This window comes from Alloalcanivorax balearicus MACL04 (genome assembly GCF_025532145.1).
Classification (GTDB): domain Bacteria; phylum Pseudomonadota; class Gammaproteobacteria; order Pseudomonadales; family Alcanivoracaceae; genus Alloalcanivorax; species Alloalcanivorax balearicus.
The window spans coordinates 1-55,364 of the sequence record NZ_ARXS01000018.1; the positions used below are offsets into that span (position 1 = coordinate 1).

A 55,364-nucleotide genomic window follows, 5' to 3' on the forward strand; every position below is an offset into this window, starting at 1 on the left:
TGCTGGCGAATGCCGGTCCTCCGGTGTTGGCGCATTCGCTTGCAGGCAAGTTCCCACAGTGGCTTCGTAGCTAGTTGTTCGTGATTTCTGAACTCGGGAGATAGCTTTGATCTGGTCAGTAATGGCGCCGGTGGTGGCGTGTGCCGGCGTCGGTTATTTCTGGGGGCGTAGCGGCCGTCCTTACGACATTGCCATGGTCAGCACGCTGGTGACCACCGTGGCCACGCCGTGCTTGATCGTTGCTACGTTGGGTAAAACCGGACTGTCGCTGACGGCCCTGATGGAAATGGCCGGGCTCTACGCGGCGGTGTTCATCGGTACCGCGCTGATCGCCCTGGCGGTGATTCGTATCAGTGGCCGCTCGCCACGGGTGTTCCTGCCGGCAATGTTATTTGGGTATCCGGATTAAGTGGTAGATGGAGCCCCCTTGCTCCTTCGAACCCTTAACTCTCCCAGAAGGTTGATAGATCGACGCCGTAGTTTTTCTCAGGCTCGGGAAGACCCATGCTGTAGGTCATGGTGGCCTTGCCCAGGAAGGGGGATTCCTTGATCTGCGGCACCTTCTTCTTGTGCTTGGTGGTGTAGAGCATCCGGGCCCGCATCACCTCGAATGAGTAGCCCCGGCCATCGCGGTTCTTGTCCTTGGCCAGCCGATTGATCGACTCCGTGAAGGCGTTGGTGATTGGGGTGTCGGTTTCGAAGTAGGCCAGCACCTCCTCGCGCCATCCGCTGACGGCGCTGACGAGATCCTTCCACACCTCTTTCTGCCCCTGTGGAATGTCGTCAATCCAGCGGGCCAGCGCCTTTTCGGCATCACGCCGGGTGGTGCTGTCCCAGATGTGGTAGAACCGCTCCTTGTGCTCGTAGGCCGCCAGGAGCTGAGGGAAGGCCCCTGTCCATGTCTCCATGATAAGCCGCTCGCGATCTGAAACGTCGTGGGCACGCTTCAGCAGGATCTTCCTATCGCCCTTGAGGGTCCGCCGCTGGTTTGGCTTCAGATCCTTCCTGAGTCCCTTACGCACCTTCTCCAGGGCTTCGTTGGCCATCCGCACCACATGGAACTTATCGACCACAATGCGAGCCTGCGGCAGTACCGCCTGGACAGCACGGCGGTAGGGTTTCCACATATCCATGCTGACGATCTCGACCTGGTGGCGCTCGGTCATGCTCATGAGGCGCCTCGTCACCGCGTCCTGCTGGCGACCGGGCAGCAGGTCCAGTAGGGTACGCTCCTCCAGGTTGGTCAGGATGCAGCGGTAGCGGCGGTTCAGGTACAGCTCGTCGATCCCCAGGCAGCGGGGTGTCTCGAAACGATGCCAGGCTGCCAGGAACTCAGCCTTCTTCTTGAATATCTCGCGGACAGTCTTCTCGTCGAGGCCCGTGGTATCAGCCACGTAGGCGTAGGGGTGATTGAAGGCTTCCTTCTCGACGTGGTTGTAAAGCCTCCGCGTCATGCGGTGATCGTCTACCATTTCCGGAAGAGCTGGCCGGAACGTCCTTCCACACGCCCGGCAGGTGTAGCGGCGACGGACCACCCAGAGGGTGACCCGCTTTCCGTGGATGGGTAGGTCGCGATAGGCCACATCGCGCTTGCCGAACCTGACAAACTCACTCTCAACGCCGCATTCCTCGCAAGCTAGAGGCTCAGGAGCTTCGACCTGGTAGTGGAGATCATGCTCTTCCATCTTGGTGCCTAGGACGTGGTACTCGGGAAGGTGAAGGATGTTGTCAGGCAAGCTAGTCATGCAAACTTTCCTTGTCGACATGGTCCATAGATGATCGCGACTCTTTGACCGCGTTGTTTTCAACGAACTGAAGGTGAGTTACTCCCTTGGGTCTTCTGCTTCTCTGAGCCCTTCATGCAATGACGCAATTAGCGGGCAAGTGATATTGCCTTGTTGTGCATGGCATCTGTCGACCATTTCGCTCAGCACCTTCTCAATTCTTTCAAGCCTGTCGATCTTCTCGCGAACGTCCCCTAACTTGTGCTCTGCGAGAGCACTGGCTTCTTGACAGTGGGCGCCATCTTCCAGCCGAAGTAGGTCACTGATCTCATCCAGACTAAAGCCCAGCTGCTGCGCCGTTTTCACGAACGTCAACCTGTCGATATCGGCGGCACTATAGCGTCGAATACCTCCGGGAGGGCGTTCGGGCTCCGATAATAGCCCTCGTCGCTGGTAATAGCGGATTGTCTCGACATTGACGCCGGCCGCCTTGGCCAGGCCGCCAATGGTCATGGTGTCCGCCACTTTATCTGCATGTCTCTTCATGATGCTTGACTCCGTACCAAGCTACGGAAGTAACCTTATCGTAGCTCCCCCCATCCCGAAAGGAGAATCGTCAATGCGGACATCTAAAACGGGGCGAGGGCCCCTGGCCGCCGGAGGAGTCGCGGCCCTCCTGGCCTCGGCGTGTTGCCTCGGCCCGCTGGTGCTGATCACGCTGGGCGTTTCCGGCGCCTGGATCAGCAATCTGGCGGCGTTGGAGCCCTATCGCCCGCTCTTTATCGGCGTCGCGCTGGTGGCGATGTTCTTCGCCTGGCGTCGCGTCTTTCGGCCAGTGGAAAAGTGCCAGCCGGGAGAGGTGTGTGCCGTGCCACGGGTCAGGACGGGCTACAAGGCGATCTTCTGGCTCGTATCGCTGCTGGTGCTAATCGCCCTGGTATTCCCCTACATCTTGCCCCTGTTCTATTAAAAGGAGATCTACCATGAAAGCTCGTTTCGCCTTCATCGCGCTACTCGCCCTGCTCAGCACGCCCGCCTTAGCGGCCCTGCAGACCGTGACGCTGTCGGTGCCGGGCATGACCTGTGCCGCCTGCCCGATCACCGTCAAGGCCGCCCTCAACAAGGTGGACGGCGTCTCGCAAGTCGACGTGAGCTACGCGGATCTCGAGGCCGTGGTCACCTTTGACGACGCCCGAACGTCGGTGGAGGCATTGACCGAGGCCACCATCAACGCTGGGTATCCATCAACCCCGACATCCTCGCAAGCGGATCGAGAGTGATCATGAAGAATCCCAAGCCCCTGCTGCGCGTGAGCGTGATCGGCACCGTCCTGGTGGCATTGTGCTGCTTTACGCCGATCCTGGTGATCCTGCTTGGCACGGTGGGCCTGGCGGGGCTGACGGGCTATCTCGACGTTGTGTTATTGCCGGCCCTGGCCTTCTTCATCGGCCTGACCATTTATGCGATTTGGCGTAAGAAGCAGTTCGACGCCTGTTGTGACAACGGCTCTATCAAATCAAGGAATACGCCCCCTGAGTGACATCAAGCAGCTGCACATCGCGGTCATCGGGTGAGTTGTTTACGAGCTTGCCCGCCACGGTGAAGGAATAAGCGTGAAAGATTCGCAGAAATTTTTAAGCGTCGTGCTTGGCACCGGGTTGATGGTGCTGTGTTGCGCCGCGCCAATCGCCCTGGTGCTATTCGGTACGGCGGGCCTGGCCGCGTTGGCAGGCTATCTCGATTACCTGCTGTTTGCCGCCCTGGCCATCGGCTTACCTCTCTACGCGCGATACCACAAGCGGAAGCAGGATGCCGGCTTTACTAATGAAGACTCGGAGAAACGTGATGATTGAACTCAACGTGAGTGGCATGACCTGTGACCGCTGTGCGGATCATGTCAGGGAAGCCCTGGAGAAGCTGCCCGGCGTGCAGTCGGTGGAGGTATCCTATCCTCAGGGGACGGCATCGGTAGCCGTTGATCCGGAGACACCGGCCTCGGCGTTGACGTTTGCCGTGACCCGACTTGGCTACCAAGCTCGACTGGCCAACAGTGGGCCCACTTCCCCGGCAGGCGCATCGGTGTCCAAGGGCCGTGATGAAGACGCCCCGCACATCGCGGTGATCGGCAGCGGCGGCGCCGCCATGGCGGCGGCCCTGAAAGCCGCCGAGCGCGGCGCCCGGGTCACCCTGATCGAACGCGGCACCGTCGGCGGTACCTGTGTCAATACAGGCTGTGTGCCTTCGAAGATCATGATTCGCGCGGCCCATATTGCCCACTTGCGTACGGAAAGTCCCTTCGATGCAGGCCTGAGCGCCCAGGCGCCGGTGGTGGATCGGGCCAAGCTGCTCGAGCAGCAGCAGCGACGTGTCGAGGAACTGCGTGACGCCAAGTACGAGGGGATTCTGCGCGACCACCCGGCCATCACGGTCCTGCACGGCGAGGCCCGGTTTATCGATGCCCATAGCCTGATGGTCAAGCTGAACGAGGGCGGCGAGCAGGTCGTCCACTTCGACCGCGCCTTAATCGGTACTGGCGCCCGACCGGCAGTACCGCCGATCCCGGGTCTTGCCGACACCCCCTACCTGACCTCTACCAGTGCGCTGGCCCTGGACACCCTTCCCGAGCGGCTGATTGTGATCGGCGCCTCGGTGGTGGCCCTGGAACTGGCCCAGGCCTTCGCCCGGCTGGGCAGCCGGGTCACGGTGCTGGCCCGCAGCCGCCTGCTCTCCCAGGAAGACCCGGCGGTAGGGGATGCGGTGGAGGCGGCGTTTCGCCGCGAGAGCATCGAGGTCCTCAAGCAGACCCAGGCGAGCCGCGTGGACTACACCGACAATGAATTCATTGTCGACACCAACGCCGGCACCTTGCGGGCGGATCAACTGCTGGTGGCCACCGGACGGACACCCAATACCGAGGCCCTGAACCTGGCGAGCCTCGGCGTGGAAACCGCACGTGGGGCGATTCTGGTCGATGAGCATCTGCACACCACGGTGCCGGGGCTCTATGCCGCCGGTGACTGCACCGATCAGCCGGAGTTCGTCTATGTCGCCGCCGCCGGGGGCAGCCGGGCTGCCGTCAACATGACCGGGGGCGAAGCCACCCTGGACCTGAGCGCCATGCCGGCGGTGATCTTCACCGACCCCCAGGTGGCCACCGTCGGCCTGACGGAAGCCGAGGCCATCGAGCAAGGCTTCAGCGTCGATACCCGCGAGCTGGACCTGGAAAACGTGCCGCGTGCGCTGGTGAATTTCGACACCGGTGGTTTCATCAAGCTGGTGGCCGAACGCGACTCGGGCCGGTTGCTGGGGGTGCAGGCGGTGGCGGGGGAAGCCGGTGAGCTGATCCAGACGGCGGTGATGGCGCTACGCGCACGCATGACCGTACACGACATCGCCAATGAGCTATTTCCCTACCTGACCATGGTGGAAGGGCTCAAGCTCTGTGCCCAGACTTTCACCAAGGATGTGACGCAGTTGTCCTGCTGTGCCGGGTGAACGATATGAGCGCGACCGTGGTGCCACTGGGCGGCGGCACCACGGGTTTTGGGCATGGACACCACAGGGAGCTCTGTCACGATGAACACGACACTACCCGATTGCGGGATGATGGGGGCGATGGGCTGGATAATGCCAGTGATCGGAATTGCCCTACTATTGCTGCTGGTCCTGGGCATCGCCTGTTTGGTGAAGTATCTGCTCTCTAGCAAGTGAGCGTACTGAGCGAGCCATCAACCAGCTAATCCGTTGTGGGTTGAGTTTGTCGGCCACCTTTCTCTCTCGCATACCAACCAGATAATCCGGATACCCTGTTATTTCCCAACACTGGCAATATGGGGCTGCCGCTGTGTTTGCTGGCTTTTGGTGACCATGGTCTGGCCCTGGCGCTGGCCTGGATGATGCTGTCGTCGGTACTGCAGTTCTCCTTCGGACTGGCGGTGGTCAGTGGCCAGGGGATATCGCGCAAGCTGTTCATGCACCCGATTCTGATATCGGTGGTGATTGCTTTGATCATGGTGATTTTTCGCATCCGCTTACCGGAGTGGTTGTTCAACAGCGTCAGTCTGATTGGCGATCTGGTGATTCCGATGATGTTGATCACCCTGGGCGTGTCCCTGTCGCAACTGCGCGTCAACGACCTCGGCCCTGGCGCCGCTTTTGCCGTACTGCGACTGGGAACGGGATTCGCGCTGGCCTGGCTGATCTGTGAAGTGACTGGCACCGAAGGCATGGTGCGCGGCGTCGTGCTGATCCAATCCACCATGCCGGTGGCGGTGTTCAATTACCTGTTGGCGCAGACGTACCGCCAGGGTCCGGAACAGGTGGCGGCCATGGTCATGTGTTCCACCGCTTTGTCGTTCGTGACTCTGCCGCTGTTATTGATGGTGGCGATGGGATAGAGCGGTCCGCGCGGGCCGGTGTACAGGCCGGGGGCCATCGGTGTATAACTGGCGCCGGAAGGCCGCTTTCCGGCTTTCATTTTTATGGGGGCAGAATAATGAATATCAAAGTGCTGACCATGCTGAGCGGGGCGATTTTGTTGAGTGGCTGTTTCGGCGGGGACGGTGGCGGCAGCCATGAAACCACTCAACCGGTTGCCAATACCCAGCCTGGCGCGCGTATCGTGCCGGCGGACCAGGTCATGAGCAGTGGCCGCCACCGCAATGAAGTCCAGGTCCCCAATGGCGCCGCGTCGGTTCAGGCCAGCAGCGAGAATTTCTCGGCCACCACGGAAGTATCGGTAATTCGCTGACGTCGCCAGGGGGAACGCGATGATAACGTTGCAACAGTGGCGGGATTGTGAGGGGCAGTCATTCACTCTGCCTGACGGTAACACTCTGGTTCTGGAGTCAGTTTCCATGCCGGTGGCGCCGGACGGCTGGGAGTGTTTCTCGCTGTTATTCGCGGCGCCCTGCGACCTGGAGCAAGGCATGCGGACACTGCGCCATCCAACGTTGGGGGAAGAGGCGGTGTTTCTGGTTCCGTTGGGCCCTTTCGGTGCCACCGACGGTACGCAGCGCTTCGAGGCGGTGTTCAATCGCCAGGTCGCCAGTCCATAAGCAGATACACCCCCTTGTCTTCCTGTTGTGTGAAGCCCAGGCGCTGATACAGCCGTAGCGCGGGATGGGTTTTTTCCACATGAATGCTTAGGGGCTTGCCGTCTGTCCGCGCCCGCTCCTGCAAGGCTTGCAACAACCGTGAGCCGATGCCCGCTCCCCGGAAAGTCGGCAGCAGGGCGATATCGACGATACGAATTTCCCGTTGCCAGTGGCCTACGTAGAGACGGCCGGCAACCTTACCTTCAACCAAAATCAGGCTGCGTTCGGCTTCCGGATAATGACGTGCGTAGTGCTCGTGCTGAGCACGGGCCTGCATGGCGAGAAATGCCTGTTGCCGGGACTCCGGCCAGCCGGTTTGCGCCACTTCCTCCCGGCGGGTGCTGATGTAAATCGCCAACAGGATTTCGGTGTCGGCATCCGTGACTGTTCTTAGCTGGGTGTCGATCATCAGCTACGGCTTGGGAAGAGGCCTTGTATCGCAATAATGAAATGAACGAAGGTTTGCGGCGCGGTACCCTGCGAGCCGGCGGCATCATCGAAGGACTTGGTTGTGGGCAGGTCCCGTGCCAGGGTGACATCGCCAAGGACCGCCCAGCCAGTGTCGTTGCCGCTCCTTTGGCCCTGCACGACATAAGGCAGGCCGGGGCCGTCTCCAGCATGAACAGGGGAGCGGCCGCGCAAGTCCGGCAGGCCGAACGTGGTGCGTCCGTCGCCACCAAAGGTGGTGCCAAGCAAACTGAATAAGGAGGTGTTCTGACTGATGGCCAGCAATTGGCCGTCACAGAAAGCGTAACCGCGAGGTGCGAAGTTTCCGGCAAACATGCGAATTTCGCCGATAAAAGGGTCCATGAGTTCTCCTATGAGCGGGGTGGGAAGATACCTTGCAGAGCGATGGTGAAGTACAGCCCGAGCATCGGAGTGGATGTGGTGGCCGCGTTGACGGTCGACGGGGTGTAGCCCAAGCCGCGCTCAGGGGACAGTGTCGTCAACATCCTGTTGCCTGAAGCGGACGATGCCCCTCCGGCCTGTCCAAGTGGGATCGCATCGCTGGGATGCACCGGCAGGCGGCCGCGCAAATCGGGCAGGGCGAAGTTGGTTTTGCCATCACCCCCGTAGGTCGCGCCCAGGATGGAAAACAGCGCCGTATTTTGATTAATGGGCAATAGTTGGCCATCGCAGAAGGCCCAGCCTCTGGGTGCGAACTTGAAACCCACCATGCGGATCTCGCCGATAAAAGGTTCGCTCATGATGGGCTCCTAGTCCGCACGGGAAGGGAAAACGCCGAACAGTGCAATGATGAAATTCACCGCCAGGTAGGGTGACCGGGATTGAGCTTGAAACGGCGCACTGGGATTAAGTCCCAGCCCCCGCTCAGCCTGCACACTTGTCAGCACGGTTACGGTGGAGAAGTCGGTCCTTTCTGCCAAGTTCCGAGGAGTCAGCCCCGGACCCTGGCCCGCATGAGCGGGAGAGTGGCCTCTCAGATCAGGCAGTGCGAAGGTGATTCGGCCGTCACCGCCGTAGATAGTGCCGAGAATGGAAAACAGAGCGGTATTATCCGCAATCGACATAAGCTGCCCATCGCAAAACGCCCAGTTCGTTGGGGCGAAATGCCCGGCGAACATACGGATCTCTCCAATATAAGGTTCGCTCATAATGTCCTCACAGGCTGACCAGCAGATCGCCGCCGGGTTGCCAGCTGATGTGTCCAAGCCGTGCCGGCCCGGCGCTGGGTAAAGCCAGGGCGGGGCGGGCATGGCCGGCCCAGCACAGCTGGTTGCGGCAGCGATCCAGCAACAGCAAGGCTCCATTCACATTGCTTAGCGCCGCCGGCGTGGCCACTGGAGAGGTCTGACTTCCCAGGCTTTCACCATTGGCGGTGAAATGATGAAGGCGGTGATCCCCCAGCGTCAGCGCGCTCAGCCCGGACCGGCCGATGGCCAGGGATGAAGGCCCGTTCAACGGGCGATCACTGTGCAGCTCGCTCATCGAACCTTCATGCAGGTCCAGACGCACGATACGGTGTCCGGAGACATCACTGATAAAGGCCTGCCCTTGGTGAATCACCATATCCGCGGGTTCCCGCAGGGTCGGCAGTGACAGCTGATGTTGGACGGTTCCGCGTTCGTTCACACCGTGCAGCAGGCGTTTGTGACGGTCCAGCAACCACAGCGTCCGCTGGTCCCGGGCGGCCGCGACCACGCGGGTTTCGAACGGGCTGCCCAGGTCCAGGCGGTGGAGACCATCGGCGCGTTGCCAATGAACCTCGCGACCGAAGTCCCGCACCAGAACCCGCTCGCCGCCGGGTAGTGCCAGGGCCAGGGCGCCGTGAATCATTTCGACTCCGGTACCAGCGGTGGCGGCACTCAGCGGTGACGTCATTAGAACGCCGGTGATCCCGCTTCCAGCCACCAGGAACTGTCGGCGCGTCAGTTCCATCAGTCAGTCACCGCGCAGGTAATATGAATACGGGTTGGTGTGGAGGCGGCACCGGTCTGCCACACTTCACAGCTTCCGCTCCAGGCGGAAGTGCTGCTGGGGTAACTGGCAGTGATGTAGCTGTTGGTGCTACACACCACACCGCCGGAGATCACCACGCCGGAGCTGCACTGGCAGACACCGGCATTGTCGCAACTGCCCTGCTGGAGATTATCCGTGCTCAGAGAGCCGGCGGGGCCGGGAGGTCCGGCCGGGCCCGTCGGACCGCTGGGCCCCATCGGACCTTCCGGCCCCTGCGGCCCGGTATTGCCCTGGAGACCTTGCGGTCCGGTATCACCAGCCGGGCCCTGTGGACCTGTGGCACCGGCCACGCCTTGAAGGCCCTGCAGACCTTGGGGGCCTGCCGGTCCGGTATCACCTTGGGGGCCTTGGGGGCCTTGGGGGCCGATCGGGCCGGCCTCGCCTCGAGGCCCTTGCGGCCCGGTCGCTCCAGTATCGCCTGCTGGTCCTTGCGGGCCTGCGGGGCCGGCATCCCCCTTCGGGCCTTGGGGGCCTGCCTCGCCAGGCGGGCCGGCCGGCCCGGTATCGCCGGTCGCTCCGGCGGGCCCCGGAGGGCCTGCTTCACCTTGCGCGCCGGCAGGGCCTTCCGGGCCTTCCGGGCCGACCAGACCGCTGTCCGGGCCGACCCATTCGCCTGCTTCATTGATCACCAATTGGCCGCCCACGGTCAGCGAGCGAGGGCTGATGTCACCGTTTACCCGTTCCGCCTCCCGGGCCCGCAGCGCGAAGGGAACGCTGCCTTCGGTGAGTTTCAGGCGCGGTGTCATTTCACTGTCCTGATCGATGGCCAATCCCAGTTCGACCTGGTCCGAGGCGAGTAGATCGGAGGGCAGGGGATTGGCGGCCTCGGCACCAAGTAACAGGCTGTAGCGGCCATTATCCACCGTGACCGTCATCGTCTCGGTCCACAGTACGGCGCCCAGGCCCAGCGGATCGGTGGCGGTGCCGCCGCTGCTTTGGTAATCGGTGGTGCGCCCGGAGAGGTCGTACAGGGTTGCGGTGAAGGTGTGGGTTCCGTGTAAAGGAAGCTGGTAGCTGTTGTCGGTAAGGTACCCCTGAATCACCAGCCGGGAAGGGACATCGGCGGCAGCGCTCTGAGTGAGCAGACACAGGGATATCACAACGGCCGCAAGGCCACAGCGAAGTGCTTGGAACATCAGATTTTCCCCCAGGGCGCGATCCATGCCTTTTTTGTGATTGACGGAATTTTACACTTCGTCATGGAGCGCCAACAACATAAATCGTGCGTCAGCGGACTGAGTAATAGAGACGTCCATGTCCGTCAATCCATAAAACGCCCCCCAAGGCGCCCTGTGCATTTAATGTTTGGCGGGGTCTTTACCTCTTTGTCTTTACCACTTTGCCAGGGAGGAAACCGGAAGGGCATACCCTAAATAGGGAGGGTCATTTGGGACGGGTATTGGCGCGGCGAGGAAAAAAACGGCTACTCATTGGGTTTGGTCTGCGCGGCGCGAAATTCCGCCTGAGCCCGCTTCAGCAATAGCAACAGCCAGCGGCTGTTCTGGTCCCGCGAATAGCCCTCGAACAGCAAAAAGTGGTCGCCCATGTGCATCAGCAGCAGTGCCTGGTCACGACGGTTGCCGTTGTTGTCCAGCCAATGCCAGCGGCTGCTGGCGGTGGCATGGCCTTCCAGATCGAACAGCCGTTCCTCATCCACGGTGAGCGACAGATCCGGGCGTTGCATCAGGTGGTCCAGGCGCCGTTGCCGCAGTTGACCGTAGCGGCCGGACACTGCCCGTTGTGGCGACATCCGCTCCCAGCCTCCCGGCATCGGCGCCACCGCCACGGTAACGCGTTCGCGGGCCGGGGCCGGCAGACGGTAACGCCACTGGCGCCGCCGTGGCGCGGTAATCTCGCCATCGGCTTCCAGGCCGGCCAGGGTGTCCGGCGTGCGGAAGCGGTGCACGTTCCAGTCGGGATCGCCAGCCAGCAAATGGGGTGGCGACGAAGTCTGGGTAATGTTCTGGCAACCGCTCAATCCCAAGGCGAACAGCAGGAAAGTAAAAAAAAGAATCCTCACGGGCACGGTGGTTCCGTCGTTATGGATGAAGCGCCTATGATGACATAGTCGTTCCCGCCGCGGCTGCCCGCGGGCGCACAGTGTGCGGCGATGCGTCGTCATCGTCGGTGATGGATGGCACAATGGAGCGGCTCGGGAAGAGCACCGGTTGGCCCTGGATGGGAGAAGCGGTTGGCCAGTAAAAGAACAGCCTTTCCCGCCATTGCGTTGATGGCGGCGTTGATCACGGTGCCGTTCGTGTTGTTGGCGCTGTTGATTCTGCAACACCGCCTGGCGGTACACGACAACTACCAACGCATGCTCGGTGATATTCGCGCTTTCGAGGCCGGTCTGGCGGTGGCGCCGGTATTGGAGGAAGTCCGGGATCTGGCGGTGGGCATGGTCCACCTGGAATCCGCCGAGTTGAACATTCGCTATCGCGGCGCCCGGGAGCGGACCGATCAGCGTATTACCGCTTTCCTGGATGCCCTGGTGGCGCTGCCGTCGCCGGGACTGCTGGATCAGGGCGGAGTGTTGCGCCGGGAGTGGCGCGATTCGGCGGTGCGCACCGGCATGTCGGTGGAAGACGTGGCCGGGCCTTTCGATAACGTCGAGCAGATCAATGAGCGCCTGTACGCCACTCTGGCGGCGGTGCTGTATATGTCCGATCTGTCCACCGGCACCCGACCGCAACCCAGCGAAGCGTTGTCTCTGCCACTCAACGGCTTGCGCGAATTGACACTGCACGTTGGCCTGATCCGCTCCATCGCCATGTACACCCGTTTGCGCGGCGGCTACCTGAGCGGCTCCGATGCGCTTCGCCTGGAATCCGCCCGCCTCAAACTGGAAGAAAAGATTCTGCTTCTGGACGGGCAGGTACAGGCGCTGGCGGCACGTGCGGAGGACACCGCCTTACGTCAGCAGTGGCGGCCGTTGCGCGATTCATTGATGAGCTATTTACAGTGGGTGGATCAACAACTGGTGGCCACGCCCCGCGTCACCGTGCCTTGGCGTGAAGCTCTGGAGCAGGGCGGCGAGCGGCAGAGGCAGGTGCATGAGTTCGCCGGACTTACCGTGGACCTGGCTCGCCGGTTGGTATTGCAGGCTCATCAAAACGCCCGTTACGACACGCTCTGGACCATGGGCGGCATCGCCGTGCTGTATCTGGTGGTGCTGGTGTTGAGCGGGGTATTTCTGCATTTCACTACCAAGGCCATCCGCGGGCGGGCGGAGTTGCGCGCCAAAAGCCGTTTTCTGGCGCGCATGAGTCATGAAATCCGCACGCCGCTCAACGGTGTGCTCGGATTGGCGGAACTGTTGCGGGAGACCAATCCGTCGCCACGTCAACGGGAGTACATCGGCCTGATCGAGAACGCCGGCCGCACCTTGACCACGCTGATCAACGACGTGCTCGACTACGCCAAACTGGAAGCCGGCAAGCTGGAACTGGAACCGGGGCCGTTCGACCCGGCGGCGGAACTAAGCGATTGTGCGCGCATGTTCAGTCTGCCGGCCAGTGACAACGGCAATCTGATTCTGGTGGACGTGGACCCGGTCATGCCTTCCTTGGTGATCGGGGATGCACCGCGGTTGCGTCAGGTATTCACCAATCTGTTGTCCAACGCGGTCAAATTCACCCGCCAGGGCTGGATCCGCGTCTCCGCCCGCTGTCTGGAGCACGGTGACGACCAGGTGTTGCTGGAATTCGCCGTTAGTGACAGTGGCATGGGTATGAGCCGCGAGGAGCAGAAGCGGTTATTCCAGCACTTTTCCCAGGCCAGCGTTTCGGTGACGCGACAATTCGGCGGCACCGGTCTGGGGCTTTCCATCAGCCAGGAACTGGTACGGCTGATGGGCGGCGAGATTCATGTCCGTAGTGCCCTGGGCAAGGGCTCCCGGTTCCGCTTTCGCATTCGCCTGCCGATCTCGGCGATGCCGGTGCCGATGGCGGAAATCCCCATGCGGCCGGCGCTGATGTGGGATCGCAGCGGGAATCTGGCAGCGCTGCTGAAAGGAGACTCGCGCTTCCAGTCGGTACGGATACTGGATTCGCTGGCGTCCTTGTCGGCATTGCCGGTGGATCGGGACACACCGCTGCTGATCAACGGGGTGCGCGACAGCGCGCAACTGGATAGTGCTCTGCAGGCGATCCGACGCAGTGGCACCGGTCTTCAGGTGGTACTGTTGTGCGGCATGAGGCAAAGCGATGATCTCAGTATGCGGGACGACGTTACCCTGGTGCGCCGTTCGGTGCTCAGTGTCAGTGAGCTGCAGGAACTGCTGTGTGACCGGGATAGTGCGGCGACGCCGTTGTCGTCTCATGCTTTCGGAGAGGAAGCGCGGGGGCTGCGGGTGCTGGTGGCGGAGGACAACCCGGTCAATCAGATGGTGACGCGGGGCTATCTGCAGCGGCTGGGCGTGCCGGCGCCGCATCTGGCCGATGACGGTGCCCAGGCGTTGCAGGCCTTCACCACCGCCGCCGGCGGCTTCCGGCTGGTATTGATGGACCTGGACATGCCGGTGATGGACGGCTTCACCAGTGCCCGCCGGATGCGGGAGCTGGAACAGGAACAAGGCTGGCCGCCAACGGTGATCCTGGCGCTGAGCGCCCATATTCTGCCGGAATACGCGGACCGGCTGCGGGACGCCGGCATGGACGGCCAGCTGATCAAACCGCTGACGTTGAGCGCGCTACAATCGGCATTACAACACTACCTGGGTGGTGTGTCTTCCGGCCTGACAGACCGGCCTTGAGGCCGACAGCGCGGCTCGTGAGCCTGGGCACTACGAAGCTCCCACAGGGGCTTCGTAGCATGATCTGTGGGAGCCAGCCTGCTGGCGAATTGGCACCCGACGCGGGACATTCGCTTGCAGGCAAGCTTCCCACAGCGGCTTCGTAGTTCGGCCAGCGAATCGATGCTCAGGCTCTAAGCCGCCCCATCCGCAGTCGGCGCCAGCCCACCACGCCGGCCACTTTCAACAGAGAACTGAGGCCGCCGGCGTCCGGTAGCGGCGCCTTGCCACGGGCGATACGTCCCAGCTGCAGGGTGTACCAGGACACTTCCATCATGGCCGCCTCGTCCACCATGCGGACGCCGGTGCGGATCGGCTTCACCCTGCAGTCGCGGGCGCGGCCATTCAGCAGGCGCCGGCTCAAGTCCGGTTCCACCACCAGAGGGCGGGCCAGGCCGACCATGTCGGTGGCGCCGTCGGCCAGGGCGCTGTTCATTCCCTCCAGCGTGCGGAAACCGCCGGTGACCATCAGCGGCACCGTCACCCGTTGCCGTACCTGTTCGGCGTAATCGAGGAAATAGGCCTCGCGCCGGCGGGTGGATTCCTTCACGCCCTGACCGGCCATGCGCGGCGATTCATAAGTGCCGCCGGAAATCTCGATCAGATCCATGCCCCGCTGTGCCAGCGCTTCCACCACTTGCAGCGATTCGCCTTCCTCGAAGCCGCCTTTCTGGAAATCGGCGGAGTTGAGTTTGATGGATACCGGGAAGTCGTCGCCGACCCGCGCGCGAATGGCATCGTACACCTCAAGAACAAAGCGACGGCGATTTTCGGCGTTGCCGCCGTATTCGTCTTCACGCTGATTGGACAGCGGTGACAGAAACTGACTGACAAGGTAACCGTGGGCGCCGTGAATCTGCACGCCAGTGAAACCGGCGTCACGGGCGAGGGCGGCGGATTCGCCAAAGCGCCGCACGATGTCAGCGATTTCGGCCTGCGTCAAAGCCCGCGGCAGATGGAAGAAACGGCCCAGTTTGGGATCGCTGAACGGCACCGCCGAGGGGGCCACCGCGCCGCGATTGAGCGCCTTCGGGGCTTGTTTGCCGGGATGATTGAGCTGCATCCAGATGTGCGTATTCTGCTCGCGCCCGGCCAGGGCCCAGCGTTCCAGCAGCCGTTTGTCACGGTTGTTTTCCAGCACCACGTTGCAGGGCTCGCCGATGGCGCGGCGGTCCACCATGACATTGCCGGTGACCAGCAGGCCGGTGCCACCCCGGGCCCATTCGCGGTACAGCCGTACCAGGCGCGGCGTCACCCGGTTGCCCGGGGTGCCCAGGGTTTCGCTCATCGCCGACTTGCCCAGGCGGTTCTTCAGGGTCGCGCCACAGGGCAGGGGTAGCGGCTGGTCAAGGGTCACGGTCATCTCGGGACTCCGGTGGATTCGATGGGCTCATGATGCCCATTGAGGCCGGCTTTGCCGCGTCCTCTCGGGCCAAAAGCGGGGCCGATCCGCCATTGGAGCGGCCCCATTGATCCGTCATAATGCGCTCCCCGAATGGCCGGGCCGAGCACAACCGGGAGCGCCCCATGACCGAGCAACGAGACGACATCTACGCCCAGCAGCGCGAACGCATCGAACGGTTTTCCTTCGATGAGCGGGTGGTGCGTGTGTTCCCCGACATGATCAAGCGCTCGGTGCCCGGGTACGCCACCACCATCGACATGATCGGGGTGCTGGCGGCGCGCTACGCCCAGCCGGATACCTGCCTCTATGATCTGGGCTGTTCCCTGGGGGCCGCGACTCTGGCCATGGCGGCCCTGACGCCGACGGACAAAGGTACTCTGGTGGCGGTGGACAACTCTCCGGCGATGATCGAGAAAGCACGGGATCTGTTGCGGGGCCAGGGCTTGCAGGACCGGGTCCTTCTGCGTCAGTCAGATGTCGCGCGGATGGACTTCGAACCTACTTCGGTGGCGGTGCTCAATTTCACTCTGCAATTCATTCCACTGGAGCAGCGCGACGCGCTGATTCAGCGTCTTGCCGATGCCACCCGCGAGGGCGGCATTCTGGTGCTGTCGGAGAAAATCCGCTTTGAGGACGCCGCCGAAAACGCCCTGCAAAGCGAATGGCATCATGCGTTCAAACGCAACAACGGCTATTCGGATCTGGAAATCAGCCAGAAGCGCAGCGCCATCGAGGAGGTCCTGTTGCCGGAAACCCTGGCCGTCCATGAGGAGCGGCTGCGCCGGGCCGGTTACCGCGAGGTGCGGGTCTGGTTCCGCTGCTTCAATTTCATGTCGCTGGTGGCGGTACGTTGATGGAGACTTACCTGACGGCGTTGGGCGTGGCCCTGGAGCAGCATCTTGGTGAAGCGGCGGCGCCGATGCAGGCGCTCAGCCGGGAGCGTCTGGTCGAACGCCCCCACGGGGATTTGCCGCGCTGGCTGGCGGCTCTGGAGCGGTTGCCGCCGGGGCCGGCGCCCTGTGACTTTGCCCGGGATACGGTGACCCTCGGCGAACCCGGCGCGGCCGGGGATACGGAGGCCCTGCACCAGGGGCTTACCGGGCTGATCCCCTGGCGCAAGGGGCCCTTTTGTTTCTTTGGCGAGCACATCGACACTGAATGGCGGTCGGACTGGAAATGGCAGCGAGTGGCGCCGCATCTCAGCGACCTGCGTGGCCGACGCGTGCTGGACGTGGGCTGCGGCAGCGGCTACCACGGATGGCGCATGATCGGCGCCGGCGCCGACTGGGTACTCGGCATCGATCCCACCATTTTGTTCCTGGTGCAGTATCTGGCGGTGCGCCGTTACGCACCGGGGGCGCCGTTCTCGTTCGCGCCATTGCGGATGGAGGAATTGCCGGCGGCTCTGGAAGCGTTCGACACGGTGTTCTCCATGGGCGTGCTGTACCACCGCCGCTCGCCGCTGGACCATCTTCTGGAGTTGCGCGATGCGCTGCGTCCCGGTGGCGAACTGGTGCTGGAAACCCTGGTGGTGCAAGGCGATGAGCGTACCGTACTGATCCCTGAAGGCCGCTATGCCGCCATGCGCAATGTGTTCTTCCTGCCCAGCACCGCCCACTTGTCGACCTGGCTGCGACGCAGCGGCTTCGATCAGGTGCGTTGTGTCGATGAGTGCGTCACCACCACCGACGAGCAGCGCGCCACCAAATGGATGCGCTTTCAGTCACTGCCGGACTTCCTCGATCCGGCGGACCCGTCCCGCACCCGAGAAGGGCTGCCGGCACCGCGCCGGGCGGTAATGATCGCCCGCCGCGCTCCCTGACCGCTGCTCTTCGCCGGGCCGTCCCGGCAGCCATGCCAGCGACGGAACACAGGAGTATCATGGCGCTATTCACACGGGGTGCGAGGTTGCCATGCTGTCTGTTCTTGTCATTGCGTTGTCCAGTTCCGCCCTGACGCTGATCGTGGTGTCCCTGTGGGGGCATTTCTATTTTCAGCCGAAACTGCGCCGGACCCTGGAAAAAGATATGGAAAAACAGGCGCGCCAGGCCGCCGAAGTGATCGGCGAAAGCGTGGAAGCGGCGGTCAAGCGTGGCCTCGCCGACGGCCTGCGCAACCTGCCCACCCGCGAAATCCTGGAAGAAACCAGCCGCAGCCTGGCCCGCTCCGGCAGCGAGATCGTCGGCGAGCGATTGGGGAAATTCTTCGGGAAGAAAGAAAGATGAAAAAAGCAGGGAACAGTTAACAGGGAATAGTTAACAGCGAAAAGCAAAGGGCATTGCGATTCTGCAAGGGCTGATTGCGTATCAGCAATCCGGTGCTATTGGTTACCTTTTCCTTTCAAGACAACGGAGCTGCCCTGGGTTTGGGCGCGGCCTCGTTACTTCCCGGTCACGCCTTCCTCTTTCGCGCAACTATTCACTGTGCACTGTTCACTATTAACTGCTTTTCTTGTTTCCCCACAGCCTTCCCAGCAGCAACGCCAGGCCCAGGCTGAGCAGGGTCAGGGACAGGTAGTCGTGGGACAGGGTTTGCCAAAGGCTGTGCCAGTCGCCCTGAACGCGCATGAAGGCGGCGCTGATCAGGCCCAGGCCGACCAGCAGAAAAGCCAGGTCCAGCCGGCGTGAGCGGTGCAGCTCCCGGCGCATCTGTCGGAGCTCATCCAGAAGATCTTCCTGCAGCAGCCGCTGCTCCGCCAACTGAGCGGCCAGTTCGCCAACCTGGGTGGGCAGGGTGGCCAGGCGTTCCAGCCAGGCCGGATCCTCCCGGCGCAGCAAGGCGAGCAGATCGTGCAGGCGCACGTGATCATCGAGCCAGTTCCGGACCAGCGGCCACAGGCTGAATTCGCTGATCATCTGCTCCAGCCGCAGCAGCAGATCCTCGGGCCCGGTGATGCGCAGTTCCTCGCTGCTGCTGTTGGGGGCCAGCAGCCAGTGGAGCAGGGCGCCAAGAGGGGCGCGGATGCGAATATCCACCTGGCCTTCGTAATCGGTGAGCAACTCGATGCCGTCGGCGTAGATCAGCACATACAACACCCAGTGCGGCTGGTCACCGCGCAAACGCACCACGGTGCCGTCCAGCGCCGCCAACTGATCCCGGCCGCGGCTGTGGGCGGTGAGCACCTGATTGAGCAGGGTTTCCAGGGTGCCGTAGAGCAGCAGCCCGGAAAGGCCGGTGGTGGTGGGTGAAGCGGGCATGCCTGTCCTTGTGGTGTGTACCTGGTCGCGTGAATGAAAAAACCATCCCGAAGTATGGCCTTTTGCCGGCGGAGTTGCCAAAAATTACGCGATGGTGGTTATCCGGGACCACCCTCGTGCCTATACTAGGTACTTTAATGAGACCCTAAACAGGCTTTACGCATATCACATTGGCTGTTTTGACTCGGTGCGGCGGTTACACAAACTGTTCGTCGCGAAGCTTGATCGTTAGAGTACTCCAGACTGGCGCCTGCCGTGCCATTGGTGACCGATGCCAGGGGAGTCTTTACCCAGATGCTGGATTCTTTTTTTTCCCACCCGGACTTCTGGAAGTTATTCAGTATTCCGTTCATCGCCGGGGCGGTCGGTTGGATCACCAACTGGGCGGCCGTGCAGATGACCTTCTATCCCCTTGAGTTCATCGGTATCCGTCCGATCTTCGGCTGGCAGGGCATCATTCCATCCAAGGTGGAAAAGATGGCCGGCATCGTGGTGGAGAAAACCCTGCAGAAGCTCGGCAGTCTGGACGAATTCTTCCGCGAGATGGAACCGGAGAAAATCGCCGCCCACCTGACCAAAAGCATCCAGGCGCGGATGGAGGAATACGTCGATGAGGTGATGACCGAGCGCAATTCCGTGCTCTGGGAGAACCTGCCACTGGTGGTGCGCCGCCGTGTTTACAGCCGCGCCCGGCGGGCGATTCCGGCGGTGATGGACAATGTGGTCGAGGACATCAGCCGCAACCTGGATAGCCTGGTGGACATGAAGCACATGATCGTCAGCCGCATGCGCGAGGATAAGGCGCTGATGGTGCAGATGTTCAAGGAAGTGGGCGAGCCCGAGTTCCGTTTCGTCACCAATTCCGGCTTCTATTTCGGTTTTCTGTTCGGTCTGATCCAGGTGCCGGTGTTTATTTTCGTGCCCGGCAACTGGGTGCTTCCGCTGTTCGGTTTTATTGTCGGTATCGCCACCAACTGGCTGGCGCTGAACGTGATTTTCCGGCCGCTGAACCCGGTGCGGGTGGGGCCGTTCCGGTTTCAGGGACTGTTCCTGAAGCGCCAGAAGGATGTGGCGGAGTCGTTCGCCAAGCTCACCACGGAAGAACTGGTGACGCTGCGCAATATTATGTACCAGGTGGTCAACGGACCACGCGGTGACCGCACCAAGGCGTTGATCAAGCGTCATCTGAAGCCGCTGCTCAGCGGCGGGGTGGTGCGTACCGCGGCGCAGTTAACGGTCGGGCCGGGTGGTTACGCCGACCTCAAGCGCGCGGTGGAGGACAAAGCCGTGGATCTGGCGGTGGAGCCGTTCGAGGACGACAACTTCAATCGCGAGCGCAGCTCCATTATCGAGCGGCTGATGTGCGATCGCATGCAGGCGCTCAGTTCCGTGGAGTTCCAGGACTTGCTGCGACCGGCCTTCCAGGAGGATGAGTGGATCCTGATCCTGGTCGGGGGCTTCCTCGGTGCCATGGCCGGGCTGGCGCAACTGATCTTCGTGTTTGGAGTGGCCTGACCATGGCATCCCTGAGCCTGACTCCGGCGACCCTGGCCATGCTGTTGGTGGGCTGCGCCCTGATCTCCTCCCTGATCACTCTGAGTGTGGTGGGGCTGGCGGTGAAGTTCCGTCTCTGGCCGGCCCTGGAACGCCATATCGACCAGCGGCTGGAGCAGGCGGCGGACCGTCTGGAAGAGCGTCTGCGCCGTCGCGTCAGCGGATTGGCCAAGGACCTGGCCCGGGGCGTCGGCGGCCTGGTGGTGGGGCGTCGCGGCCGGGAAGATGATGCCGATCCGGACGCCTGATGCCGGCCCGGCTGTAGGACAATTCCCCCGTTTTTCCAAGTGCTTTCCCTTATACTGTAGGGCGTTTTTCACAGCGCGCCGGTAATGACCAGGACGGCGCCCGCTTTCGGGAGAAGCATCATGTCCGATCAACCCAAGGACAATAACCAGGATAAAAAAGACGAACGCAGCCCTTTGCGCACCCTGACCGGCGCCTCCCGGGATCTGCGTAAGTACACTCACCAGATCTGGCTGGCGGGGCTTGGCGCTTTTGCCCGTGCCGAGGAAGAGGGCAGTGGTTTCTTCGATGCGTTGGTTGAAGCTGGCCGCCAGGTGGAAAAGCATACCCGCGAGAAAGCCCCGCGGGTGGAGGACATCAAGGAACGGGTGCGTCATCACACCGGCGAGACCATGGACCGCATGGAGAAAGCCTTTGATGACCGTCTTAGCAAGGCGCTGTCGCGGCTGGGTATCCCCAACAAGCGGGAAGTGGAGGCGTTGCAACGCCGGGTCCAGGAACTGACCGATGCCCTGGAACGGATGGAAGACGAGGAGCCGGAGTCCGACTCCAAACCCCGGGACCCGGAATAAATCGTGGTCCGTTTCTGTGGGATGCTGCCTTGGCAGCGAATCGACGTGTAAACCGGCTGCCCCACGACTCTGGGACAGCCGCGCCCTTACTTTTCCCCCGCCTATTGCCAGTTTATTCACATAGTTATCCACAGATGCGCTCAAAGTGCTCCACAGGGGCGCATCAAGCTATGAAAAATAACGCTATTCATCCACGCGGATGACCTGGAACAGCGCAGGAGGGCAAAATCGGGACATTGGCGTCTGTTCACTATTGACATCGACAAATCGGTCCGAAACTGTGCACAGCACCTGTTGGGATGTGAAAGCCGGTAACAAAACTTCCCAAAAGGTCTAAATTGCTTAAAGATGACGTGATAACTATTTGAAAAATAAAGATTTTCTTTAATTGGTCAAAAAAACGTCAAATTGCGCAACCTCCCCTTATTAAGCTGTCATGGGTTGTTTTCCTCACTTTCTCAACAGGGTTATCCACAGGAACTGTGGAAAACCGGCATGGTCGTTCCAGGTCCCCGATTTTCCCGCCGTTGGGACGGTCAAAATCACACCAATGAACAGGTACCGGCGTACTGTCTGGGATGTGAGTCTTCTCGCACCGGTTATGCACCGGCTTATCCACAGAAGTTGTGGGTAATTGCTCAGGCAAAGCCGCTCAGTAATCCCCCGTCCACCAGGAACGAGGTACCGGTGACGTAAGAGGCGTCATCGGAAGCCAGCCAGACCGCGACCTTGGCCACCTCTTCCGCTGAGGCGATGCGGCGCACCCCGCGAACCAGTTTATTGGCCCGTGCCACCGCTTCCGGGTTGCTGCCGGTGGCACGCCGGAACATGGGCGTATCGGTTATGCCCGGGGCCACCACGCAGGCGCGCAGGCCCTGATCGGCGTAGTCGAGAGTGGCGCTTTGCGCGAGTGCTTCCAGGGCGGCCTTGCTGCTGGCGTACGCGGCGCCGCCCGGGCGGGTGGCGTAGGCGTGCTGGGAGGAGGTGATGACGATGCGTCCCGCACCGCTCTCCAGCAGCGGCGGAATCTGGTATTTCATCGCCAGGAAGACGCCGCGCAGATTGGTGTGATGAATATGCTCCCAATCCTCCAACGTCAATTGGTGCAGCGGTTTGAACAACACCTCGCCAGCGTTGTTGTAGCCCACGTCCAGGCGCCCGTAGTGATCCAGTGTTTTATCGATAAAGGCGCGCACCTGCTCCGGCCGGGTGACGTCCGCTTCTATATACAGAGCCTGGCCGCCTTGTCGCGTGATCTGCTGTTGCACCTGTCTGCCCAGTTCGGTGCGCCGGCCGCAGAAGGTAACCCGGGCGCCTTCGGCGGCGAACAGGCGGGCGGCGGCGGCACCGATGCCCGAAGTGGCGCCGGTGATGGCAACGACTTTGCCGTGGAAGCGGCCTGGCTGGCGTGGTTGTGCAGGAGGCGATGCCGCCAGGGCGGCGCTGGCGGCAAGTCCGGTGGCTCCCAGCTTGAGAAAACGTCGACGATCCGGGGTCATGGATTCAATACCTTCGCGGTGAAAAAGGGGGATTCCCACCATGCCCTCCAGCAAAGCGGGGATAAATGGGGCCGATCGCATGGTATTTTTGACTCCGAGTCATTAATGCATGCTTGGCAAGGCGGTCTTCATGTCCCTGGAAACCACGGAAATCAGTGTCTTCGTCAGTGTCGTCAAACTGGGCAGCTTTGCCCGTGCCGCGCAGGAGCACGGCATGACCCCTTCCGGAGTCAGCCGCGTGGTATCCCGCCTGGAGGAGCGGTTGGCGGTACGCCTGTTGCAGAGATCCACCCGGCGGTTGTCGCTGACCGAATCCGGTGCCGTGTTGTTCCGGCGCGGCCAGCGTGTTCTGCAAGAACTGCAACAGACGGAAAGCGAGGTCACCGCCGCCAGCCGGCATCCAAAGGGCGTCGTCCGTGTCAACGCACCGGTGGTGTTCGGGCGGCAGCACATCGTGCCGTTGCTGAAACCGCTGCGTGATCGCTATCCGGAGCTGTCGATTGAACTGGCGTTGAGCGATCGCTTTATTGATCTCATCGACGACGGCGTGGACCTGGCCATTCGCATCGGCGCACTGGAGGATTCCCGTCTGGTGGCGCGCCGGCTGTGCGCCAACCGGCGTTTGCTGGTGGCCAGTCCGGCTTATATTCGCCGCCATGGCGTGCCCCGTGAGCCGAAGGAACTGAGCGATCACCAGTGCCTGATCTTCACCGCGCTGGAGAAGCCGCGCCATTGGCGGCTGCAGGGGCCCGAGGGCACGGTGTCGGTACCGGTGGCGGGGCCCGTGGTCTGTAATAACGGTGAGGTGCTGACCGAGGCCGCCAAGGCCGGCTTGGGCATCGCCATGGGGGTGACGTTCTCGATCGCTGACGCGCTGCTTTCAGGTGATCTGGTAAGGGTCTTGCCGGAATACGAATTCGAGCCCTCGGCGGTGCATGCGGTTTACCCGTCGGCGCGGCAACTGTCGCGCAAGGTGCGGGCGGTGGTGGACTTCCTGGCGGAATCCTTGCCGGGGCCGCCGTCCTGGGATCTGGCATTGCGCGGCAAGGTGGTGGGGTTTGAGCCGACGCCCTGATGTGTGGGGCGGCACGGATACGGATCAAGCTGCCTGTTGCCAGGTGGGGAGAGTCGACGGGCAGCGTTCCAGGACACGCTGCAAGCACATCCATGTGGGCTCGGGTTTGGCCTTCCCTGGCCAAACACGGTCCTGGAACGCTGCCCGCCGACTCTCCACGAGCTCTGAAACCGCCTGCTTCGACCCACCTCCCGAGCTACGCGGCGGTATATGGAGCGACAGTGGCCCATGAGCCGCGAGCTGTAGGATTGATGAGCCTCCGGCAAGAATGCCTTGAGGCACCGGGGCTGTTTCATGGTTCCGCCGCCGCCTAGTCTGGGGGGCTCATGAACCTCGAGGAGAAACGGATGAGAAAAGCGGCGGGCATTTTTCTACTGTCGATAGGGTTGGCAACGGGCGCCCGGGCGGAATTGGCGCCGGAAGATCTGGTCTATCAGTTGGCGCCGACCGCCGCGTTGAGTGCCGGTGTCCTGGAGGGCGGCACTCGCTTCAGCCGGATGCTGGCACTGGGGGACTTTGGCCTCGGCGCTCTTAGCCCGGTGGACGGCGAGGTCATCGTGTTGGGCGGCAAGGCGTACCAGGCCGACCTGGAAGGCCGGATCAGGGCGTTGTCGGAGCAGGAGCAAACCCCGTTCCTGACGGTCAAGCGGTTTACCCGGGATCAACGCTTCACCTTGCCGCAAGTGCGGGGGATGGCGCATCTGGCCCGTGCCCTGGATGCCCGATTGCCGTCGGTCAATGGCGTTTACGCGGTGCGGCTGGACGGGCGTTTCCAAGCTCTGAAATTACGCAGCGTGCCCAGGCAAAAGCCGCCATATCGGCCCATTGATCAGGTGGTAGCCGAGCAGAACGTGTATGAGCTGGCTGATGTGACGGGTACTCTGGTGGGGTTCCGGTTGCCGGATTACCTGGCCGCGGTCAGCGGTGCCGGCTATCACTTTCACTTCATTGACTGGGAGCGGCGCCGGGGCGGTCATCTGCTGGACCTGCGTGGTGAAGACCTGACCGTGTCCGTGGACAGGGGGGCCGGGGTGGCGCTGTTGTTGCCGGAAGACGAGGCTTTCGCCGATGCCGACTTACGCTTGGACTCACAAAGCACGGCCCGCTTTCAGCGGGCCGTGCGAGGGGAAGCAGGGCAGTAAGGGTGGTTACAGCCCGTACTGGCTGACGTCCACTTTCGAGTAGATTTCGTTCCAGTACAGGTCCGCCAGCGCCTCGCTGCTGTCCACGTCCTTGACCAGTGTCATCCATTTTTCCAGCAGAGGACGGAAGGTGGCGATCATCTCCGCGGCGTCGTCCACGCCGTATTTCTTCTGGTAGTTGGCGGCGATGGTCTCCATGTCCTTTTCGATGAACTGCTCGGTGGTGGTGACCATGGCGTCGTCGGCTTCGTGCATGGCGATGCCTTTTTCCTTGGCTTCCTTGAGCGCGCGCTCGTCATCTATCCGGTAACCCCAGGTGGTGTGCGCGTTGGAGTCGGCCGCGGCATGCAGCAGCGCTTTGCGTTGCGCCTCGGTGAGCCCCTGCCAGACTTTGCGGTTGGTGCTCAGGGACAGGCCTCCGTAGATGCCAAGAGGGGCGCCCAGCGTGATGTCGGTGGTGACTTCCATCAGGTTGAAGCTGATCAGTTCGGCGGCGGCCTGCATGGTGCAGTCGACGGCGCCCTGGCTCAGGCCCTCGTAAATCTCGTTCACCGACATGGTCACCGGCGTGGCGCCCAGCGCTTCGGCTGCCCGGGCCCATTGCGCGCCGCCCACGCGGACCCGCTTATCGCTGAGATCCTTGAGCGTATCCACGGGCTTGTTGCAGAGAAAATAGTAGGGGGATGCCGCCGAACCGCCGCTGAAAACATGGTCGTGTGCTTCCCATTCCGCGACACATTCCGGGCAGTGCTCGAACACGAACTCGCTGACCGCGCCGGCGTAGGCGAGGTTGGACAGGGATTTCGGAGCGCCCATCAGGTCGGTGAGCATGGTCAGCTCGGCCACCAGGTTGGTGCGCGGATACTCGGACGGGAAATAGGGATAGATCATGGAGCCGATGTCGGTCATGCCTTTTTCCACCCCGCCGGACATCTCCGCGAAGCTGAGCAGGGACATCATATAAACCTTGGCGGTGAGGTCGCCACCGGAGTGCTCCTTCAGGGACTTGGCGAACTGCTCCGCCGACAGGCCGCCGATGGAGTTGGGGGCGGACCCGGTGGCGAAACGCAGCTGTTCCGCGCTGGCCCCGGAGCTGAACAGCAGGGCAGCGAGAGCGGCAAGCAGGACAGAGAATGCGGGGCCGCGACGGGAAGCCGCGCCCCGTGAACGAAATACCGACATGGGAATGTTCTCCTTCTTATATAACCCGAAATGGGTCTTTCATCCTGTCGGTGGGCGGCGGCAATTAACGTCGTCGGAATGGACGATTATGAAAGCGCTCCGGGCCGGCCGCTGGATCGCGATAACGGTTCTGTCCCATGGAGCTCGTTCGATCCGACGATGGTAGCGGTGCCGGCAAGGGGTTTAATGGGGCAGGTCAGGCCATAACAAGGACAAGTCATGATTTTGCATTCCCGGCAGTGGATTGATCACTACATCGGCGAGGGGCGTTGGGGCCAACGCACCTTATTGGACCAGTTCGAACATAACCGCGACGCCAACCCGGACCGGGAAGCGGTGGTGGATCCGCCTGACCGGCCGGATCTGGTCGGCACGCCGGCCCGTTCGCTGAGCTATCGGGAGTTTGGCCAGGCGGTGGACGCCACCGCCGCGGAACTGATCCGGCGTGGGTTGGCTAAGGACGACATCGTGGTGGCCCAGCTCCCCAATATCTGGGAGCTGGCCATGCTCTACCTGGCGGTGGCCCGCGCCGGTGGCGTTCTTACCGCGTTGCCATTGCAATGGCGGGCCACCGATGTGGGCTATGTGGCGGAACTCACCGGCGCGCGTTTGTATATCGCCGCCGATCACGCCAAGGGCTTTGATTATATTGCCATGGGCAGGGCGCTGGGTTTCGAGCAATGTCTTTCCCTGGCCGAACTGACCGCCATCGCCGAAGGGCCGGTGGGGCCGTTACCGCCAGTGACGGTGGACGCCAACGATATCTTCACCCTGTGCTGGACCTCCGGGACCGAGTCCAGCCCCAAGGGCTGCCCGATGAGCCACAACAGTTGGTTCTCCCATATCGGGCCGCTGATGCGGACCGCCGGGCTGCGGGAAGGAGACCGGCAATTGTGTGTGGCGCCGCTGGTCAACATGACCGCCCTGGGCGTCAATTACGTATCCTGGCTGGTTTCCGCCGGCACCCTGGTTCTGCATCACCCGCTGACCATGCCGGTGCTGTTGGAGCAACTTTCCGAGCAGGACATTCACTTCACCATTCTGGTGCCGGCGGTACTGAACATGATCGCCAAGCTGCCGGACGTGGATCGGATTGATCTGTCCTCGGTGCGCGCCATCACCACCGGTTCGGCGCCGCCGTCACTGTGGACGTTACAAGAATTCAAGCGTCGCTGGGGTATCGAGATCATCAATATCTGGGGGCAGAACGAGGGCACCTGTCTGATCGCCGGGCCGGCGGATGTGCCGGAACTGGAGCGGCGGGTGGATCACCTGCCGTTCTGGGGCAAGCCCGGTTGCCACTGGCCGTCCGGTGTGGACGGGGTAAACGTCAAGCTGCTCGATGACGAGGACCGGGAAGTGAGCGGGCCGGGAGACATCGGCGAACTGTGCTATCGGGCGCCGAGCCTGTTCGCCGGCTATTTCAAGCGGCCGGATCTAACCGAAAAAGCATTCACCGCCGATGGCTATTTCCGCACCGGTGATTTGTTCGTGATCCGGGATGACGCCCATGTCGGTTTCCATGATCGCAAAAAGGACATGGTGATCCGGGGCGGCTTCAATATTTCCAGCGCGGAAGTGGAGAATGCTGTGCAGGCGCACCCGGCGGTGCTGGACGCAGCGGTGATTCCGCAACCGGACGAAGTGATGGGGGAGCGAGTGTGTGTCTGCGTGGTGGCGCGGGAACCGGCGTCGCCGCCAACCCTTGACGATATTACCGGCTTCCTGCGCGAATCCGGCATGAGCCTCTACAAGCTGCCGGAGGCACTGCGCCTCGTCGATGCGATACCCCGTAACCCGGTGGGCAAGATACTGAAACGGCGGTTACGGGATGAGGTGGGGTAGGGCCGCCGCACCGGATTCGCCAGCAGGGCTGGCTCCTACAGGCCAGGCTATGAGGCCGCTGTAGGAGTTTGCCCTGCAAACGAATTTCACTCAGAAACGATATTCGCCGCCGTCGATACCCTTCTGCATTTCTTCGCTGAGGCGTTGGTAGCAGTTTTCGCCGGGCAGCAGAACGTAGACCGGATCGTCGTGTTTGCTCAGATCGTATTTCTCGTCCTTCAGCTTGTTTTTCTGGTGCTTGAAGGTGCCGGTGGTTTCCACTCCATGGTCGGTAATGCGCAGGAATACCGGAATGGCATAGGGCGGCAACTCACGTTTGAGATAGTCGCACAGGGCCTGGAAATCCACGTCGTCGTGGGGACGGTCCAGACGCAGCTCGGCCATGCCGGCGCGGCCGTTGGTGTCGGGAATTTCCACACCGTAAACCACCGACTCGATGATCGCCTCGAAACCATCCAGGATCTGTTCCACTTCGGTGGTGGAGACGTTTTCCCCTTTCCAGCGGAAGGTGTCGCCGAGACGATCGACGAACTGGGCGTGACGGAAACCAATGTCCCGCATCATATCGCCGGTGTTGAACCAGGCATCGCCTTTCTTGAACACGTCGCGGAAGATGGCCTTTTCGGTTTTTTCCTTGTCGGTGTAGCCGTCGAACGGGGTTTTATCGGTGATCTCGCCGAGCATCAGACCGGACTCGCCTTTGCTCACCTTGATCATGAAGCCCTTGGCGTCGCGCACCGGCTGATCCGCTTCCTTGTCGTACTTGACGATGGCGTAGCTCACCGGGGAAAAGCCCACGGTGTTGTCGAAGTTGAACACGTTGGTAAAGGCCACGTTGCCCTCGGAGGAAGCGTAGAACTCCTCCACGCGCTCAATACCGAAACGCTCCTTGAAGTCTTTCCAGATACCCGGCCGCAGACCGTTGCCAACGATGGTATGCACGCGGTTGTTGCTGTCGTCGGCCTTGCGGGGCTGCTCGTGCAGGTACCGGCACAACTCGCCGACATAGCCGAACGCGGTGCAGTTATGTTGACGGATATCGTCCCAGAAGCGGCTGGCGGAGAAGCGGCGCGCCAGCACCAGGCCACCACGGGCGGCGATCACCGAGGCCCAGCAGATAACCATGCCGGTGGCATGGTAGAACGGCAGGGTGCAGTACAGGCGGTCGTCCTTGTCCAGGCGCACGGCGGAATAGCCGAAAGCCCCGAACGCTTTTTGCCAGCGGCCGTGGTTGAAGACCACCGCTTTCGGCAGACCGGTGGTGCCGGAGGTGTAAATGTAGAACAGTGGATCCTTGAGGCGGCTCTGGTTGGTGCCGGCCGGGTTCTCGCTGGAGCAATTCTGGATCTCGGTGGCCAGGTTCTTGTAGCCGGCCGGGGCTTCTCCCGGGTTTTGCAGCGTGTCGGCATCGGCCAGGTAGAAGAAGTTGGTCTTCAGATCCAGATCGTCACGGACTTCCTCGACGGCTTCGATCAATTCCCCGCCGATGATGGCGGCCTTGGGCTCCACCAGATTGATGCTGTGGGTGAGGACCTTGCCACGCTGGGAGGTGTTCACCAGGGCGGCGCAGATACCCAGTTTGGCGCAGGCCAGCACCGTGGCCACCAGTTCCGGGCGGTTCTCGATATCCACAACAACGGTGTCGTCTTTCTTCAGCCCGATGGAGGCGAAGTAGTCGGCGATGCGGTTGGCCCAGGCGTTGAATTGCCGGTAGGTGAGTTCGGTATCCTGGTGGATAACGGCGATGCCGTTGGGGTTGGCGGCGGTGGCGGCCTCGAATTCGACACCCAGACCCAGCGGTTTGGTGGTGTCGGTGATCTTGCTCATCTTGGAGCCCTTCAACAGCCCGGGCAGATTGGCAACGATCTCGGGAACCTTCGACAGAATCTTCGGCAACGTAATGACGTCGGCGCTGCTCATGGCATCTCCACTCTCTGATTCTCTATGTTCTTGGAATACCCGGGTCGCGCCGGGAGTCCACTACCAGCAAAGGGCTGAAAAGGGTTTCTCCGAAGGCGTGCCGCTACCGCCCTCGACAACGGAGGGGGAGGTGCGTCGTGACCCGGAGATGACCAAATATTCGCGGCGAACAATCGTAAGTTGACCGCGGATGGGGCTACCATAACCGGCGCTCCGGAGGCGGGCAAGCGGTGATCGAACGGACCCATCGGTCACCGTCTTGATTGGTTAAAACATCGCCAATCGCGACAATGGAACCCCACGCCAGCCGCCATTCAAGCACAGCCCGGAGGCCGGGGCATTTGCCCGTCCGCCGGGGAGCAACGCCATCAGGTCGGGACCACGTCCGGGTCCAGGACCACCAGCAGCTGCTGGCGCCGTACCTGATCGCCCACCGCCACCGCCACCTCGGTCACGGTGCCGTCGCAATCGGCCTTGAGCACATGCTCCATTTTCATCGCCTCCATGACGGCCAGTACCTGACCGCGCTGGACCCGGTCGCCGACGCTGGCGGCCAGGCTCACCACGGCGCCGTCCATGGGCGCGCTCAGCCGGCCGGAGCCGGGGCCGTCCCGGCCGGCGGCCGGCTGGTGGGTCAGGTCCTGAAACAGCGCCTTGTCGGTGCCATGTTGCAGCCACAACTGATCCCCGTGTCGACACCATTGAAAGCGCCGGCGGATGCCATCCACTTCGGCGATGACGGATTCGTCGTCGACATCCTCCAGTACCACCGGTACGTCACCGACGACACGAGGGCCCTGGAGAGTGAGCGTCCGGCTGTACTCACCACAGCCCAGCGTCAGGGGCTGCGCGCCCAGGGCGCTGGATTGCCAGCCGCGGCCGGGGCCGCCCCGGCGGCGATCCTGTTGCCGGGCGAACAGCAGGGCCGCCACCGACCACAGGGCATCGCCGGGTTGCGTCGGCGTGAGGCTGGGGTCGGCGGCGAAATCGGCGCCAATAAAGGCGGTGGTGGCTTCACCGGCGGCGAACACCGGGTGGCGCAGGATGGCGGCCAGGAAGGCGCGGTTGTCATTGACGCCGGCGAGCACGGTGTCTTCCACCGCGCGCAGCAGCCGGCGCCGGGCCTCGTCCCGGGTGGCGCCGTAGGCAATGATCTTGGCCAGCATTGGGTCGTAGTGGCTGCCCACCTGGTCGCCTTCACGCAGGCCATGATCCACCCGGACCCCTTCTCCGCTGGCCGGGCGCCAGCGTCGTACCGGGCCGGTTTGCGGCAGGTAGCCCTGGGCGGGATCCTCCGCATAGAGACGGACCTCCATGGCGTGGCCGGTCAGGGTGACCTGGTCCTGGGTCAGCGGCAGGGCTTCGCCGGCGGCCACTTTCAGTTGCCAGGCCACCAGATCCTGACCGGTGACCAGTTCGGTGACCGGATGTTCCACCTGCAGACGGGTGTTCATCTCCAGAAAATAGAACTCACCGTCGGCACCGAGCAGGAACTCCACCGTGCCCGCGCCCACATAGCCGCAGGCGCGGGCGGCACTGACCGCCGCCTCGCCCATGCGCTGCCGCAAGGTTTTGTCCAGGGCCGGGGAGGGGGCTTCCTCCACCACTTTCTGATGGCGGCGCTGCACCGAGCAATCCCGCTCGCCGAGGTGAACGACATTGCCATGGTGATCGCCGAAAACCTGAATTTCCACGTGGCGCGGCGTGCTCACCGCCCGCTCCAGGATCAGCTCGTCGTTGCCGAAGCTGTTGCGGGCTTCCTGGCGGGCGCTGTTCAGTTGCGCCGGAATCTCCGCCTCGTCGGTGACCACGCGCATGCCGCGTCCGCCGCCACCGGCACTGGCCTTGATCATCAGCGGCAGGCCGATACGCCGCGCTTCTTGCAGCAGGGTATCGTCACTCTGATCTTCGCCCTGATAACCGGGCACACAGGGCACTCCGGCCTCTTCCATGGCGATTTTCGACAGCCGTTTCGAGCCCATCAGCCGGATCGCGGCCACCGGCGGGCCGATAAAGGTGAGGCCGGCGTCCTCGCAGGCCTGGGCGAAGTCGCCGTTTTCGGAAAGGAAACCATAGCCCGGGTGGACCGCGTCGGCGCCGCTGCGGCGGCAGGCGTCGAGCAGCGCGTCGATGTTGAGGTAGGAAGCGGTGGCATTGGCCGGCCCGATACAAAGTGCTTCATCCGCCAGCCGTACATGGCGGGCATCGCGGTCCGCCTCGGAATACACCGCCACGGTGCGATAACCCAGGGCCCGGGCACTGGCGATGACGCGGCAGGCGATTTCGCCACGGTTGGCGATCAGAATTTTGTCGAAGCTCATGGTTATTCCTTATCCGTCGACCAGGACGGTGCGCGTTTCTGTACGAAGGCCAGTGTGCCTTCCTGACCCTCCTCGCTGGTGACGGCGTCGGCGAAGTCCCGGGCGGCCTGATCAAGCACCGCGTCCAGCGGCTGCTTGTCCACGCTCAGCACCAATTGCTTGGTCACCCGGTTGGCGTGGGGCGCGCAGCGGCGGATTTGTTCCAGTACCTGCCGCAACCGTTGCTCCAGCTCCTCGGTGGAATCGGCTACCTCATGCACCACCCCGAGCGCCTGGGCGTCGTGACCATCGAAGCGGCCACCGGTGAGCGCCAGCCGGCGGGCCTGGGTCAGGCCGATGCGGCGTACCACGAACGGGGCGATCTGCGCCGGGATCACGCCCAGGCCGGTTTCCGGCAGCCCGAAGCGGGCATCACCGGCAGCCAGCGCCACGTCGGAGACGCAGGCCAGACCAAAACCGCCGCCGAGCACCGCGCCTTCCAACACGCACACCAAAACCGCCGGCAGCCTTTCGGCGCGGCTGACCATGGCGCCGAAACGCCGGTTCAGGGTGAAGAACGCCTGATCGTCGCCGGCCGCCGCCTGCTGACGGGCGCCGGCCATGTCCTTGATGTCGCCGCCGGCGCAGAAATGGCCGCCGGCGCCACGCAACACCACGGCACGGACATCCGGATTGGCTTCCACCCAGTCGAATACGGCCATCAGTTCATCAACCATGATCAGGCTCATGGCGTTGCGGCTTTGCGGCCGGTTCAGGGTGATGAACAGGACGGAGCCGTCCCGGTTGAGAGTGATCGTTTCGGTTTCAGGTAGCGTCATGGTTGGTCTCGTTCGGTATTGTATTCGCTTGCAAGCAAGCTCCCACAGCGGCTTCGTAGCCCCTCTGTGGGAAGCTGCTTTAGCAGCGAACGGCGTGTTAGCGTGCCAGCGTGTCCCTATCAGCGTTTCTTGCCCGGCAGCGTGTTCATGGTCTTGCAGATGATGCCGAGCATGATTTCGTCGGCGCCGCCGCCGATGGAACCGAGCCGGCCATCACGATAGAGCTGGCTGGCCGGGTTGTCCCACATGAAGCCGTTGCCACCCCAGAACTGGAGGCAGGAGTCCGCCACTTCCCGTGCCAGCCGGCCCACCTTCAGCTTCGCCATGGACGCCAGTTGCAGCACGTCCTGGCCGTTGATGTAGAGATCACAGGCGCGGTAGGTGAGGGCGCGCAGGGCTTCCACTTCGGTTTGCAATTCGGCCAGCCGGAAGTGCACGGTCTGATTGTCCAGCAGACTCATGCCAAACACCTTGCGCTCGCGGGCGTACTCGATGGTTTCGCTGATCACGTGTTCCATGCCCTTGAGGCTGTTGGAGGCGGCGAACAGACGCTCTTCCTGGAACTGCATCATCTGCATCATGAAGCCCATGCCTTCCTGGCCGATCAGGTTGCGTTGCGGCACGCGCACGTTATCGAAGAACACCTGGGCAGTTTCCGAAGAGCGCATGCCCAGTTTGTCGAGCGGTTTGTCCACGGTGATGCCGGCGGCGTCCTTGGGGACCACGATCAAGGACTTGTTGATGTGCGGCTTGTCATCGGAGGTGTTCGCCAGCAGACAGAAAAAGTCGGCGCTGGGCGAATTGGTGATCCACATCTTGGTGCCGTTGATGACGTAATCGTCGCCGTCTTTTTTCGCCGTGGTTTTCACCGCCGCCACATCGGAACCGGCCTGTGGCTCGGAAACGGCGATGGAGGCCACCATGTCACCGGCGATGGCGGGAGCGAGATAGTCCCGGCGCAACTCGTCGGAACCGAAGCGGGCCAGGGCCGGTGTCGCCATGTCGGTCTGCACGCCCACCGCCAGCGGCACGCCACCGCAATGCACCGTGCCCATCTCCTCGCTCATCACCATGCCGTAGGAATAGTCCAGCCCCATGCCGCCGTACTCCTCCGGCTTGGTGACCCCGAGCAGGCCGAGATCGCCCATTTTCTTGAACACCTCATGAATCGGAAAGCGGCCGGCCGCTTCCCATTCCTTTACATGCGGATTGATTTCCTTGTCGACGAATTGGCGTACCGTGCGGCGCAGTTCTTCATGTTCCTGGGTAAACTTCATGACACACTCCTGCTATGCGTTCTATTCGATTTGACTGACGTCGAGACTGATTCTTTAGCCGCTGTGGGAGCTTGCCTGCAAGCGAATATCACTAAACGTTCGAGCGAACCCGATTCGCTTGCAGCGGCCCGCCGCCCGGACAAGCTCTCACAGTGGCCGAAAAGCACCGGCTTTTTTGTCTTTCGCTGTCAACTGTCCACTATCAACTGTCAACTTTTTTTAAAGTCGTGCCACGCCAAAGGTGTTGCCATTGAGTTGGCGGTGTTCCGCCTGGCGGCAGATATCCAGAACATAGGCCAGCACCCGGCGGGTATCGCGTGGGTCAATGATGCCGTCGTCCCATAAATGGGCGGTGCCGTACAGCGCGGTGGATTGCGCGTCCAGTTTCTGCGCGGTGCTTTGCTGCAACATCTCCAGCACTTTCTCATCCGGTTCAATGCCGTTGGCCCGTTGTTTGGCCTCGGCGACGATACGCAGCACCATGCCGGCCTGCTGGCCGCCCATCACCGCCACCCGGGAATTGGGCCAGGCGAAAATAAAGCGTGGATCCAGACCCCGGCCGCACATGGCGTAGTTGCCGGCGCCGTAGGAGCCGCCGATGACAATGGAAATTTTCGGCACCCGGGCGTTGGCCACCGCCTGAATCATTTTCGATCCGTGTTTGATCACGCCGTTGCGCTCGGCGTCGGTGCCGACCATGAAGCCGGTGGTGTTGTGCAGAAACAGCAACGGGCGATTGCTCTGGTCACATAATTGAATGAACTGGGCCGCCTTGGCCGCTCCGCGCGGCGTGATCGGCCCGTTGTTGCCGAGCACACCCACGGGTTGGCCTTCGATGGTGATCCAGCCGCACACGGTGGCGGCGTCCCAGTCGTTCTTGAAGTCGACGAAATTGGAGTCATCGGCGATCCGCGCGATCACCTCACGCACGTCGTAGGGTTTCTTGGCGTCGTTGGGCACCACGCCAAGCAATTCCTTTTCATCGTAGCGTGGCGGCGCCCAATCATCGGCGGTTGGCGCATCGTCGCGCCAGCCGAGCACGCCCATCAGGTCCCGCGCCTGGCGGATGCCATCCGCGTCGTCGTCGGCCAGATACTCAGCGGTGCCGGCCACACCAGTGTGCATTTCCGCGCCGCCCAGGTCTTCGTCGGTGGCGATCTCGCCGGTGGCGGCTTTCAATAAGGGCGGCCCGGCCAGGAACATCTTGGCGCGGTCACGAACTACGATGACGTAATCGGAGAGGCCCGGCTGGTAGGCGCCGCCGGCGGTAGCGTTGCCGTGCACCACGGTGATCTGTGGGATGCCGGCAGCGGACAGCCGTGCCTGATTGGCGAAAGTCCGCGCGCCCTCGACGAACACTTCCGCGGCGTAGTTCAGATTGGCTCCGCCGGATTCCACCAGACTCACTACCGGCAGCTTGTTCTCCAGGGCAATGCGTTGCAGACGCAATGTTTTGTTCAGGCCGGACGGGGTGATGGTGCCACCCTTGATGGCCGAGTTGGACGCCGTGACCAGGCAGCGCACTCCGGCCACGTAACCGATACCGGCGATGCTGCCGCCGCCGGCTTCGGTGCCGTCCTTGTCGTCGTGCATACGATAGCCGGACAGGTTCATCAGGCTGAGGAACGGCGAACCCGGATCGAGCAGGCGGGCGACCCGCTCATGGGGCAATAGCTGACCCCGTTTTTCGAATTTGGCGCGTTTGGCTTCGGAGGCGTCCACCACGCCTTGTTCGATGGCGCGAAATTCTTCGACTGCCTTGAGCATGGCATCCCGGCTTTCGCGGAAGCTGTCGCTGTTCACGTCCAGGCTGGTTTCGAGTACGGGCATGATCGGGTCCTGTCGGTTGGCGCGGAATCAGTCTTGTTTGAAAATGGCGGGAGTGATGGCGCGGTGGAAACCGTCATAGGGTTCGCTGCGCTGGTGCTCCGGCAACGGGAAGATGGCCACGTTGCCCTGGCTGGCGCCGCCGTCGATACGCAGCGTGTCGCCGCTGATGAAGGCGGCGGCGTCGCTGAGCAGGAAGCAGATCGCCGAGGATACTTCCGCCTCCACACCCATGCGTTTCAATGGCACCGCCGCACGCAGGGTTTTAAGAATGTTCTGAAACGCTTCCGGATAGGTGTCCATGCCGGAAGAGGCGATCCAGCCCGGAGCCACCGCGTTCACCCGTACGCCGCAGCATCCCCATTCCACCGAGGCGGTCTTGGTGAAGTTGTCCATGCCGGCGCGGGCGGCGCCGGAGTGCCCCATGCCCGGCATGCCTCCCCACATGTCGGCGACGATGTTGACGATGGCGCCGCCGTGTTGGTTCATGCCTTGTGTGAACACTTCCCGGGCCATCAGAAAGCCGCCGGTGAGGTTGGTGCGGATCACCGTTTCCCAGCCTTTCTGGCTGATCAGTGCCAACGGAGCGGGAAACTGGCCACCGGCGTTGTTGACCAGGCCGTGCACCTGGCCCACTGCCTGGTAGATCTGGGCCACTGTCGCGCGCACCCGTTCTTCCTCACGGATGTCGCAACTGAAATACAGGGCCTCGCGGCCGGTGTCCTGCTGTATTTCCCCGGCCACTTCTCGCAGCTTGTCTTCGCCGCGGCCGATCAGTATCACCCGGGCTCCGAGCGCCGCCAATTCATGCGCGGAGCAACGGCCAATACCGGAACCGCCGCCGGTGACAATGATGTTGCGGTCGGCGAACAGGTTTTCCCGAAAGACGGAACGGTAGGACATGGTTTGTTTTCCTTTATCAATGAGCCAGGTGACGGCCGCCGCCGGGGCAGGCCGCCACGGAGTCAATGCAGAGCCGCGGCCAGGGTGTTGGGGACCGCCACCGGCATGTCCAGCAGCTGTTGCGCGAACGCCTTGCCCTGCGGATCAATGCGCAGACTGGCGATACCGCCGCCGCCCAGGGCGTTGCGCAGCAGGAAATTGAAGGCGTGCATGCCGGACAGTTCCCAGCGGCGGACCGAGCCGGTTTCCGGATCGAGCACATGCCGCATGTAGTCCGCCACCGCGGTTTCACTCAGTGCCGCGCGTAAATAGGGCAGGTAAGCCGGGTCCCGGGCGATAACGCCGATGTTGGCGTGGTTGCCTTTGTCGCCGGAGCGGGCCCAGGCCAGTTTCACCAACGGTACCTCGATGTCACCGGAGGCAGTCTCGCCGTCTGCTTGCGGGGCTGGCTCCGCCAGCGGTTTACCGGCGGGAATGGCCACCGGCAGGGTTTCGCCGTTGACGTCCACGGTGACCGGCACTTTTTGTTTGGCGATAAGGGTGGAATAAAGACGAATGCGGGGCATCGGCTTGGGCCGGCCGCCGACCAGACCGGACAGGCCCGGGGCCATGCCGGTGGCGGCCTGGGCGATTTCCCGGGCGAACAGACCCAGGGCTTTGCGGTCGTCGTGCAGGGCGGCGATTTTCACCACGACTTCGCGGCTGTCCTGGCGGCGCGCCTGATTGCCGTAGGTGGTCTCGCTGCCGAGGATTTCCACACTGACATCCCGGAACGGAGCCAGCCCCGCCTGTTTGAACTGCGCCGCCACCTTGCTGAGGATGGCGTCCGCCACCACCCGGCCCTTGGCGGGAGCGTCGATGCCGCCCATCAGGAAAGAGGCGGTGATGCGCTGGCCGTCGGGGTAGGTGGCGGACACTTTGTAAGTGTCGGTGGGGGCGAGCCCGCGCGCACCGTTGACTTTGACCCGATCCGTCCCGTCCCGGGTGAGGGTGACGTTGGTGAAGTCACAGACCACATCGGGAAGGATGTACTGGCGCGGGTCGCCGATCTCATAGAGCAGTTGCTCGCCGACCGTGGCAGGGGTGACCAGGCCTCCGGTGTCCGCCGGTTTGGTGATCACCACGGTGCCGTCCCGATGGCATTCGGCGATCGGGAAGCCCATGTTGTCGAAGCCGGGCACATCGCGCCAATCGGTGAAGTTGCCGCCTGTGCATTGGGCGCCGCACTCGATCAGATGGCCGGCCAGGGAGCCCTGGGCCAGCCGGTCGTAGTCGGTATCCGGCCACTGGAACTCATGCAGTAACGGGCCCAATACCAGGGCGGAGTCGGCGATGCGGCCGGTGAGCACCAGGTCAGCGCCGGCGTCCAGAGCGGCCTTGATCGGCAGGGCGCCAAGGTAGGCGTTCATGGTCACGGTGATCGGCGGCAAGGCCGCGCCGGTGTCCATTTCCCGGCAGTCGGCGAATTCGGCCCGGCGAGGATTCAGATCGTCGCCTTCCACCAGGGCGATGTTCAGCTCGACGCCGGCCTCGGCGAACGCTTTTCGCAGGGCATCCCGGCAGGCGCGGGGATTCACGCCGCCGGCATTGCTGATCACCTTGATGCCCTTGTCCTTGATCTCCCGGGCCAGCGGCGCCATCACCTGGGTGACGAAATCGTGGGCGTAACCGGCGTTGGCGTCCTTCATGCGCGCCCCGGCCATGATCGACAGGGTGACCTCGGCCAGATAGTCGAACACCAGATAGTCAATATTGCCCTGGCGGACCAGTTGGAAGGCGGCGCTGTTGGTGTCGCCCCAGAAACCGGCGGCGCAGCCGATGCGGGTCAGGTCGCTCATGGTGTTGTTCCTTCCTTCATTACAAACGGGCAAGTGGGCAAATGGGCCGGTAACGGAGTGGCTCAACACTACCAAGCAAGCGCTTGGTATGTAAATATGGGATCGGCCACGACCATTGACCGAAACGCTCAGGTCCGCGGCCAAATGGGCCAGCGGCATTGTCTGATGCCTAATTGTGTAATGCGTATAATGCCGTCCGATCAGGAGGAACCATGACACAAGCACGCGCTGTACACGGCATAGACGACAGCCCGCGGGGGCGTCTGCTCAGTGCCGCCGCCCAGCTGTTCCGAGACAAAGGGTATGAACGCACCACCGTGCGTGATATCGCTGCCGTGGTGGGGATCCAGAGCGGTTCCATCTTCCACCATTTCAAAACCAAGGAAGAGATCCTGTTCGCGGTGATGGAGGAGGTGATCCACTTCAACACCGAGCGTCTGCGCGCCGCCATCGCCGCCGAGAACCGGCCGGTGGAGCGGTTGCGGGCACTGGTGCGCGCGGAATTGACCGCCATTGTCGGCGATACCAGCGAGGCGATGACGGTGCTGGTGACCGAGTGGCGCTGCCTCAATGCGGACAAGCAACGCGAGGCACTGGCCTTGCGGGACATTTATGAGCAGCTCTGGCTGGACGTGCTGGAGGATCTTCATAAGGAAGGCCGTTTCCGCGCCGATCCGTTTATCATGCGGCGGCTGATCACTGGCATGACCGGCTGGACCCATAACTGGTTTGATCAGTCCCGCAGTCTGTCGGTGGAAGGGTTGGCGGACCTGATCGTCGACCGGGTGGTGGGCGAGGAAAGTGAGGAGGGCGCGGCGTGATCGGCAATGGCTTCGCCTGGGGACGCACCGGCTACACCATCATGGAAGAAGGGGAGTTGGACCGCGCCACCTGGCAGTTGAAGGTCAGCCATTATCTGGTGGCCGAGCCCAGTGGCCGGACCGTGCCCGGGCGCTTCACCCTGGAGCAGGCGAAAAAGTGGATTGAAGAACAGGAGTCGGGGGCTGATTCCGGCTGAAATGCAGCCAAAAAGGGCGTTTATTCGACAGTGCGACGAAAATATGAACGAACGGCAGGTTTTTTCGCAGAAAGCCGTTGACACTCCGGGGCCAATCCCTAAAATGGCGCCCACTTCGCAACGCGATGCGGGTGGTTAGCTCAGCTGGGAGAGCATCTGCCTTACAAGCAGAGGGTCGGCGGTTCGATCCCGTCACCACCCACCAGTTTCCCTAGTGGAAAGTTCGGAGCGGTAGTTCAGTTGGTTAGAATACCGGCCTGTCACGCCGGGGGTCGCGGGTTCGAGTCCCGTCCGCTCCGCCAATGTTTTTCATGATCTTAGCCTTTTTCCATGTATTAAGGAGCCGCATCGAGTGTTTCGATGCGGCTTTTTCTTTTGTGGCGCCAGGCCACCGCGGAACTTCCTTCCCTCCTGATGTTCTTATCCTGTAAGCGCCTTTTGACCCCTGTCATGAAAGGGTCACCAAGGGGACGCTAAAGTTGATCCGACAACCTTTGATTAGACAACTCTTGATTCAACAACTTTTGATTAGACAATACGGGATGAAACGTAAAGGAGAATAACCATGGATCATTATTTCGAAGAACGACTGCAGGAAAAACTGTGGCTGGAAACCCTGGAAGAGCTGGTTGAAGGCGACTGGGAAAACGACGACGACGGTGTGGAGCTCTGATCCCCCGTCGTCGTCACCCCTCCGGCCCGATGGGCCAACCCCTCCCGATTCTGTGAAGCACTCAGCGTTCTGATTACCTTTCCCGAGCAACCCCTTTCTTTTACCTAAAAGCCGGTTCACACTTTTGTCGTAGCTGTCTGTGATCGACAGATTGTGACGAGCCTGGTCACCTGACGGTCCGCAAGGCGGATAAAACGATAAAGACATGACCCGGGGAAGGCGAGATGGCGGGGTCCTCCGTTACCTCTGAAGCAATAGTGTTCTTTGCCGAGCACCACATCACCAAAAGCATGCTCTACGCCGACTTCGAGGCGATTCTGGATGGCATGGTGGGGGTGCCGGAGTTCGCTCGCAAAGAGATGCGCGGTGGCTACTGTCTGATCAACGGACAGTTGAAGGTCAAGGCGCTGGTGTTGTTTCTGATCGGCTTCGACGAAGACGGCATGGCCGATACCACCTGGAATATCCCATTGCGCCACCTGGCCGAGCACGGTGGCCCCGGCCCCGACATGGGCAGTGGCCCGATCCGGTTGGCCTGCCGCAGCCAGTGCCCGGTGGCCTGGCACCAGGACCAGTTGTGGGATCCGTCGATGAAGCCCGGCGCCAACGATTTTGTCGCGGTGCGGGATCTGCTGCGCCAGCGCGGGCCGAAGATGGGCCTGGAGATGGACGAGGATCTGCCACCGCCGACGGCGCCGCCGGTGCTGTCCGAGGAGGACATTCCCACTCTCGGCGCCGCCGAGCCGGATCCGGAACGGGTCAGGCTGGCCCGCACCATCAAGGAATTGCGTCTGCGCATCCATACCCTGGAGAGCGGACAGAAGGAAGAGATGGCGCAACTGCGCTATGCCCAGCAGCAGAAAGAGGAAATCCTCAATACGCAGCTGGAAAAGGTGCTGATGCAGTTCAAGACACTGAAGTCCCAGAACGCGGCGTTGCGCGAACAGAGCGGCTCACTCAAGGAACAGCTGGAGGCGCTGCGCCGGGATCAGCAGGAGCAAGCCGCTCAGGACCGCGATCAGGGCAGTGAAACGGAGCGGCTGCGCCAGCAGTACCAGTTGGAGCTGGAGCAGCGCCTGGAAGAAGAACGGGCGCGCCTGTCCGATGAATTGCACAGTAAGGAAATGGAAGTGCTCAACCGGGACGACCTGATCGCTCAACTGCGCAAGGACGTGGCCGGCCTCAAGCATCAACAGATGAAAGTGAGCAATGCCGGCGGCGAGCAGATGCTGCGTAAACTGGAGAGCCTGGGGCTCAGTTTCATTGCCTTCCATCCCGGTGCCGGCCATGTCTCCATCGGCGCCGATCAGATTTCCGATTACATGGAAAACCCGCTGGCGTTCGCCGCCCGTAAATGCCTGGTGACCGAGGATCACTACCGTGCCTGGCTGGCTCACTATGAGAATCCGGTATGCCAGGTGGCGGTGGGGCCGGAGGCGCGTGCCTGTGGCAAAAGAGTGATTCGGGTGGACGTGCCGAATCAGTTCAAGCCGGGCGTGTCCGACTGTAATTCCAACCGCTGTCCGCACTGCCGTTCGGATGCCGCCATCGATAATGTGCTCAAGTTCCGGTAATCGTGCCGCGAACTGGTAAGTATCTTGCTTCAAGACTGTTAAACAAACGCTAAGCATGCCGGATCGCGCGGGTCGGGGGGACTCGCACGATCAAATAATAAGGGGGGGAAGCCATTCATGGCTCAAGAGTCCATCGATAAGCGTTTATTGCAGGCGTTCGTGCCGGTCAATGCGCTGTCCAACGATCAGCTCGACTGGCTGCTGGATCAGCAGGAAGTCTGCCGTTACGAGCCCGGCGATATTCTGTTCCGTCAGGGCGACCGCGATAACGCTACCATCTATCTGCTCAGCGGTGACGTGGAATTGTTCAACGAGAGTGGGCAGCGCGGTGTGGTGCGGGCCGGGGATGCCGCGTCCTGGCATCCGCTCGGCCATTTCCAGCCACGCCGGGATGACGCCCGGGCGCTGACCGAGGTCAGCGTGGTGCGTTTCGACAGTTTCCGGCTGGACACCATTTTGTCCTGGGATCAGTCCGCCGGTTACGTGATTCTCGACATCAATGCCAATGCCGCTTATCAGCATGACCGCGACTGGATGATCCGGTTGCTGAAGTCCAATCTGTTCCACCGGGTGCCGCCGGCCAACATTCTGGAAATCTTCCGCCGCCTGCACGCCCGCCGCTGCAAGGAAGGTGAGGTGATCATCCGCCAGGGCGAGGAAGCGGATTGCTGCTACATCATCAAGGAAGGGGTCTGCGAGGTGTCCATCGAACTGGGTAACCCCGGAGTGGCGACGCCGGTGGCGATGCTGGAGGAAGGGCAGTGGTTCGGTGAGGAGGCATTGCTGTCCGGCACGCCGCGTAACGCCACCATCACCATGGCCACGGACGGGGTGCTGATGCGGCTGGGGCGGGACGATTTCGACGCACTGCTGCGTGAACCGATCATCCATACCCTGCCGGTGGACAAGGCCCGGGATAAGATCGCCGCCGGCGCCCGCTGGCTGGATGTGCGCACCGGCGATGAGTTTGACCGTCATCGGTTGTCCGGAGCCGCTAATATGTCGTTGAATGTGCTGCGCCTGAAATCGCGGTTGCTGGACCCGAAACAGGCCTACGTGGCCTACTGTGACACCGGTCGGCGTAGCGCCACGGCGGCATTTTTGTTAAAAAACGCAGGCTTGGACGTGTTCGTGCTGGAAGGCGGCCTCAACGGCAACGCCGACCATCTGCACGAGTATCTCGAATAGCCCGTCCCGGGGATCCGGGGCTGGGGCCCAACCCGGGACTAATGTGGCGCAAGACAAATTTCGCAATATCGGCCTGATTGCCCGTTCCGAAAGCGAGCAGGCGCTGTACTCCATGCGCCAACTGATTCACTTTCTGCACGGTCGCGACTGCACCGTCATTCTGGAAAAGGACATCGCCGGCAGCCTCCCGGAGATGGGACTGCAGGCGGCCAGCGCCGCTCAGATGGGCGAATCCTGTGATCTGGTGATCGTGGTCGGCGGCGATGGCAGCCTGCTGGGCGCGGCCCGTACCCTGGCCCGTTACGATGTGCCGGTGCTGGGGGTGAACCGTGGCCACCTGGGATTTCTCACCGACATTCTGCCCTCGGAAATCGAGTCCCGGGTCGGCCAGGTGCTGGACGGCGAATACACCACCGAGCGCCGCTTTTTGCTGGATATGGAGGTGCGGCGAGGCAATCTGGTGATGGGCGAGGGCAGCGCTCTCAACGATGTGGTACTGCTCTCCGGTGACAGTGTCCATATGATCGACTTCGAGCTGATCATCGACGGCCATTTTGTCTATGGGCAGCGTTCCGACGGTCTGATCATCTCCACGCCCACTGGCTCCACCGCCTATGCCCTGTCCGGTGGCGGCCCGATCATGCATCCTCGTCTGGACGCCATGGTGCTGGTGCCGATGAACCCCCACACCCTGACCAGCCGGCCGCTGGTGGTGGACGGCAACAGCGAGATCAAGATCCAGATCACCACCGAGAAAGTGAAGCCCCTGGTGAGCTGCGACGGCACTTCCGGGGTGCGATTGCAGCTGGGCGACGTCATCGCCATTCGCAAGAAGCCCCACCGTCTGCAGTTGATCCACCCGCCGGGGCACGATTTCTATCAGGCCTGCCGTTCCAAACTGGGCTGGAGCACCCGTCCGGGGGATAATTGATGACCGACCGCTGTCCCACCCATGTCACGACCCGAGAGGGATGATGAATTTTTCCAATTTCGAGCAGTTGATTGATTCCATGACCCTGGAAGTGTGGCACGGCCTGCGCCGCGCCGTGGAGCTGGGGCGCTGGCCCGATGGCCGCCGGGTCTCCGCCGAGCAGCGTGAGCTGTGTCTGCAGGCGATCATCGCCTGGGAAACCAAGAATCTGCCGGAACAGGAGCGTACCGGTTATGTGCCTCCACACAGCAAGAGCAGTGCGGCGGACAGCGAGCAGCCGGTGGACCTGCAACCGGCGCCCGAGCGGAAAGGAGAGCACTGATGCGTGATGGCAGCCCGGCCAATGTCACTCGTCTGGCGGACTATCTGCCGCCAGCCTATCTGGTTCCGCGAACCCATCTGGATGTGGACATCCGTGACGGCCACACGCTGGTCACCGCTACCCTGACGCTGGAGCGTAACCCGGCCCGGGACGACCGGCCAGAGGACCTGGTGCTCGACGGCGAGCATCTGGAACTGTTGTCACTGAGTCTGGACGGCGCGGCGCTGCCGGCCTCCCGCTATCGCGAGGCGGACGGCCGTCTGACTGTGTTCTCGGTACCGGAGCGCTTCGAACTGACCTCGGTGGTTCGCATCGAGCCGGAAAAGAACACCGCTCTGGAGGGACTGTATCGCTCCAATGGCATGTATTGCACGCAATGCGAAGCCGAAGGGTTCCGCCGCATCACCTGGTTCCCGGATCGCCCGGACGTGCTCAGCCGGTTCACCACCACGGTGCGGGCCGACCGTGAACACTACCCGCTGCTGCTATCCAACGGTAACCCGGTAGCCAGTGGAGAAGAGCCCCAAGGCGAAGAGGAGGGCGGCCGGCACTGGGTCACCTGGGAAGACCCGTTCCCCAAACCCTGCTATCTGTTCGCCCTGGTGGCCGGCGATCTGGCCTGCCTCAAGGACACCTTCACCATCGCGTCCGGGCGTGAGGTGGCGTTGCATCTGTACGCTGAACACAGGGATCTGGACAAACTCGATCACGCCATGGTGTCGCTGAAAAAAGCCATGGACTGGGATGAGCGGGTCTACGGTCGTGAGTACGATCTGGATATCTTCCAGATCGTCGCCGTCAGTCACTTCAATATGGGCGCCATGGAGAACAAGGGGCTTAACATCTTCAACACCGCCTGTGTGCTGGCCCACCCGGCCACCACCACCGACGCCGCTTTCGAGCGGGTGGAATCGGTGGTGGCCCACGAGTATTTCCACAACTGGAGCGGCAACCGCGTCACCTGCCGGGACTGGTTCCAGCTCAGCCTCAAGGAAGGCTTCACCGTGTTTCGCGATCAGGAATTCTCCTCGGACATGAATTCGCGGGCGGTGGTGCGGGTGGAAAACGTGAACTTCCTGGTCAACCACCAGTTCCCGGAAGATCAGGGCCCGCTGGCCCACCCGGTGCGTCCGGCGCAGTATCAGAAGATCGACAATTTCTACACCCTGACCGTGTATGAAAAAGGCGCGGAAGTGGTGCGCATGCAGCATGAGTTGCTTGGCGCCGGGGACTTCCGTCGCGCCACCGATCTGTACTTCGAGCGTTTCGACGGGCAGGCGGTGACCTGTGATGATTTCGTCGCCTGCATGGAGGAGGTATCCGGACGTGACCTGAGCGGCTTCAAGCGCTGGTACAGCCAGGCCGGCACCCCCATCGTCAACGCCGAAGACAGTTACGTGGATGGCCTCTACAGCCTGACGCTGAGCCAGCACACCCCGGCCACCCCGGGACAGGAGGACAAGCAGCCGCTAATGATTCCGGTGAAACTGGCGCTGCTGGACCCGCGGGGCAAGCCGTTGGCGTTGAACGATCAGGGCGATACCGAAACCGTGGTGATTCTGGAGCGAGCCACGCAGACCTTCTCACTCCCGCTGCCGGTCAAGCCGACGCCCTCCCTGCTGCGGGGGTTCTCGGCGCCGGTGATCCTGCGCTACGACTTCGACGAAACCCAACTGCAGACATTGCTGGCCCACGACAGCGACGGTTTCTGCCGGTGGGATGCCGCCCAACGCCTGTACTTCTCGGCGCTGGCGCGCATCATCGAACAGGGCGAGAGCGCCGAGCAGCAACTGGCACGGCTGCGCCCGGCCCTGGAAGGGGTGATCCGGCGTGCCGCCGAGGATCCGGCCCAGGCCGCGTTGCTGCTGACCCTGCCCACCGAGACCGCCATCGGCGACCGTCATGCGCCATTGGATCCGGCCCGGGTGCACCGCGCCGCTCATGCTTTCAAGGTGGCCCTGGGACGGGCTCTCGACGAAGACTGGCGGCGTCTGGCCGAATCCCTGCGGGAGCCGGAATATCGCGCCGATGGTGACGCCATGGGTAAACGCCGTCTGCGCATGCTGGCCCTGTCCTACCTGGGCCTGGCCAAAGCCGATGGTATTGCCGGCGACCTGCAACGGACCTTCCGCGACGCCGCCTGCATGACCGAGGAAATCGGTGCCCTGGGCATTCTGGTGAGCAACGGCCTGGACGGCGCCGAGACGGCGCTGGAGCAGTTCGCCGAGCGCTGGCGGGACGAAGCGCTGGTGATGGACCAGTGGTTCGCGGTACAGGCGGCGGTGCCCGGGCCGGCCACGGTGGCGCGGGCGAAGGCGTTGATGTCCCATCCCGCCTTCGAGTGGACCCTGCCCAACCGGGTGCGGGCGCTGATCGGCACTCTGGTCAACGGCAACCCCTCGGCATTCCACGCCGAGGATGGCAGCGGCCATCGCTTGTTCGCGGAGGCTCTGAAGACGTTGGACGCCATCAATCCGCAGATCGCCGCCCGGCTCGGTAACGGCGCCGCGCGGCTGGATCGTCTGCGGGAGGATCTGTCGACGTCGCTGCGCACCGCGCTGAGCGAAGTGCGTGAAGGTGCCTCCGCCAATCTGGCGGAAGTGTTGGATCGTATTCTCGGGGCCTGATGAACCGCTATCCGCTGCTCTTGCTCGCCGGGCTGGCCCTCGGGCTGGCGGCGCAGCCGGTGCCGGCGGCGGTGAGCGAGCAGGAGGCGCGGCGGCTGTCGTCGGATCTGACACCGCTGGGCGGTGAACGGGCCGGCAATACCGAGCCACTCTCATCGCCGCTGGCGATCCCTCCCTGGCGCGGCGAGGGCTGTCGGGTGCCGGCGGCGGATCAGCCGCTGTTGCGCATCGACGCCGGCAACCTGGCCGAGTACGAGGCGGACCTGCCGCAGGGCGTGGCGGCGATGATCCGCCGCTATCCCGACAGCTTTTACCTGCCGGTCTACCGCAGCCGCCGCACCGCGGCGGCGCCGGATTGGGTGTATCGCAATACCGCCGCCAACGCGGTGCGGGCGACGCTTTCCGAGCGCGGCGTTGCGGGAGCGTTCGGCGGCATTCCTTTCCCCATACCGCACGGTGATGCTGGCGCCCGGGGCCGTCAGGCGATGTGGAACCATCTGTTGCGCTGGCGCGGTGTTTTCATGGAGCGCCAGTCCAGTCAGCTGTCGGTGCGCGCCGGCGGCGGCTACCGCCGCGTCAGCTCGCGGCAAAGTCTGTATTTTCCCTATTACGATGAGCGCCTCGACGGAGAGCGCATTGGGCCCCGTTACCTGTACTACTACTCGCGGATACTGGCGCCGGCGCGGCTGGCTGGTGGCGCGGTACTGATGTACGACACCCTCGACCCGGCGCGGATGCCGCGCCAGTCCTGGGGGTATGACGTGGGGCGGCAGCGCGTGCGCCGGGCGCCGGAAATCGCTTACGACGCCGTGCTGGCGGGCAGTGATGGTCTGCGCACCGTTGACGACGCGGATCTGTTCAACGGGGCGCTGGACAAATACCGCTGGCGTTTGCTCTACCCACAGCCGGTGGAGCGCTTCATCCCGTACAACAATGATTTCCATATCGATCTGGAGCGGGAGGGCGAATCCCTGCGCCGGGGGCATTTGAATCCGGCGCGGACGCGCTGGGAAAGGCATCGGGTGTGGGTGGTGGAAGGGCGCCTGCGGGAAGGCGAGCGGCATATTTATTCGCGCCGCCGTTTCTATATCGACGAAGACAGCTGGCAGATCGCGGTGGCGGACCAGTACGACCTCAGCGGCGCGCTGTGGCGGGTCAGCCTGGCTTACAGTAAATGCTATCCGCAGCTCCCGGCGGTCTGGACCGCCCTGGATGCCTATCATGACCTGCGCGAGGGCCGCTATCACTTGCGCTTCACCGAGACCAGCGAACCCGGTGGCCTGGTGTTTCCGGAAACACTGCCGGACGCGCGGGATTTCCTGCCTTCCGCCTTGCCCGACCTGAGGTAGGGTATCTACAAGGCACTTGAAGGAGCTTGCCCTGCAAGCGAATATTTTTGGGGCCAGAGATGAGTTCGCTTGCAGGCAAGCTCCTGCCGCGGCTTCGTGAAGCGGCTCAGCGTGCCGGCGTTTTGCAAACCGGGCAGGGCGGCGCGGTTCCCGATATAATCCCCGGCCGTTGTCGCCCACGAAGGAACCGGAACGCCCATGCTGTATTCCCTCGCCCGTCCCCTGTTGTTTTCCCTGTCCGCCGAACGCAGCCATGACTTGACGCTGGCGGCGCTGCGCCACGGCGCCGGCAAGCTCTATCCGGGCCGGGTACCGGACCGGCCGGTGCGGGTGATGGGGCTGGATTTTCCCAACCCGGTGGGGCTGGCGGCGGGGCTGGATAAAAACGGCGATTGCATCCGCGGCTTGGCGGATCTGGGTTTTGGTTTCCTCGAGGTAGGAACGGTGACGCCACGCCCGCAGCCGGGCAATCCGCGGCCGCGTTTGTTCCGGTTGCCCCGCTCCCGGGCAGTGATCAATCGCATGGGGTTCAATAACAAAGGCGTGGATTACCTGGTGGAAGCGGTCCGTGGCAGTGGCTACAACGGCATTCTCGGCATCAATATCGGCAAGAACAAGGACACGCCGATGGAGCAGGCGGTGGAGGACTACCTGCACTGTCAGCGCAAAGTGCACGCTCTGGCCAGCTATCTGGTGGTCAACGTGTCGTCGCCGAACACGCCGGGCCTGCGCGAGCTGCAGCATGGCGAGGCGTTGAACGCACTGTTGGGAACGCTGCGCGAGGAGCAGAGCAAGCTCGACCAGCGCAATGGCTGGAAGGTGCCGCTGGTGGTCAAGATCGCCCCGGATAACAGCGACGAGGAACTGGCGTCCATGGCGGAAGCCTTCGTCCGTCACGGCATCGATGGGGTCTGTGTCAGCAATACCACTTTGCAACGGCCCGGTGTCGCCGGCGAGCCGCACGCTGACGAGCAGGGCGGTCTCAGCGGTGCCCCGCTGAAACCGATCGCTCACCGCGCGCTGGACGTGGTCAGCCGCACCCTGAACGGCCGCGTGCCGCTGATCGGCGTCGGCGGCATCATGAACAGCGAGGATGCTCTGGAAAAACGGCGTCTCGGTGCCGATCTGGTGCAGATCTACAGCGGACTGATATATCGGGGCCCGGAACTGATCGGCGAGATCGCCCGGGGCTGGCCAAAGGACTGAGGCGTAAAGATCGCGAACAGGCTCTAAAGAAAAGGGCCCGGGTGGGGCCCTATGGGGTCGGCACCAAGAGTGCCGGCGCTGTGGAGAACGGGTTGCTTTATCGGTTCATCATATCCGGTTCATTTCCCCCTTTTCTTCAGCGGAGATCCTTGAGGTTGTGGATGCCGGCGACACCCACCAGGCCATGTAATTGATCAACGCGCCCTTCTCGCCATCCGTTCAGCCAGCTGCTGCGGGCCTGCAAAGCGTCGAAGGGACAAAAGTCTTTGGATTTTCCTTTATAACCGGCCTGGTATCCGCGGCTGTAGGCCCTCTCCTCACGACTCCGTTTCTGTCTTTTCATGGACACTTTCCTCTTTCCTTCATCGTAGTGACTGGGAATATCCTGCTGATCTTCTCTGTGTCACAATGCGCCGCCCTGAGTCCATACGGAACCTTCTCCGGCGGGGCGGGCGAGCCCTTTGTCTTCCCGGATTATGGCTCCGGGTGATTGTCCCTGGCTCAAAGGCCCGTGATGCCGGTGGCGAACACGAGTGATCAGGTATTGGTAGTGCCTTGGCCCGCGTCCGTTATCACGCAAGCCGTTCTTCGAGTATGGGAAAGGGGCCAGCCCGTGTCGAATAACGAACGGCAATATGTGACGGCGTGGTTAAACGGATGCCGCATATTTGACGGTTTCGTGAAAGTTCGCCTATCTCCTTGATTTAGTTGATAATTGTTTCGAGATACCAATTCGTGCAGACACCGACGAGGCATTCCCCATGGAGTTCGTGACCACTTGCCTGCCGGGCCTGGCCCCGCTGTTGGCCGAGGAACTGGTGGAGCTGGGCATATCCGTAACAGAGACCGGTAACGCCCATGTCATCATCGATGGGCGCCAGGAAGACGGCTTGCGGGTGTGCCTGTGGTCGCGCCTGGCGGAGCGTGTGCTGCTGCCGCTGGTGACCCTGGAGATCAGCGCGGAAGAAGCCCCGGAAGCGCTGGCGGCGGCGCTGGACTGGCCAGCCCTGGTGGCGGCCGGCGCGCCCTTGTTTCTCAATCTGGAGCACGGCAAGGGCGTACGCGGTGACAACCGTATCAGCACCCGGCGGCTGGCGCGGGCACTGCCCCCGTCGTTGCGCGTCTCGGACAGTGAACTGGGGGCGTGCTGCGTCCGTGGGCGTCTGGACGAGAATCAGGCCCACTTGTGGCTGGATCTGGCCGGCACGCCGCTGCACCGGCGCGGCTATCGCCTGGCCGGTGGCCGGGCACCGCTGCGTGAGAACCTGGCCGCGGGCGTACTGAGAGCCGGCGGCTGGCATCGCCAGGACCGTCCTTCCATGTTGCTGGATCCGTTCTGCGGTAGCGGCACCCTGCTGATCGAAGCGGCCTGGATGGCCGGCGGCGTGGCGCCCGGCGCTTTGCGTCAGGACTTCGGTTTCATGGCCTGGCGTGGGTGCCGGCGAGCGCTGTGGGAAGGGCTGCGCGAGGAGGCCGCCGCCACCTTGCAAAACCTGGCGCCGTTGCCGCCGCTGAAGGGCTTTGACGTGGACAACCGGGCGATCCAGTTCGCCATGGATAACGCCGAGCGGGCCGGGGTGCGGCGCTCGTTGCACCTGGAGCGGCGCGAGCTGGGGGCCTTGCGCCAGCGGGATCTGGGCGACACCGGCCTGCTGGTGACCAACCCGCCCTGGGGCGAGCGTCTGGAGGAGCGGGAGCGTTCCGCCTGGTTGCACGCCGGTCTTGGCCGCCTGATGGGGCAAAGGGCGCTCAACTGGACCGCGGTGTTGCTGGGTGCCGATGTCACCACCCTGGATCGTTGCGGTATGGACCTGCAAAGCCAGCACCGCTTGCTCAACGGTCCGATGAAGAACTATATCCGCGTCTACCGGCCACGGCCGCCAGTGGCGGAGTCACCGCTGCGGGTGGCGCCGGAGCCCGGCTTCGCGCCGCCGGAAGGGGCGGTGCCGCTGCTGAACCGGCTGCGCAAGAATGGCAAGCACCTTCGCCGTTGGCTGGAGCGTGAGGATATTCAGTCGTACCGTCTCTATGACCGTGATCTGCCGGAATTCAACGTGGCGGTGGATATCTATGGCGATCAGGCGCTGGTACAGGAATTCAAAGCGCCGTCCACGATTGATCCGGACAAGGCGAAGGAACGTCGCCAGTGGGCGGTGAGCGCGGTGCGCTCGGCGTTGGCGGTGCATCGGGAGCAGGTTCATCTGCGCACCCGTGAGCGGCAGAAGGGGCACAGTCAGTATCAGAAGCTGGACAGCCGGGGCCAATACAAGGTGGTGCGCGAAGGGCGTGCCCATCTGCTGGTGAATCTCAATGATTATCTGGATACCGGTCTGTTCCTGGACCACCGGCCGATGCGGCTGCGGCTGGCGGAGGAGTCCGCCGGCAAGCGCGTCCTGAATCTGTTCGCCTACACCGGCGCCGCCAGTGTTCACGCCCTGGTGGGCGGCGCCCGCCGGGTGGTGACGGTGGACGCCTCGCGCCGTTATCTGGACTGGGCCGCCTGTAATCTGGCCTTGAACGGCTTTTCCAGTGACGCTCACCCGCTGGAGCGGGCGGATGTAATGAGCTGGCTGGAAACCTGCCGCGAACAGTTCGATGTGGTGTTCTGTGATCCGCCCACGTTTTCCAATAACAAAAGCCGCCAGGACTTCGTGGTCCAGGAGCATCACGGCGAATTGATCCGCCGTATTCTCAAACGGCTCGAGCCCGGCGGTGTCCTGTACTTCTCCTGCAACTTCCGCCGTTTCGAGCTGGATGAAAGCATTCGCCGCTGGTACCAGGTGGAAGACCTTACCCAATGGAGCACCCCGGAGGACTTTCGCCGCCACGGACTGCACCATTGCTTCGCCATCCGTCACGGGGAGACACCATGACCGTCACGCTTTACACCACCTTGGGATGCCATTTGTGCGAGCGGGCCCGGGATATGCTCTTGACCGTGGACCCTCTGCTGGCCATCGAGGCCGTCGATATCGCCGAGGACGACGATCTGATCGCCCGGTACGGTGAGCGTATTCCGGTCTTGCGCCGGGGGGAGCAGGAATTGGCCTGGCCATTCGGACTGCTGGACGTGCGCGCGTTTCTGATGGGGGAACGGCTGGCTTGAGGGGGCTTGGAGTGCTACAAGGCCGCCGGCCAATCCCGCTGCAAAAACGCCAGAGTATTGGCCAGGGTTTGTTGGGCCAGGGTTTGCGTTGTTTCGCCCCGCAGGGTCGCCACCCGTTCGCCGATCCAGGGGAGCAGGCAGGGTTCATTGCGGCGTTTTTTCGCCGGAGGTTCCGGCAGGTCCCGTGGCAACAGGTAAGGGGCGTCGGTTTCCAGCAGCAGCCGATTGCCGGGAATATGCGGCACCAGCTCGGCCAGTTGCCGGCCGCGCCGTTCGTCGCAGACCCAGCCGGTGATGCCGATGAAGCAATCCAGGTCCAGATAGTCGAACAGGGGCCGGCGCTGATCAGTGAAACAGTGCACCACGACAGCGGGTAAACGGTCCCGCCAGGCCTTGAGCATGGGCAGGAAGCGATCGTGGGCGTCCCGCTGATGCAAAAACACCGGCTTGTTCAGCCCGGCGGCCAGTGCCAGCTGCGCTTCGAACGCCTTTTCCTGATCCGGGCGCGGGGAGAAATCCCGGTTAAAGTCCAGGCCCATCTCACCAGCCGCCGCCACCGCGGGTTGCTCCAGCAGCTCTTTCAATTCCGACAGGACCCCGTCGTTACAGAAGCGGGCACTATGCGGATGCAGGCCGGCGGTACAGAGCAGGCCCTGATCGGGGTAGCGTTGGCACAGCGCCAGTGCCTGCCGGGATTCCTCGACGTTGGTGCCGGTCAGCAGCAGGCGGCTGACGCCAGCCTGCCGGGCCCGTTGCAGTACCGCTTCACGGTCGTCGGCGAACTGGCGATCGGTGAGGTTGACGCCGATATCCGCCCATTCACATTCACTGGAGGGGAACTCACTGGATTCCGGCATACTCATCCGGCGCCTTGCCCCTGCGCCGGTGTCAGGCCGCCCAGCCGTTCCTCAAGCCGCTCACGCAGATCCTCCACCCGGCGCCGGTTGGCGCCGAAATCGTAGTATCCGACCCGGGAGGCGGAGCGCACTTCAATACCGCCGTTCTCGTGCACATAGAAAGTGACGTCATCAACGAAGCGAAGTACGCGGCTGGTGAAGCGGGCCTGCAAGCGGGCCGGGCCCACCTGTTCGAAACTGACACGGGGCAGGGTGGCCAGCACTGCGCTCAGCAGTTTTAGACTGCCGGCACGATCGGCGTAGCCGGGAAGAGGCGCCACCCGATGCCGTTCATCCGTGGCCAGGCTGGACACGCAATTGGGCGAGGACGGGCAGGGCGCTAGCAAACGGGTGTCGTTCATGGCAAAGCTACTCAGCAATAACAAACCACAGGCACAGAGAACACGGCGGACATGCCGTGAGAGAACCCGTGATGCGCCCCCGGCGCTTGGCATCCGCTGGGACGCCCGACCCTCCCTGGCACGTCGACTGGTGTCGCCGTTATCACTGTACTTCTTATCCTTGGTCCTGACCGTCCTGTTCATGGAGGCTCTGTCTCAGGGTACGTCTCAGAGTGCTTCCATGGCGTCTACGGAAGGTCATGGCCTTTCATTCCCTGGCCATCAATGTGGCGACAACAGGACCACAGGTGCCATGGAGAAAACGCAAATGCGTGCGTAGTCTAACCGGCACTAATGCATTTTGTCTCTTCGGGGGCGGCAAACGGCCGCTTAATGCGCGTTCGGGTCGCGGATCAGGCCGACGAACACGCCTTCGATGATCAACTGATCCGCGGGCACCTGGATCGGTTCGTAGTCTTCGTTGGCCGGCAACAAGGTGGCGTCGGATTTGTTCAGCCTCAGTGTCTTCACCGTCACTTCCTCGCCGATGCGGGCGACCACGATTTCACCGGAACGGGCCGTTTCGCTCTTGCGCACGGCGATCAGGTCGCCGTCGAAAATGCCGGCGTCGACCATGCTGTCGCCCTGCACCTTGAGCAGGTAGGTGGGCCGTTGACGAAACAGTCCGCGCGGCACCGGTACCGTGCGCTGCACGTTTTCCACCGCCTCGATCGGGGTGCCGGCGGCCACCTTGCCCACCACCGGCAATTCGTCCTCGTCGCCGAGGGAGGACTCCAGGAGCTGAATGCCGCGGGAGCGGTCGCTGTGCAGGCGGATATAGCCCTTGCGCTCCAGCGCCCGCAGGTGATCGGAGGCGGCGTTCTTGGACTGGAACCCCATTCGTTCGGCGATTTCCGCCCGGGTGGGGGCCATGCCGGTGTCCGCCTGTGAATCACGGATGCAATCCAGCACCTGCTGCTGGCGGAGGGTCAGTTTGCTGCTCATGTCGGTCTCCTGTGGGTCGCCACAACGGGAATGGCATACTGGTAATACGAACAGTACAATATGTCCAGTGTTTTTGTCATCCCCGATGTTGTTACAAGGCGCTCTCCGCTCGCCTTGCACGGCCATCCGGGCTAGGCTATGCGCTCGGCGCTTCCCGGGGGGGAGGCGTCGTCGTGGCGCTGTATTCGCTGCTAAAGCAGCTTCCCACGGAAGGGCTACGGAGCCGCTGTAGGAGCTTGCCCTGCAAGCCGATAGCGCTGCATTCCAGGAATTCGCTTGCAGGGCAAACGCCTACAGCAGCCATTTCAGCGAATGGTGGGGCTGCTGTGATTGGGGGGGAAATGAAGCAGGCCGAGTGGCAACGTTCTCAGCAGGCGCGGGTGGAGTCGTTACTTTCCGGCGTGCCGTTTTTCA

The 55,364-nt window shown here is 62.6% G+C and carries 55 protein-coding genes and 2 tRNA genes (1 of these 57 running past the window's edge); 33 read left to right on the forward strand and 24 right to left on the reverse strand.

Annotated elements, in window-relative coordinates; genetic code table 11:
• Nucleotides 1-106 precede the first annotated feature (106 nt).
• The gene (locus MA04_RS14680) at nucleotides 107-409 is read left to right on the forward strand and encodes a hypothetical protein (RefSeq protein WP_262461225.1); all 303 of its coding nucleotides are present in this window, start codon (nucleotides 107-109) and stop codon (nucleotides 407-409) included.
• Nucleotides 410-443: 34 nt separating this feature from the next.
• On the opposite strand, the gene MA04_RS14685 is transcribed toward MA04_RS14680, so the two are convergent.
• Both MA04_RS14685 and merR read right to left on the reverse strand, forming a co-directional pair.
• A complete protein-coding gene (locus MA04_RS14685) occupies nucleotides 444-1,745 on the reverse strand; it encodes an ISL3 family transposase (RefSeq protein ID WP_033988338.1) in 1,302 nt (433 codons plus the stop codon).
• 78 nt (nucleotides 1,746-1,823) lie between these two features.
• Complete coding sequence (gene merR / locus MA04_RS14690) at nucleotides 1,824-2,270, reverse strand: Hg(II)-responsive transcriptional regulator (protein WP_006911920.1); 447 nt, start codon at nucleotides 2,268-2,270, stop codon at nucleotides 1,824-1,826.
• A gap of 73 nt (nucleotides 2,271-2,343) precedes the next feature.
• Here merR and merT point away from each other — a divergent pair, with 73 nt between their 5' ends.
• The 8 genes from merT (at nucleotide 2,344) to MA04_RS14730 (ending at nucleotide 6,781) form a co-directional block, all read left to right on the forward strand.
• The gene (gene merT, locus MA04_RS14695; protein WP_027965778.1) at nucleotides 2,344-2,694 is read left to right on the forward strand and encodes a mercuric ion transporter MerT; all 351 of its coding nucleotides are present in this window, start codon (nucleotides 2,344-2,346) and stop codon (nucleotides 2,692-2,694) included.
• A gap of 13 nt (nucleotides 2,695-2,707) precedes the next feature.
• Nucleotides 2,708-3,004: a mercury resistance system periplasmic binding protein MerP gene (gene merP, locus MA04_RS14700; RefSeq protein WP_022519794.1), complete on the forward strand. Its 297-nt coding sequence runs from the start codon at nucleotides 2,708-2,710 to the stop codon at nucleotides 3,002-3,004.
• Nucleotides 3,005-3,006: 2 nt separating this feature from the next.
• Nucleotides 3,007-3,264, forward strand: a complete 258-nt coding sequence (merF, locus tag MA04_RS14705; protein WP_033988342.1) for a mercury resistance system transport protein MerF — start codon at nucleotides 3,007-3,009, stop codon at nucleotides 3,262-3,264.
• 73 nt (nucleotides 3,265-3,337) lie between these two features.
• Nucleotides 3,338-3,577: a mercury resistance system transport protein MerF gene (merF, locus tag MA04_RS14710; protein WP_027965777.1), complete on the forward strand. Its 240-nt coding sequence runs from the start codon at nucleotides 3,338-3,340 to the stop codon at nucleotides 3,575-3,577.
• Entirely contained in the window at nucleotides 3,570-5,219 is a 1,650-nt protein-coding gene (gene merA, locus MA04_RS14715) for a mercury(II) reductase (protein ID WP_262461242.1), read from the forward strand. Before merF (MA04_RS14710) ends, merA begins: the two co-directional genes overlap by 8 nt.
• Nucleotides 5,220-5,554: 335 nt before the next feature.
• Nucleotides 5,555-6,121, forward strand: a complete 567-nt coding sequence (locus MA04_RS14720) for an AEC family transporter (protein WP_262461244.1) — start codon at nucleotides 5,555-5,557, stop codon at nucleotides 6,119-6,121.
• 98 nt (nucleotides 6,122-6,219) lie between these two features.
• A complete protein-coding gene (locus MA04_RS14725) occupies nucleotides 6,220-6,474 on the forward strand; it encodes a hypothetical protein (protein WP_262461245.1) in 255 nt (84 codons plus the stop codon).
• A gap of 19 nt (nucleotides 6,475-6,493) precedes the next feature.
• A complete protein-coding gene (locus MA04_RS14730; protein WP_163121214.1) occupies nucleotides 6,494-6,781 on the forward strand; it encodes a DUF6916 family protein in 288 nt (95 codons plus the stop codon).
• On the opposite strand, the gene MA04_RS14735 is transcribed toward MA04_RS14730, so the two are convergent.
• From MA04_RS14735 to MA04_RS14765, 7 genes are all read right to left on the reverse strand, one after another.
• Entirely contained in the window at nucleotides 6,756-7,229 is a 474-nt protein-coding gene (locus MA04_RS14735) for a GNAT family N-acetyltransferase (RefSeq protein WP_262461248.1), read from the reverse strand. The two genes, MA04_RS14730 and MA04_RS14735, sit on opposite strands and share 26 nt — an antisense overlap.
• Nucleotides 7,229-7,630, reverse strand: coding sequence for a phage tail protein (locus MA04_RS14740; RefSeq protein WP_163121210.1), 402 nt, complete (start codon nucleotides 7,628-7,630; stop codon nucleotides 7,229-7,231). Before MA04_RS14740 ends, MA04_RS14735 begins: the two co-directional genes overlap by 1 nt.
• Nucleotides 7,631-7,638: 8 nt before the next feature.
• Nucleotides 7,639-8,028, reverse strand: coding sequence for a phage tail protein (locus tag MA04_RS14745; RefSeq protein WP_163121208.1), 390 nt, complete (start codon nucleotides 8,026-8,028; stop codon nucleotides 7,639-7,641).
• A gap of 9 nt (nucleotides 8,029-8,037) precedes the next feature.
• A complete protein-coding gene (locus MA04_RS14750) occupies nucleotides 8,038-8,436 on the reverse strand; it encodes a phage tail protein (RefSeq protein ID WP_163121207.1) in 399 nt (132 codons plus the stop codon).
• 7 nt (nucleotides 8,437-8,443) lie between these two features.
• Nucleotides 8,444-9,220 carry an NHL repeat-containing protein gene (locus MA04_RS14755; RefSeq protein ID WP_163121205.1) on the reverse strand — a complete coding sequence of 259 codons (777 nt, stop codon included), beginning with the start codon at nucleotides 9,218-9,220 and terminating at the stop codon, nucleotides 8,444-8,446.
• Nucleotides 9,220-10,437 (reverse strand): hypothetical protein, encoded by a 1,218-nt coding sequence (locus MA04_RS21775; protein WP_316252613.1) that lies wholly within the window; start codon nucleotides 10,435-10,437, stop codon nucleotides 9,220-9,222. The genes MA04_RS14755 and MA04_RS21775 overlap by 1 nt, the downstream gene beginning before the upstream one ends.
• Nucleotides 10,438-10,724: 287 nt before the next feature.
• Nucleotides 10,725-11,321, reverse strand: a complete 597-nt coding sequence (locus MA04_RS14765) for a hypothetical protein (RefSeq protein WP_163121203.1) — start codon at nucleotides 11,319-11,321, stop codon at nucleotides 10,725-10,727.
• A gap of 171 nt (nucleotides 11,322-11,492) precedes the next feature.
• Here MA04_RS14765 and MA04_RS14770 point away from each other — a divergent pair, with 171 nt between their 5' ends.
• Nucleotides 11,493-14,054 carry a hybrid sensor histidine kinase/response regulator gene (locus MA04_RS14770; RefSeq protein WP_262461250.1) on the forward strand — a complete coding sequence of 854 codons (2,562 nt, stop codon included), beginning with the start codon at nucleotides 11,493-11,495 and terminating at the stop codon, nucleotides 14,052-14,054.
• Nucleotides 14,055-14,220: 166 nt separating this feature from the next.
• On the opposite strand, the gene MA04_RS14775 is transcribed toward MA04_RS14770, so the two are convergent.
• Nucleotides 14,221-15,456: an NADH:flavin oxidoreductase/NADH oxidase family protein gene (locus tag MA04_RS14775; protein ID WP_163121199.1), complete on the reverse strand. Its 1,236-nt coding sequence runs from the start codon at nucleotides 15,454-15,456 to the stop codon at nucleotides 14,221-14,223.
• A gap of 164 nt (nucleotides 15,457-15,620) precedes the next feature.
• Between MA04_RS14775 and cmoA the strand changes: the two genes are divergently transcribed.
• From cmoA to MA04_RS14790, 3 genes are all read left to right on the forward strand, one after another.
• Nucleotides 15,621-16,352, forward strand: a complete 732-nt coding sequence (gene cmoA, locus MA04_RS14780) for a carboxy-S-adenosyl-L-methionine synthase CmoA (protein ID WP_240342628.1) — start codon at nucleotides 15,621-15,623, stop codon at nucleotides 16,350-16,352.
• Entirely contained in the window at nucleotides 16,352-17,320 is a 969-nt protein-coding gene (gene cmoB / locus MA04_RS14785; protein WP_262461251.1) for a tRNA 5-methoxyuridine(34)/uridine 5-oxyacetic acid(34) synthase CmoB, read from the forward strand. Before cmoA ends, cmoB begins: the two co-directional genes overlap by 1 nt.
• Before the next feature lie 91 nt (nucleotides 17,321-17,411).
• A complete protein-coding gene (locus MA04_RS14790; RefSeq protein WP_163121193.1) occupies nucleotides 17,412-17,723 on the forward strand; it encodes a hypothetical protein in 312 nt (103 codons plus the stop codon).
• 213 nt (nucleotides 17,724-17,936) lie between these two features.
• On the opposite strand, the gene MA04_RS14795 is transcribed toward MA04_RS14790, so the two are convergent.
• The gene (locus MA04_RS14795) at nucleotides 17,937-18,695 is read right to left on the reverse strand and encodes a hypothetical protein (protein WP_063139725.1); all 759 of its coding nucleotides are present in this window, start codon (nucleotides 18,693-18,695) and stop codon (nucleotides 17,937-17,939) included.
• Nucleotides 18,696-18,989: 294 nt separating this feature from the next.
• Between MA04_RS14795 and MA04_RS14800 the strand changes: the two genes are divergently transcribed.
• The 3 genes from MA04_RS14800 (at nucleotide 18,990) to MA04_RS14810 (ending at nucleotide 21,067) form a co-directional block, all read left to right on the forward strand.
• Nucleotides 18,990-20,210: a hypothetical protein gene (locus MA04_RS14800; RefSeq protein WP_163121191.1), complete on the forward strand. Its 1,221-nt coding sequence runs from the start codon at nucleotides 18,990-18,992 to the stop codon at nucleotides 20,208-20,210.
• Between the two features lie 2 nt (nucleotides 20,211-20,212).
• Entirely contained in the window at nucleotides 20,213-20,497 is a 285-nt protein-coding gene (locus MA04_RS14805; RefSeq protein ID WP_240342627.1) for a hypothetical protein, read from the forward strand.
• A 120-nt stretch (nucleotides 20,498-20,617) separates the two neighbouring features.
• Entirely contained in the window at nucleotides 20,618-21,067 is a 450-nt protein-coding gene (locus MA04_RS14810; RefSeq protein ID WP_163121189.1) for a phasin family protein, read from the forward strand.
• A 638-nt stretch (nucleotides 21,068-21,705) separates the two neighbouring features.
• On the opposite strand, the gene MA04_RS14815 is transcribed toward MA04_RS14810, so the two are convergent.
• Complete coding sequence (locus MA04_RS14815; protein ID WP_262461255.1) at nucleotides 21,706-22,647, reverse strand: SDR family NAD(P)-dependent oxidoreductase; 942 nt, start codon at nucleotides 22,645-22,647, stop codon at nucleotides 21,706-21,708.
• A 49-nt stretch (nucleotides 22,648-22,696) separates the two neighbouring features.
• On the opposite strand from MA04_RS14815, the gene MA04_RS14820 reads away from it, so the two are divergent.
• Both MA04_RS14820 and budA read left to right on the forward strand, forming a co-directional pair.
• Complete coding sequence (locus MA04_RS14820; RefSeq protein WP_262461257.1) at nucleotides 22,697-23,641, forward strand: LysR family transcriptional regulator; 945 nt, start codon at nucleotides 22,697-22,699, stop codon at nucleotides 23,639-23,641.
• Nucleotides 23,642-23,988: 347 nt separating this feature from the next.
• The gene (gene budA / locus MA04_RS14825; RefSeq protein WP_262461259.1) at nucleotides 23,989-24,783 is read left to right on the forward strand and encodes an acetolactate decarboxylase; all 795 of its coding nucleotides are present in this window, start codon (nucleotides 23,989-23,991) and stop codon (nucleotides 24,781-24,783) included.
• A gap of 6 nt (nucleotides 24,784-24,789) precedes the next feature.
• On the opposite strand, the gene MA04_RS14830 is transcribed toward budA, so the two are convergent.
• Entirely contained in the window at nucleotides 24,790-25,965 is a 1,176-nt protein-coding gene (locus MA04_RS14830; protein ID WP_262461261.1) for a C4-dicarboxylate TRAP transporter substrate-binding protein, read from the reverse strand.
• Nucleotides 25,966-26,184: 219 nt separating this feature from the next.
• Between MA04_RS14830 and MA04_RS14835 the strand changes: the two genes are divergently transcribed.
• The gene (locus MA04_RS14835) at nucleotides 26,185-27,810 is read left to right on the forward strand and encodes a class I adenylate-forming enzyme family protein (RefSeq protein WP_163121184.1); all 1,626 of its coding nucleotides are present in this window, start codon (nucleotides 26,185-26,187) and stop codon (nucleotides 27,808-27,810) included.
• Between the two features lie 90 nt (nucleotides 27,811-27,900).
• Here MA04_RS14835 and MA04_RS14840 read toward each other — a convergent pair whose 3' ends face one another.
• The 7 genes from MA04_RS14840 to MA04_RS14870 form a co-directional block, all read right to left on the reverse strand.
• A complete protein-coding gene (locus MA04_RS14840; protein ID WP_163121181.1) occupies nucleotides 27,901-29,730 on the reverse strand; it encodes a long-chain-acyl-CoA synthetase in 1,830 nt (609 codons plus the stop codon).
• A gap of 368 nt (nucleotides 29,731-30,098) precedes the next feature.
• Complete coding sequence (locus MA04_RS14845) at nucleotides 30,099-32,051, reverse strand: acetyl/propionyl/methylcrotonyl-CoA carboxylase subunit alpha (RefSeq protein WP_163121179.1); 1,953 nt, start codon at nucleotides 32,049-32,051, stop codon at nucleotides 30,099-30,101.
• A 2-nt stretch (nucleotides 32,052-32,053) separates the two neighbouring features.
• On the reverse strand, nucleotides 32,054-32,869 hold the full coding sequence (locus tag MA04_RS14850) for an enoyl-CoA hydratase/isomerase family protein (protein ID WP_262461263.1): 816 nt from the start codon (nucleotides 32,867-32,869) through the stop codon (nucleotides 32,054-32,056).
• Between the two features lie 119 nt (nucleotides 32,870-32,988).
• Entirely contained in the window at nucleotides 32,989-34,146 is a 1,158-nt protein-coding gene (locus MA04_RS14855; protein ID WP_163121175.1) for an acyl-CoA dehydrogenase family protein, read from the reverse strand.
• 219 nt (nucleotides 34,147-34,365) lie between these two features.
• Nucleotides 34,366-35,976 carry an acyl-CoA carboxylase subunit beta gene (locus MA04_RS14860; protein ID WP_262461265.1) on the reverse strand — a complete coding sequence of 537 codons (1,611 nt, stop codon included), beginning with the start codon at nucleotides 35,974-35,976 and terminating at the stop codon, nucleotides 34,366-34,368.
• 27 nt (nucleotides 35,977-36,003) lie between these two features.
• Nucleotides 36,004-36,876: an SDR family oxidoreductase gene (locus MA04_RS14865; RefSeq protein ID WP_262461266.1), complete on the reverse strand. Its 873-nt coding sequence runs from the start codon at nucleotides 36,874-36,876 to the stop codon at nucleotides 36,004-36,006.
• A gap of 62 nt (nucleotides 36,877-36,938) precedes the next feature.
• Nucleotides 36,939-38,714 (reverse strand): acyclic terpene utilization AtuA family protein, encoded by a 1,776-nt coding sequence (locus MA04_RS14870; RefSeq protein ID WP_262461267.1) that lies wholly within the window; start codon nucleotides 38,712-38,714, stop codon nucleotides 36,939-36,941.
• Nucleotides 38,715-38,926: 212 nt separating this feature from the next.
• On the opposite strand from MA04_RS14870, the gene MA04_RS14875 reads away from it, so the two are divergent.
• The 11 genes from MA04_RS14875 (at nucleotide 38,927) to MA04_RS14925 (ending at nucleotide 49,602) form a co-directional block, all read left to right on the forward strand.
• Entirely contained in the window at nucleotides 38,927-39,535 is a 609-nt protein-coding gene (locus MA04_RS14875; protein WP_262461268.1) for a TetR/AcrR family transcriptional regulator, read from the forward strand.
• Nucleotides 39,532-39,732 (forward strand): hypothetical protein, encoded by a 201-nt coding sequence (locus tag MA04_RS14880; RefSeq protein WP_262461269.1) that lies wholly within the window; start codon nucleotides 39,532-39,534, stop codon nucleotides 39,730-39,732. The genes MA04_RS14875 and MA04_RS14880 overlap by 4 nt, the downstream gene beginning before the upstream one ends.
• Before the next feature lie 129 nt (nucleotides 39,733-39,861).
• Nucleotides 39,862-39,937 (forward strand) — tRNA-Val (locus MA04_RS14885).
• 20 nt (nucleotides 39,938-39,957) lie between these two features.
• A tRNA-Asp gene (locus MA04_RS14890) sits at nucleotides 39,958-40,034 on the forward strand.
• 595 nt (nucleotides 40,035-40,629) lie between these two features.
• The gene (locus MA04_RS14895; protein WP_262461270.1) at nucleotides 40,630-41,979 is read left to right on the forward strand and encodes a hypothetical protein; all 1,350 of its coding nucleotides are present in this window, start codon (nucleotides 40,630-40,632) and stop codon (nucleotides 41,977-41,979) included.
• 117 nt (nucleotides 41,980-42,096) lie between these two features.
• On the forward strand, nucleotides 42,097-43,167 hold the full coding sequence (locus MA04_RS14900) for a cyclic nucleotide-binding domain-containing protein (RefSeq protein WP_163121161.1): 1,071 nt from the start codon (nucleotides 42,097-42,099) through the stop codon (nucleotides 43,165-43,167).
• A 43-nt stretch (nucleotides 43,168-43,210) separates the two neighbouring features.
• Complete coding sequence (locus MA04_RS14905; protein WP_014994154.1) at nucleotides 43,211-44,098, forward strand: NAD(+) kinase; 888 nt, start codon at nucleotides 43,211-43,213, stop codon at nucleotides 44,096-44,098.
• Between the two features lie 40 nt (nucleotides 44,099-44,138).
• Nucleotides 44,139-44,420, forward strand: coding sequence for a YeaC family protein (locus MA04_RS14910; RefSeq protein ID WP_163121159.1), 282 nt, complete (start codon nucleotides 44,139-44,141; stop codon nucleotides 44,418-44,420).
• Nucleotides 44,420-47,047 (forward strand): aminopeptidase N, encoded by a 2,628-nt coding sequence (gene pepN, locus MA04_RS14915; RefSeq protein ID WP_262461271.1) that lies wholly within the window; start codon nucleotides 44,420-44,422, stop codon nucleotides 47,045-47,047. Before MA04_RS14910 ends, pepN begins: the two co-directional genes overlap by 1 nt.
• Entirely contained in the window at nucleotides 47,047-48,396 is a 1,350-nt protein-coding gene (locus MA04_RS14920; RefSeq protein ID WP_262461273.1) for a DUF1329 domain-containing protein, read from the forward strand. Before pepN ends, MA04_RS14920 begins: the two co-directional genes overlap by 1 nt.
• A gap of 198 nt (nucleotides 48,397-48,594) precedes the next feature.
• A complete protein-coding gene (locus tag MA04_RS14925; RefSeq protein ID WP_262461274.1) occupies nucleotides 48,595-49,602 on the forward strand; it encodes a quinone-dependent dihydroorotate dehydrogenase in 1,008 nt (335 codons plus the stop codon).
• 136 nt (nucleotides 49,603-49,738) lie between these two features.
• Here MA04_RS14925 and rmf read toward each other — a convergent pair whose 3' ends face one another.
• Nucleotides 49,739-49,945, reverse strand: a complete 207-nt coding sequence (rmf, locus tag MA04_RS14930) for a ribosome modulation factor (protein WP_022994432.1) — start codon at nucleotides 49,943-49,945, stop codon at nucleotides 49,739-49,741.
• Nucleotides 49,946-50,363: 418 nt separating this feature from the next.
• Here rmf and rlmKL point away from each other — a divergent pair, with 418 nt between their 5' ends.
• Nucleotides 50,364-52,475 carry a bifunctional 23S rRNA (guanine(2069)-N(7))-methyltransferase RlmK/23S rRNA (guanine(2445)-N(2))-methyltransferase RlmL gene (gene rlmKL / locus MA04_RS14935; protein WP_163121151.1) on the forward strand — a complete coding sequence of 704 codons (2,112 nt, stop codon included), beginning with the start codon at nucleotides 50,364-50,366 and terminating at the stop codon, nucleotides 52,473-52,475.
• Entirely contained in the window at nucleotides 52,472-52,708 is a 237-nt protein-coding gene (locus tag MA04_RS14940) for a glutaredoxin family protein (RefSeq protein WP_022994434.1), read from the forward strand. Before rlmKL ends, MA04_RS14940 begins: the two co-directional genes overlap by 4 nt.
• A 14-nt stretch (nucleotides 52,709-52,722) precedes the next feature.
• On the opposite strand, the gene MA04_RS14945 is transcribed toward MA04_RS14940, so the two are convergent.
• The 3 genes from MA04_RS14945 to lexA all read right to left on the reverse strand — a co-directional run bounded on the left by MA04_RS14945 (nucleotide 52,723) and on the right by lexA (nucleotide 54,950).
• On the reverse strand, nucleotides 52,723-53,571 hold the full coding sequence (locus MA04_RS14945; protein ID WP_163121149.1) for a TatD family hydrolase: 849 nt from the start codon (nucleotides 53,569-53,571) through the stop codon (nucleotides 52,723-52,725).
• Nucleotides 53,568-53,966: a DUF1499 domain-containing protein gene (locus tag MA04_RS14950; protein ID WP_262461279.1), complete on the reverse strand. Its 399-nt coding sequence runs from the start codon at nucleotides 53,964-53,966 to the stop codon at nucleotides 53,568-53,570. Before MA04_RS14950 ends, MA04_RS14945 begins: the two co-directional genes overlap by 4 nt.
• Before the next feature lie 369 nt (nucleotides 53,967-54,335).
• The gene (lexA, locus tag MA04_RS14955) at nucleotides 54,336-54,950 is read right to left on the reverse strand and encodes a transcriptional repressor LexA (RefSeq protein ID WP_262461280.1); all 615 of its coding nucleotides are present in this window, start codon (nucleotides 54,948-54,950) and stop codon (nucleotides 54,336-54,338) included.
• Between the two features lie 341 nt (nucleotides 54,951-55,291).
• Here lexA and MA04_RS14960 point away from each other — a divergent pair, with 341 nt between their 5' ends.
• Nucleotides 55,292-55,364: the start of a cyclic nucleotide-binding domain-containing protein gene (locus MA04_RS14960; protein WP_163121145.1), read on the forward strand. 590 nt of this gene lie beyond the right edge of the window; 73 of the gene's 663 nt are visible here — the first part of the coding sequence; the start codon lies at nucleotides 55,292-55,294; its stop codon lies beyond the right edge, outside the window.

What these genes read in the sequence shown, in the direction of transcription:
- MA04_RS14840 (WP_163121181.1), bottom strand. Translation starts at nt 29,730, where the DNA reads ATGAGCAGCGCCGACGTCATTACGTTGCCGAAGATTCTGTCGAAGGTT.
- MA04_RS14845 (WP_163121179.1), bottom strand. Translation starts at nt 32,051, where the DNA reads ATGAGCTTCGACAAAATTCTGATCGCCAACCGTGGCGAAATCGCCTGC.
- lexA (WP_262461280.1), bottom strand. Translation starts at nt 54,950, where the DNA reads ATGAGCAGCAAACTGACCCTCCGCCAGCAGCAGGTGCTGGATTGCATC.
- MA04_RS14910 (WP_163121159.1), top strand. Translation starts at nt 44,139, where the DNA reads ATGATGAATTTTTCCAATTTCGAGCAGTTGATTGATTCCATGACCCTG.
- MA04_RS14860 (WP_262461265.1), bottom strand. Translation starts at nt 35,976, where the DNA reads ATGCCCGTACTCGAAACCAGCCTGGACGTGAACAGCGACAGCTTCCGC.
- MA04_RS14800 (WP_163121191.1), top strand. Translation starts at nt 18,990, where the DNA reads ATGCTGGATTCTTTTTTTTCCCACCCGGACTTCTGGAAGTTATTCAGT.
- MA04_RS21775 (WP_316252613.1), bottom strand. Translation starts at nt 10,437, where the DNA reads ATGTTCCAAGCACTTCGCTGTGGCCTTGCGGCCGTTGTGATATCCCTG.
- MA04_RS14925 (WP_262461274.1), top strand. Translation starts at nt 48,595, where the DNA reads ATGCTGTATTCCCTCGCCCGTCCCCTGTTGTTTTCCCTGTCCGCCGAA.
- MA04_RS14920 (WP_262461273.1), top strand. Translation starts at nt 47,047, where the DNA reads ATGAACCGCTATCCGCTGCTCTTGCTCGCCGGGCTGGCCCTCGGGCTG.
- MA04_RS14725 (WP_262461245.1), top strand. Translation starts at nt 6,220, where the DNA reads ATGAATATCAAAGTGCTGACCATGCTGAGCGGGGCGATTTTGTTGAGT.
- MA04_RS14850 (WP_262461263.1), bottom strand. Translation starts at nt 32,869, where the DNA reads ATGACGCTACCTGAAACCGAAACGATCACTCTCAACCGGGACGGCTCC.
- MA04_RS14735 (WP_262461248.1), bottom strand. Translation starts at nt 7,229, where the DNA reads ATGATCGACACCCAGCTAAGAACAGTCACGGATGCCGACACCGAAATC.
- MA04_RS14940 (WP_022994434.1), top strand. Translation starts at nt 52,472, where the DNA reads ATGACCGTCACGCTTTACACCACCTTGGGATGCCATTTGTGCGAGCGG.
- merT (WP_027965778.1), top strand. Translation starts at nt 2,344, where the DNA reads ATGCGGACATCTAAAACGGGGCGAGGGCCCCTGGCCGCCGGAGGAGTC.
- MA04_RS14730 (WP_163121214.1), top strand. Translation starts at nt 6,494, where the DNA reads ATGATAACGTTGCAACAGTGGCGGGATTGTGAGGGGCAGTCATTCACT.
- cmoB (WP_262461251.1), top strand. Translation starts at nt 16,352, where the DNA reads ATGGAGACTTACCTGACGGCGTTGGGCGTGGCCCTGGAGCAGCATCTT.
- rlmKL (WP_163121151.1), top strand. Translation starts at nt 50,364, where the DNA reads ATGGAGTTCGTGACCACTTGCCTGCCGGGCCTGGCCCCGCTGTTGGCC.
- cmoA (WP_240342628.1), top strand. Translation starts at nt 15,621, where the DNA reads ATGACCGAGCAACGAGACGACATCTACGCCCAGCAGCGCGAACGCATC.
- merA (WP_262461242.1), top strand. Translation starts at nt 3,570, where the DNA reads ATGATTGAACTCAACGTGAGTGGCATGACCTGTGACCGCTGTGCGGAT.
- merR (WP_006911920.1), bottom strand. Translation starts at nt 2,270, where the DNA reads ATGAAGAGACATGCAGATAAAGTGGCGGACACCATGACCATTGGCGGC.
- MA04_RS14740 (WP_163121210.1), bottom strand. Translation starts at nt 7,630, where the DNA reads ATGGACCCTTTTATCGGCGAAATTCGCATGTTTGCCGGAAACTTCGCA.
- MA04_RS14790 (WP_163121193.1), top strand. Translation starts at nt 17,412, where the DNA reads ATGCTGTCTGTTCTTGTCATTGCGTTGTCCAGTTCCGCCCTGACGCTG.
- MA04_RS14950 (WP_262461279.1), bottom strand. Translation starts at nt 53,966, where the DNA reads ATGAACGACACCCGTTTGCTAGCGCCCTGCCCGTCCTCGCCCAATTGC.
- MA04_RS14805 (WP_240342627.1), top strand. Translation starts at nt 20,213, where the DNA reads ATGGCATCCCTGAGCCTGACTCCGGCGACCCTGGCCATGCTGTTGGTG.
- MA04_RS14865 (WP_262461266.1), bottom strand. Translation starts at nt 36,876, where the DNA reads ATGTCCTACCGTTCCGTCTTTCGGGAAAACCTGTTCGCCGACCGCAAC.
- MA04_RS14820 (WP_262461257.1), top strand. Translation starts at nt 22,697, where the DNA reads ATGTCCCTGGAAACCACGGAAATCAGTGTCTTCGTCAGTGTCGTCAAA.
- MA04_RS14685 (WP_033988338.1), bottom strand. Translation starts at nt 1,745, where the DNA reads ATGACTAGCTTGCCTGACAACATCCTTCACCTTCCCGAGTACCACGTC.
- budA (WP_262461259.1), top strand. Translation starts at nt 23,989, where the DNA reads ATGAGAAAAGCGGCGGGCATTTTTCTACTGTCGATAGGGTTGGCAACG.
- MA04_RS14750 (WP_163121207.1), bottom strand. Translation starts at nt 8,436, where the DNA reads ATGAGCGAACCTTATATTGGAGAGATCCGTATGTTCGCCGGGCATTTC.
- MA04_RS14900 (WP_163121161.1), top strand. Translation starts at nt 42,097, where the DNA reads ATGGCTCAAGAGTCCATCGATAAGCGTTTATTGCAGGCGTTCGTGCCG.
- MA04_RS14810 (WP_163121189.1), top strand. Translation starts at nt 20,618, where the DNA reads ATGTCCGATCAACCCAAGGACAATAACCAGGATAAAAAAGACGAACGC.
- MA04_RS14775 (WP_163121199.1), bottom strand. Translation starts at nt 15,456, where the DNA reads ATGACCGTGACCCTTGACCAGCCGCTACCCCTGCCCTGTGGCGCGACC.
- merF (WP_033988342.1), top strand. Translation starts at nt 3,007, where the DNA reads ATGAAGAATCCCAAGCCCCTGCTGCGCGTGAGCGTGATCGGCACCGTC.
- MA04_RS14745 (WP_163121208.1), bottom strand. Translation starts at nt 8,028, where the DNA reads ATGAGCGAACCTTTTATCGGCGAGATCCGCATGGTGGGTTTCAAGTTC.
- pepN (WP_262461271.1), top strand. Translation starts at nt 44,420, where the DNA reads ATGCGTGATGGCAGCCCGGCCAATGTCACTCGTCTGGCGGACTATCTG.
- MA04_RS14795 (WP_063139725.1), bottom strand. Translation starts at nt 18,695, where the DNA reads ATGCCCGCTTCACCCACCACCACCGGCCTTTCCGGGCTGCTGCTCTAC.
- MA04_RS14895 (WP_262461270.1), top strand. Translation starts at nt 40,630, where the DNA reads ATGGCGGGGTCCTCCGTTACCTCTGAAGCAATAGTGTTCTTTGCCGAG.
- MA04_RS14815 (WP_262461255.1), bottom strand. Translation starts at nt 22,647, where the DNA reads ATGCGATCGGCCCCATTTATCCCCGCTTTGCTGGAGGGCATGGTGGGA.
- MA04_RS14945 (WP_163121149.1), bottom strand. Translation starts at nt 53,571, where the DNA reads ATGAGTATGCCGGAATCCAGTGAGTTCCCCTCCAGTGAATGTGAATGG.
- rmf (WP_022994432.1), bottom strand. Translation starts at nt 49,945, where the DNA reads ATGAAAAGACAGAAACGGAGTCGTGAGGAGAGGGCCTACAGCCGCGGA.
- MA04_RS14875 (WP_262461268.1), top strand. Translation starts at nt 38,927, where the DNA reads ATGACACAAGCACGCGCTGTACACGGCATAGACGACAGCCCGCGGGGG.
- merP (WP_022519794.1), top strand. Translation starts at nt 2,708, where the DNA reads ATGAAAGCTCGTTTCGCCTTCATCGCGCTACTCGCCCTGCTCAGCACG.
- MA04_RS14855 (WP_163121175.1), bottom strand. Translation starts at nt 34,146, where the DNA reads ATGAAGTTTACCCAGGAACATGAAGAACTGCGCCGCACGGTACGCCAA.
- MA04_RS14830 (WP_262461261.1), bottom strand. Translation starts at nt 25,965, where the DNA reads ATGTCGGTATTTCGTTCACGGGGCGCGGCTTCCCGTCGCGGCCCCGCA.
- MA04_RS14755 (WP_163121205.1), bottom strand. Translation starts at nt 9,220, where the DNA reads ATGGAACTGACGCGCCGACAGTTCCTGGTGGCTGGAAGCGGGATCACC.
- MA04_RS14870 (WP_262461267.1), bottom strand. Translation starts at nt 38,714, where the DNA reads ATGAGCGACCTGACCCGCATCGGCTGCGCCGCCGGTTTCTGGGGCGAC.
- MA04_RS14720 (WP_262461244.1), top strand. Translation starts at nt 5,555, where the DNA reads ATGGGGCTGCCGCTGTGTTTGCTGGCTTTTGGTGACCATGGTCTGGCC.
- MA04_RS14835 (WP_163121184.1), top strand. Translation starts at nt 26,185, where the DNA reads ATGATTTTGCATTCCCGGCAGTGGATTGATCACTACATCGGCGAGGGG.